Source organism: Streptomyces sp. NPDC030840 (assembly GCF_055572015.1).
This window is the reverse complement of sequence record NZ_JBVIEE010000021.1, coordinates 112,763-169,812: the sequence shown is the minus strand read 5'-3', so window position 1 is coordinate 169,812 and position 57,050 is coordinate 112,763. Positions and strand designations below refer to the sequence as shown.

The following is a 57,050-nucleotide window of genomic DNA, read 5'->3' as shown; positions in this document are numbered from 1 at the left end:
TGCTGTACGACGAGCTCGGCGGCCCCAAGGCTCTCGAAGCGGAGCTCAGGAAGCTGGGCGACAAGGTCAGCCGGATGGACCGCGTCGAGCCCGAGCTGAGCAAGTGGGTCCCGGGCGAGAAGCGGGACACCACCACTCCGCGGGCCCTGGCGAAGGACCTGCGCGCGTACGTCCTCGGAGACGTCCTGGACAAGCGCGAGCGTGCCCAGCTCACGACATGGCTGAAGACCAACATGACCGGCGACGAGCTCATCCGGGCGGGGGTGCCCGAGGGCTGGGAGGTCGGCGACAAGACGGGGAGCGGCTTCTACTACGGCGCCCGCAACGACATCGCCGTCGTGTGGCCCCCCGACTCCGCGCCCATCGTCATGGCGATCCTGACGAACAGGGGCGAGGCGGACGACAGCTACGACAACAAACTGCTCGCGGAAGCGGCGTCCGTGGTCGCGGACACGCTGTCGTAGGGGACCCGGGGCGCGGATTTCCAGCCGAGGCCGGGCACATCCAGCCCGTCCGGCGATTGAGGAGGAGGCCGCCAGGCCGATACGGGGGTCCGTGGACGCAGCCCCCGGGGACGGGACGGGTGGGGGCGGCGGGGGCGAGGAAGCCGGCCCGACCCGGCCCCGGCCCCGACCCGGCCCCGATCCCGGCCCCGATCCTGACCCCGATCCCGATCCCGATCCTGACCCCGATCCCGATCCCGATCCTGACCCCGATCCCGATCCCGATCCCGGCCCCGGCCCCGGCCCCGGCCCGATCCCGGCCCGGCCCCGATCCCGGCCCCGATCCCGATCCCGGCCCCGATCCCGGCCCCGGCCCCGATCCCGACCGCGATCCTGACCCCGATCCCGGCCCCGGCCCCGGCCCCGATCCTGACCCCGGCCCCGGCCCCGGCCCCGATCCCGATCCCGATCCCGGCCCCGGCCCCGGCCCCGATCCTGACCCCGGCCCCGATCCCGGCCCCGGCCCCGGCCCCGGCCCCGATCCTGACCCCGGCCCCGATCCCGGCCCCGGCCCGGCCCCGGCCCGATCCCGGCCCCGGCCCGATCCCGGCCCCGATCCCGGCCCCGGCCCCGGCCCCGGCCCGACCCCGCCCCGACGGACTCAGCCCCGCCCCAGCACGACCGTCCCCGACGAGCAGAACCACCCGCCCGTCCCGGAGGCGACGGCCAGCCGGGGCGGGCCGCCGTCCGCGGCGCGGACCTGACGCCCCTCGCCCGCCTCCCCGCGCAACTGCCGGACGGCCTCCACGAGCAGGAACAGCCCCCGCATTCCCGGGTGCTGGGCCGACAGACCACCCCCGTCGGTGTTCACCGGCAGGTCACCGGTCAGCGTCAGCCGTCCCTTCTCCACGAACGCCCCGCCCTCGCCCTTCGCGCAGAAGCCGAGGTCCTCCAGCGTCACCAGCGTCATGTAGGTGAAGGCGTCGTAGATCTCGGCGAAGTCGATCTCGTCCGGGCGCACCCCCGCCCGTTCGAAGGCGAGCCGTCCGCTCACCGCGGCCGGGGAGACCGTGAAGTCGGCCCACTCGGACATGGTGGTGTGCGAGACGTGCTCGCCGGTGCCCAGCACCCACACCGGGGTCGAGCGGGCATCTTGTACGTACTCCTCGGCGGCCAGCAGCACCGCCGCCCCGCCGTCGGAGCGCAGGCAGCAGTGCAGCTTGGTGAAGGGGTCCGCGATCATCGGGCCCGACAGGACGTCGTCCACCGTGATCGGGTCGCGGTACATGGCCTCCGGGTTCGCCGCGGCGTTGGCCCTGGCCTGGACGGCGACCGAGGCCAGTTGCTCCAGCGTGGTGCCGTACTGGTGCATGTGGCGGCGGGCGGCCATGGCGTACTTGGCGATGAGCGTGTGGCCGTACGGCACCTCGAACTGCAGCGGCCCCCGCGCGCCGAAGGACAGATCACCCGTCCTCCGCCCCGCCCTGATGTCCGCGCGGGCCGTCGAGCCGTAGACGAGCAGCACCGCGTTGGCGTGGCCCGCCGCGATCGCGTCCGCCGCGTGGGCCGCCATCACCTCCCACGTGGAGCCGCCCACGGAGGTGGAGTCCACCCAGGCCGGCCGCAGCCCCAGGTATTCGGCGACCTCCGCGGGGGCCAGCGTGCCCAGGCCCGCCGACGCGAGGCCGTCGACCACCTCGCGGCCGAGCCCGGCGTCGGCCAGGGCCCGGCGGGCGGCCTGGGCGTGCAGTGCGTAGGGCGTCGCGTCGTCCACGCGGCCGCAGTCGGAGAGGGAGACGCCGACGATCGCGACCCTTCGACCGGTCACAGCAGCAGTCATGAATCTGACGGTACATCAGATAGGGCTCGGTTGGGGGAGTGGCGGGGCTGTGCAGTCGCGCGCCACCGCCCTAATATGACGGCCCGTCAGATCAGTGAGGTAGAGGGGGACCGCCCATGGACGCCCGCTTCACCGCCGAACAGGAAGAGATCCGGCGCACGGTACGCGAGGTGCTGCTCAAGCGCTGCGGCCCGGAGGAGGTGCGGGCGGCCGTGCGGACGGCGGAGGGGTACGACGGCGGGCTGTGGGCCACCTTCGCCGACCAGCTGGGCCTGCCCGGACTCGCCCTCCCGGAGAGGTACGGAGGTGTCGGCTGCTCGGTGACGGAACTGGCCCTCGCGGGAGAGGAGTTGGGTCGAATCCTCGCCCCGGGCCCCCTCCTTGCCACCTCCGCCCTGGTCGCCCCGCTCATCCTCGCCCTCGGCACGGAGGAGCAGCGCGCCGGCCTGCTGCCGCGCCTGGCCGCGGGAGGGACGACCGCCGCCCTGGCCGTGCCCGGCCCGCACCTCGCCACCGTGCTCGGACTGACCGGCGGCAACCGCGGTGACTGGGCCGGGGGCGGGCGCGCGGGCGGGGTCCAGGCGCGGCGCGCCGACGGCGGGTGGCGGCTGTACGGGCAGGTGGACCAGGTGCTCGACGGGCACAGCGCGGACCTGCTGCTCGTGGCCGCGCACGCCGGAGGGTACGCCCGCTCGCGCACGCTGCTGTTCACGGTACGGGCACCGGCGGAGGGCCTGACGCGCGTACGGCAGACGGCCCTCGACGAGACACGGCCGCGCGCCCGGCTCGAACTGCGGGACGTGGCAGCGCGGTTGCTCGGCCCCGAAGGCGAGACGGGCGACGTGTTCGAGGCGCTGGCCGGCACCGGCGACACCGCCGCCGCCGTGCTGGCCGCCGAGGCCGTGGGCGCGGCGGACCGGGCGCTGGAGCGGACGGTCGCGTACGTGCGGCAGCGGGAACAGTTCGGGCGGGCGATCGGGTCCTTCCAGGCGGTGAAGCACCGGCTGGCGGACGTGTACGTACAGGTGCAGGCGGCGCGGTCGGCGGCCTACTACGCGGCGTGGGCGGCCTCTCACGAATCAGGAGGTGCGGCGCGATGGGGGTCCCCCCAGGCGTCCAGCTCCGGGGGAGCCTCTGTGCAAGGGCGGTGGCGGGAGACGGGTGGGCGTGTGGGCGGGCTCGCGCTGGCCCAGGGGCTGGAGGCGCTGCGGGCTGCGGCGGCCCAGGGGATCCAGTTGCATGGGGGTATCGGGTTCACCTGGGAACACGAGGCGCACCTGTACTTCAAGCGGGCGGCCGGTGACGAGCTGCTCTTCGGGCCCGTGCACCGGTTGCGCGCGCACGCGGCCGACGCGGCGGGGCTCTTCGAGGGCGAGGAAGGGGAGGTGGCGGTGTGAGTGGTGTGAGTGGGGTGCTGAGGGCCGTGGGCGACGTGGGTGTGCGGGTGGTGCAGCGCGTGTCCTCGACCCGGGCGTTCGCACGCCTCGCCCCGCACGTCATTCCCGCGCTGGACCGCGCGGTCCACCGGATCACCCGGGGAAGGGTACTGCTCAGCGCGCAGCTGCTGCCCGGCGTGATCCTGACGGCCACCGGGGCCAGGAGCGGACTGCCGCGCCGTACGCCGCTGGCCTGCATGCCGGAGTCCGCGGCGGACGGGCGGCCCGTGAGCTGGCTCCTGGTCGGCTCCAACTTCGGCCGCGCGGACCACCCCGCCTGGACCGCCAACCTCCTCGCCCACCCCGACGCCGAGGTCAACTGGAAGGGCGAGGACATCCCGGTCAGGGCGCGGCTGCTGCGGGGGGAGGAGCGGGCGGCCGCGTGGAAGGCGTTGCTGGCGTTCTGGCCGCCGTACGCGACGTACCAGGGGAGGGTGGAGCGGGAGATCCGGGTGTTCCGGATCGAACGGCGCTGAGGCCGCGCGGGTACGCGGCGGGCGGCACCCCAGGGTCTGGTGTGCCGCCCGCGGGACAGGACTCGCGTGACTCGCGTAACCGGCGCCCGAACAGGAGCCGTGGGGCGGGCTGTTGCCGTCGCCGTCGTCGTTGCCGTCGACGGTGTCGGCCCGGCCCGCCTCTCGGTCGGCCGGCCCGTGCGGTCGGCCGGCCGACCGGCCGGTGGGCTCCCGGTCGGTTACTTCGTCGGCTTCTTGCCCGTGATGCCGAGGTGCACCAACAGGGCCAGGTTCGGCTTCAGTTCGGCCTGCTTGACGCCCCAGCTCTGGAAGCCCTTCTGGTGCGAGGCGACGGCGGCGAGCATGGCGACGATCGAACCGGCGATCGCCGCCGGGTTCACGTCCTTGTCGACCCTGCCCTTCTCCTGCAGCGCGGCGACCGCGTCCGCGAGGGAGTTGTTCACCGAGTTCAGGATCTTCATACGGATCTTGTAGAAGCGTTTGTCGCCTTCGGCCGCGCCCAGGTCGACGACGCGGAGGATCGCGTCGTTCCTGCGCCAGAAGTCCAGGAAGCCGTCGACGAGTTCCTGAGCGGTCTGCCAGCCGGCCTTGCCGACCCAGGAACGGCCTTCGAGCAACTCGGTCAACGTGGCGCCCTCGGCGGCCATTTGCTCGGCGATCTCTAGGACGGCGCCTTCGACGTCCGGAAAGTACTGGTAGAAGGTCGCGGGTGAAGTCCCCGCCCTCCGGGCGACATCGATGACCTTGACGTCCCGGTACGGGGAGGAGCTGAGCATCTCGCTGAGGCAGTCGAGCAGCTTCTGCCGGGTCGCCTGCCCACGTCGGCCGGCCACGCGGCCGTCGACGGTACGCACTTGTCCTGTCATGACGTCAGCTTACCGAGGGGTGATCGGATCGCGATTCGGCCGACTGCAAATGGGGCGTACGGCTTTCACCAAGGGGTTCGTGGAGAGCGTGTCGCGTTGAATGGCGGGTTTCTTTCGCCCCCGCCGCCCCTACCCGTCCCATCCCCGGGGGCTGCGCCCCCGGACCCCCGCTGTCGGCCTGGCGGCCTCGTCCTCAAACGCCGGACGGGCTGAAAGCTTCAGCCCCTCCGGCGGTTGAGGAGCCGGGGGCCCGGGGGCAGGCCCCCGAAACGGGTGAGTGGGGCGGAGTCCCGAATGGGCGGGGCTGGGGTGGAGCCCGGAAATGGCGGGGCTGGGGTGGAGCCCGGAAATGGTGGGGCTGGGGTGGAGCCCCGAAATGGCGGGGCGGGGGTGGAGCCCGGAAAGGGTGGGGCGGGGGGGGAGCCCGGAAACGGTGGCGCCGGGGTGGACCCCGGAAACGGCGGCGCTGGGGCGGAACGCCGAACGGACGGGGCTGGGGCGGAGCCCGGAAGAGCGGGGCCGGGGTGGAGTCCCGAATGGGCGGGGCTGGGGCGGAGCCCGGAAGAGCGGGGCCGGGGGCGGAGCCCGGAAGAGCGGGGCCGGGGTGGAGTCCCGAATGGGCGGGGCTGGGGTGGACCCCGGAAACGGCGGGGCCGGGGCGGAGTCCCGAATGGGCGGAGCCCGGAAGAGCGGGGCCGGGGTGAGTCCCGAATGGGCGGGGCTGGGGTGGAGCCCCGAACGGATGGGCCGGGGGCGGCTCCGGCTCATTCGGGGGTGCAGGGGGCGCAGCCCCCTTGGCGGGGGTGAAGGGGCAGCGCCCCTGGGATGGGACGGGTAGGGGCGGCGGGGGCGGAGAACCCCACGGGTGCGCACCCCGCGCGCCTCGCCCCAAACCCCGTTACGTTGGCCGTATGGCCGAGGAAACGGCACAGAAGGGACCGTACCCGGAGGGCGTCCCGTGCTGGGTGGACGCGCAGTTGCCCGACATCGAGGCGGGCAAGCGGTTCTACGGGGAGCTCTTCGGGTGGACGTTCCAGAAGGGGTACGGCACCTCCCAGTGGGCGTACAAGGAGGACGAGCCGGTCGCCGCCCTGGCGCCCAAGGCGGACGGCCGCATGCCGACGGTCTGGACCCTCCACTTCGCGACCCCCGACGCCGCCGCCCTCGCCGATCGCGTCGTGGCCGACGGCGGGCGCATCATCACCGCCCCCACCCGGCTCGGCCCCCACGGCACCACCGTCCTCGCCACCGATCCGGAGGGCGCCGTCTTCGGCCTCTGGCAACCCGGCGCCCACCGGGGCTTCGGCCGCCGCCACGAACCCGGCACCTTCGCGTGGGCCGAGCTGTACGCCAGGGACACCAAGATCGCCAACGACTTCTACGGCAGCCTCTTCCGCGACGCCCTCTTCGGCCCCGGCGCCTCCCCCGACTTCGGCCGGGCCGACCTCGCGGAGGTCTTCCCGCCCGAGATGCCGCCCCACTTCCTGGTCCACTTCGGGGTGAGGGACACCGAGGACGCGCTCGGGGCGGTCCGGCGGCTTGGCGGGCGCGTGCAGGTCGGGCCGTTCGAGGCCTCGTACGGGCGTGTCACGGTGGTCACGGACGACCAGGGGGCGTCCTTCGCGCTGCTCCAGCGCCGGGAGCCGCTCCGGCAGCACGAGCCGCTCCGGCGCCAGGAGCCGCTCCAGGGCTGAGGCAGGCGCGTACGGCCAGGGTGTACCACCGGTCCGTGCAGCGATGCCTACCGCCGATACCTGCCCTTCCTACCGCCAATATCAGCCACTCCCGGGCTTCGCGCGGTAGTTTCTGAACTCTCAAGAACCCTCAGAAGCCATCAGAACCCGTCCCGCGATCCGGGCGGCGGCTTCCCCGAGGGGTGTATCCCGTGGTTTTGTCCTGAGACACCCCGATCCGCCCCCGGGTTCGCACCAGGTGGCCCGGGCAGGAAGAATCGGGGGGTGTGCCGCCATGGCGGTGCCGTGGTGAGACGCTGCACGGGGTCGTGTTCATTCGAGGGCGACGCGGCCCGTACGGGGAGGTGGCAGGGCAAGTGGTGGATCAGCTGACGCAGCACGATCCGCGGCGGATCGGGCCGTTCGAGGTGCTGGGACGGCTGGGTGCCGGCGGCATGGGGCTGGTCTATCTCGCGCGGTCGGCATCGGGCCGGCGCGTGGCGATCAAGACGGTCAGGACGGAGCTCGCCGAGGACCAGCTGTTCCGGGTCCGCTTCACACGCGAGGTCGAGGCGGCGCGGGCCGTCTCCGGCTTCTACACGGCCGCCGTGGTCGACGCGGACCCGCGCGCTGCCGTGCCGTGGCTCGCGACCGCGTACGTGCCCGCGCCCTCGCTCGAGGAGATAGTGACCGAGTGCGGGCCGCTCCCGGCCCAGGCGGTGCGCTGGCTCGCGGCGGGCGTCGCGGAGGCCCTCCAGTCCATTCACGGTGCCGGGCTCGTCCACCGGGACCTCAAGCCCTCCAACGTGCTCGTCGTCGAGGACGGGCCGCGGGTGATCGACTTCGGTATCGCCTCCGGCGTGTCCAACACCCGGCTGACCATGACCAACGTCGCCGTCGGCACGCCCGCCTACATGTCGCCCGAGCAGGCCAAGGACTCACGGAGCGTGACCGGCGCGAGCGATGTGTTCTCGCTGGGCTCCATGCTCGTCTTCGCGGCGACCGGGCACGCGCCCTTCCACGGGGCCAACCCGGTCGAGACCGTGTTCATGCTGCTCAGGGAGGGGCCCGACCTCACCGGGCTGCCCGAGGAGCTGCGGCCGCTGATCGAGTCCTGCATGCAGATGGACCCGACGGCGCGCCCCAACCCGGCGGACCTCCAGGCCCAGCTGGCACCCCACCTCTTCGGCTCCGGCTCCGACGACAGCGGTACGGCCTCCGCGTGGCTGCCGGAGAAGGCGGTCACCCTCATCGAGTCCCGCCGCGGCGGACGCCCGGTGGCGCACGCGCCGACCGCCCCGGGCGCCGGCGGCAGTGGCGGCGGTGCCCGGCCGGCCGTTCCCGCCCCTCCGCCCCCGCCGTCGTACGATCCCGCGCCCGTGCCCGCCCCCGTCGGCGCCCCCGACGCCGGTCCCGTACGGCTCGCGGGCGCGCAGGTGCCCATCGGGCCCGGTCCGCGCGTGGCCGACGCCCGGGCCGCCGCCGTGAAGGCGCCCCCTCCCGAGGCGGGCCTCGCGGCCTCCTGGTCCCGTCCGCGCGCCGGCGTGAACGGCGCCGACCCCGCCACCGCCGCGCCCCCCGCGCCGTCCGCGCCCCCGGAGGCGGGGGCGGGCTGGCGCCCCTGGCGCTTCCGCATGTCGAACGACGTCTGGGGGACCCCGACGGTCGCCGACGACCTGGTCTACGTCACCTCCTTCGAGGTGCACGCGCTGGACGTGATGACCGGCCGGCGCCGCTTCAAGACGCGCGACGTGGCCTGGTCGATGGCGGTCGCGGACGGCCGCGTCCACGCCTCCGACGGCCCGACCCTCTTCGCCCTGGACGCCCGCGAGGGCACCGACCTGTGGCGGCTGTCGGTGGACGCCTGGGTGTACTCGCTGAAGGCCGACCGCGGCACCGTCGTCACCGGCACGCGCGGCGGCGGCGTCCAGGCGTGGGAGGCCTCCAACGGCCAGAAGCTGTGGGAGATCACCGGCGCCCAGACCGACTTCGAGTCGCCCGAGGCGGGCCCCACCGTCCAGGACGGCACGGTGTTCGTCTGGAAGGACGCCCGGCTGCGCGCCCTGGACGCCCGAACGGGTGACGAGCGCTGGTCGTACCCCATCGGCGACTCGGCGTCCTGCGGCGGCGTCCCGGTGCGGCTGACGCCCGCCGCGGACGGCCACGTGTACGTCTGCGCCGGCTCGCGCGTGCTGGCCATCGACATCGCGGGCGGCCATGTGCGCTGGCACTTCGAGGCCCCGGCGGTGTTCCTGTGCGCACCGACCTTCGTCCCCGGCCCGGCGGTCACGGGCGGCGGCATCTACCTCGCCGACTACCTGGGCACGGTCTACGCCCTCGACGCCACCGACGGCCGCGACCGCTGGCGCATCGCGACGGAGTCCCGTTCGTCGGTGGACTCGGTCCTCGTCGCCGCGGGCCACGTCCACGTGGGCAGCGGCAAGGGCCTCTACACGCTGGACGCGGTCACCGGCACGCCGAAGTGGCGCTTCCAGGCCGGCGGCGACATCGTGGGCGCGCCCGCCGTCGCCGAGGGCCGCATCCACTTCGGCTCCACCGACCACCTCCTCTACACCCTCAAGTCCGACGACGGCCGTCTGCGCTGGAAGCTGGCCACGGGTGGCGAGATCACGGGCTCTCCCGTGGTGAAGGACGGCGTCGTGTACGCGTGCAGCAAGGACCGCTGCGTGTACGCGCTGGACGCGGAGAAGGGCACGGGGACCGCGCGGACCGCGTGAGCGCGGTGTGGACGCCGCGTGGACGGCTGTTCCGCGGGCCCGGGACGCCTCCGGAGCGCTGCTAGTGTGGCGTGCACCTGCCAGTCGGGCGTTGCCCATGTGCGGGTGCAATGCCAACACGACTGTTCTCAACGGGGGTTGAAGCTCGTGAAGCTCCGCCATGTCCGCGCCGTCGCCGTCTTCGGCATCGCCGTCATCGCCCTCACCGGAGCCCGCGGCTCGCACGGCGGCGGCTGCGACTCCGGTTCCTCGTCCTCCTCGTCCTCCTCGTCGGGTACGAGCGGCGGCAGCGGCAGCGGTGACGTCGGCAAGGACAGCGACCACGACGACACCACGACGTCGGGCGGCACGGGTACGTCGGGCTCCACGGGCGGCACCGGCTCCCAGCGTGCCGCCAGGGACGTGAGGATCGAGTCCTGCGCGTTCGACGCGGCCCGTGGCATCGTCGCCCGCGTCCGCGCCACGAACAGCAGCGCGGCGACGACGTACACCTACGACTTCGACGTCACCTTCAGGGACCCGAGCGGTTCCGTCGTACGCACCAGCAACTCCACCATCCCGTACGTCTCCGCGGGTTCCTCCGACACCCTGGACGTCGCGGCGGCCTACGCCCCGGCGGACGGGCAGGACGTGAACGGCAGCACGTGCCGGCTGAGCCGAGTGACGCGCACGGCTGACTGATCAGCGGGTCCGGAAGTCCTGGCGGCGGGCGGAGAACAGTTCCGCCTGCCGTTCGGCCGGCAGGTTGCCCAGCGCCACGAGGTGTCCCGCGTGTGCGAGCGCCTGGGCGCGGGTCGCCTCGTGGGCCGCCCAGCACGCCCGTACCGTGCCCTGGACGGCCTCGGCCGGATACGAGGCGATGACACGGGCGCACCGCACCGCCGCGGCGAGCGCCTCGCCGGGCGCGGTCACCTCGGACACCAGCCCCACCTCGTACGCCCGCCGCGCGGACATCCGCTCGGCCGTCCCCATGAGAGCCATCCGCGCCACCTCCCCGTACGGCATGCGCTGGGCCAGGTGGATCGACTCGTAGGCGCTGACCATCCCGTACGTGGTGTGCGGGTCGAAGAAGGTCGCCGTCTCGTCCGCGACGACGAACTCGGCCTCGCCGATGAGGTAGAACGCCCCGCCGCAGGCCATCCCGCCCACTGCCACGACGACCGGCTTCCACAGGTCGTTCGCCTTCGGCCCGATCGCGATGAGCGGGTCGTCCAGCATGTACGGCGAACCGGGCTGCGGCACCTCGGCGTTCCGGTCCAGCCCCGTGCAGAAGGCGCGCTCACCCGCGCCCGTGACGACCACGGCCCGCACCGTGTCGTCGTACCGGAACTCCCGCCAGGCAGCCCCGAGTTCGCGGGCCGTCTCCAGGTCGATCGCGTTGAGGCGGTCGGGGCGGTCGAGCGTGAGGACGGCGACGCCGCTGGCCTTGTCGACGGCCGTACGCAGACCGCCACGCGCGTCGTCCGCGCTCATGTCCGCTCCAGTACCCACTGGGGCAGCCCGTCCCCGTCGAACACCACCTGCACCCTCGCCCCGATGCGCACCCGCTCCAGCGCGACCGAGTCGAGCCGCGCGCCCGCCTCGGCGACCAGGTTCCCCACGAGCCGTATGCGCGGCGCCTCGGCCAGTTCGACGAGGACCACCGGGTACGGCGCCTGCTCCGCGTAGTCCGGCAGGAGGGGCGGGTGGGGGACGACGTACGACCAGACGCGCCCGTGCCCGCTCGTCTCGCGCCACTCGCTCGCGAAGGACTGGCAGTGCGGGCAGCAGGGGCGGGGCGGGAAGCGGGGTTCACCGCAGTCGGCACACGCCTGGACCCGGAGCTCGCCCCGGCGGGCGTACTCCCAGAAGGGGGCGCCGTCGTCGTCCACGACAGGTGTCAGCATCTCGTACTCCTCACTCCTCACTCCTCGCTCCGCGCTTCGCGCTTCCTCGCTTCGCGCTTCCTCGCTCCGCGCTTCCTCAGGTCCGCAGCAAAAGGGCGGACGTCGGGACTCCCTCACCGGCCGTGACCAGGCAGGTCGCGGCGTCCGGGACCTGGGCGGTGCTCGTGCCCCGTAACTGCTTCACGCCCTCGGTGATGAGGTTGAAGCCGTGCACGTACGCCTCGCTCAGCCCGCCGCCACCGGTGTTGAGGGGCAGGCGCCCGCCGATCTCCAGCGCGCCCCCCTCGGTGAAGGCGCCGCCCTCGCCGCGGCCGCAGAACCCGTACCCCTCCAGTGACAGCGGGATCAGCGCGGTGAAGGCGTCGTAGATCTGGGCGACGTCCACGTCCTCGGGGCCGAAGTCGGCGTGTTTCCACAGGTGGCGGGCCGCGGTCCAGGCGGGGCCGGTCAGGGGGTCGTCGTTCCAGTAGTTGACCATGCCGTGGTGCTGGGCGGGCAGGCCCTGGGCGGCGGAGTGGACGTACACGGGCCGCTGCCGGCAGTCCCGCGCCCGCTCGGCGGAGACGATGACGCAGGCCAGTGCGCCGTCCGTCTCCAGGCAGTTGTCGAAGAGGCAGAGGGGCTCGCTGATCCACCGGGAGGTCATATACATGTCACGTGTGAGGGGGCGCTCGTACATGACGGCCGCGGGGTTCTGGTTGGCGCGGTTGCGGCAGGCGAGCGCGACGTTGAACAGGTGGTCGCGTGTGGTGCCGTACTCGTGCATGTGGCGGCGGGCGAGCATGGCGATCTCGTCGACCGGCCTGAGGAGACCGAAGGGGCGGGTCCACTGGGCGGGCGTGGGGAGTTGGACGGCCGTGTTCTTCCAGGGGCGCGGGCCCGACCCCCTCTTCCGTGACCGCCAGGCGACCCCCACGCTCGCCTGTCCCGTGGCGACCGCGGCGGCCAGGTGCGCGACGGTGGCACAGGAACCGCCCCCGCCGTACCCGACCTTGCTGAAGAAGGTCAGATCCCCGAGCCCCAGCGCCTTCGCCACCTCCACCTCATCCGTCTCCTCCATGGTGAAGGAGGCGAGCCCGTCGACCTCGCCCGGGTCGATCCCGGCGTCGTGGAGCGCGGCGAGGATCGCCCGGCACGCCAACGCCTTCTCGCTCTCCGGGAGTCGCCTGGCGAAGGCGGTCTGTCCGATCCCGACGACGGCGGTCGCGTCCTTGAGGGTGGCCATGCGCACGCACCTCCACGGCTGTGCCCCTGAGTTCCCCTGAGTGCCCCCGCGCGTGACGGGCGGCTGACAGTCCGTCAGGCTACAGCTAATCTGACGGTCAGTCAGCTACGTGTGTTCTGCTTGCCTGCGGGAGGCCTGTCGTGCGCGGTGACGTGGAATGGGGGAGCATCCCCGGCCTGGTCCGGTCGGCGGCCGGGCGGTACGGGACGACCGAGGCCGTGGTGGAGGGCCGTACACGCGTGTCGTACGCGGAGCTCGGCGCCCGCGTCGAACGCGCCGCGGCGGCCTGCGTCGCGAACGGCGTCCGGACCGGCGACCGGGTGGCGATCTGGGCGCCGAACACCCTCGACTGGATCGTCTCGGCCCTGGGCGCGGTCTCGGCGGGCGCGGTCCTCGTCCCGCTGAACACCCGGTTCAAGGGCACGGAGGCGGCGTACGTCCTCGAACGCAGCCGCGCGAAGCTGCTGTTCATCACGGGCACCTTCCTCGGCACCTCATACGTCGCGTCACTGCGCCGGGCGGCCAGGCTGGGGCACGGCCCCGGCCCGCTTCCCGCTCTCCCGCACCTCGAACAGGTGGTGGTCCTCGCGGACGACGCACCGGCCGACTTCCGCACCTGGAAGGACTTCCTGGCCAGCGGGGACGGGGTGCCGGCGGCGCGGGTGCGCCACCGCGAGAGGTCCCTGTCCCCGGACTCCCCCTCGGACATCGTCTACACGTCGGGCACGACCGGCCGCCCCAAGGGGGCGGTGATCACCCACGCGCAGACGCTGCGGGCGTACGAGGTCTGGTCCGACCTGGCCGGGCTCCGCCAGGGCGACCGCTACCTCATCGTGAACCCGTTCTTCCACACCTTCGGCTACAAGGCGGGCGTGCTGGCCTGTCTGATGCGGGGCGCGACGATGGTCCCGCAGCCGGTGTTCAACGTGGACACGGCCCTGGCGAACATAGCCTCGGAACGGATCTCGGTCCTCCCCGGCCCCCCGACCCTCCACCAGTCACTCCTGGACCACCCGTCCCGTGACGACTACGACCTGTCGGCGCTGCGGCTGGTGGTGACGGGCGCCGCGGTGGTACCGCTCCAGCTCGTGGAACGCCTGCGGACGGAACTGAGGGTGGACACCGTCCTCACCGCGTACGGCCTGTCCGAGGCCAGCGGGATCGTGACGATGTGCCGGCGCGGGGACGAGACCCGGGTGATCGCGTCGACGTCCGGCCGGGCGATTCCGGGCACGGAGATACGGGTCGTGCGCCCGTCGGGGGCGCCGGCGCCCGCGGGCGTGCCCGGCGAGGTCCTGGTCCGCGGCTTCAACGTCATGCGCGGCTACTTCGAGGACCCCGCCGAGACCGCGAAGGCCCTCACCCCGGACGGCTGGCTGAGGACCGGCGACGTGGGCGTGCTGGACGAGGAGGGCAACCTCCGCATCACCGACCGGATCAAGGACATGTTCATCGTCGGCGGCTTCAACGCGTACCCGGCCGAGATAGAGCAACTCCTCATGCTGCACCCGGACGTGGCGGACGTGGCCGTGATCGGCGTCCCGGACGTCCGGCTCGGCGAGGTCGGCAAGGCGTTCGTGGTCCGGCGGCCGGGGGCCGTGACGACCGCGGACGACCTGATCGCCTGGTCCCGCCGGGAGATGGCGAACTACAAGGTGCCGCGGTCGGTCGACTTCGTACGAGAGCTGCCGCGGAACGCGAGCGGCAAGGTGGTGAAGGGAGAGCTGCGGGGGCGGAGGGGGAGCCGGTGACGCACCAGCCGGTGACCCTGGCGACCAGGCGATTCTGGCGACCCCGCCCACCTACTTGCCGGGCAGGATGCTGGGCTGCTGCTCCATCTCCTCGATCTCGACGTGCCGCATGACCTCGTCCCCGTAGGCCTCGCGGAGGATCGGCGCGGCCTTCTCCGCGTCGGAGACGTCGATGCCCACGGTCCCGCGGGCGTACATCCCGACCGACCAGATCATGAACGTGCCCTCCCAGCGGTCCATGTCACCGCTGATCCGGTCGACGAGCCTCTTGAGCTCGGTCTCGGTGACGTCGGTGTCGTACAGCCGTACCGTGACACCCTTCTCGGCGGCGCCGCAGAGCTTGGCGTCGAGCTTGTCGGCGCCCTTGCCGGGCACGCGGTAGACGTTCGCGGCTCCGTGGGCGTCGTCGACCGAGAGACCGGTGAAGACGCCCCGGTAGTCCTTGGCCGTCCTGTCGACGTACGCCAGCGTCCGGTACAGCGGAGTGTCGTCCGGGAAGCTGCCCTCGGGTCCCCAACCGGGCAGTTCCCCCTCCGCCCGCGTACCGACGCACACCTTGGCCGGCTTGCGCGGCGAGGCTCCGACCGCCTCGCTCTCCCTGTCCGCCCCGACGGCACTGGCGCCCTGCAACGCACCGAGCACCAGCACCGCGGTCGTGGCACCCACGGCGCCCCTGGTGATCCTGCGCCTGGCCATGTCTCCCCCTGGGGGTTCTTTCGTCCACATCGGGCGCTACTGGGACGTGGGAGACAGCGGAGGGGTTCGATCCGGTTGGTCGTCCCCGAACACGACTCGGCCGCGGCGGCTCCCCCTCCGCGCCGCCGCGGCCGATCCCCGTCGGGATGAAGGTCTTTACTTGCCGCCGTCGAGGCCCAGGGAGGCGGGCGGGGTGGGCATGCCGTTGTCCATCGTCCGGATGTCCGCGGGCTCGCTGGGCATCCCGTTGTCCATCGTCCGGATGTCCCGGTCCGAGGCGGGCTCGCTGGGCATGCCGTTGTCGAGCGTGGTGACGTCCGCGTCCTTGGCGGGCGGGGTGGGCATGCCGTTGTCCTGCGTGGTGACGCCGGTGTCCTGCTTCTCGTCGCTCATGGCCGTGAGTCCTCTGTGTTGCGGGGACGAGTGAGAAACGCCCGTCCAGAAACTCCCCCGAGGGTTGCTGGACGGGCGTCCGGAGCCGCACCTTAGCCGGTAGCGCCCCTGGTCAACCGCCTGCCCCCCGACGCGACGGTGTGACATGTACGACTGTGCCTGGTGGAGATAAACGAATGCTGAACGTCCGGAACCGCCCGGCGGGAAACGCGTCGCTCATGCCGCCGAGGCGGGCCTGAGCAGCGCACGCACCTCCTCGGCCTGGGCGCCGCCGCCGTTCTGCTCGTAGAGGTTGAGTGCCTCGCGCCAGCAGGCCCTGGCCCGGTCGACCTGCCCCAGCATCGTGAGCGCCCGTCCCAGGAGGGTCAGCACGATGCCCTGCATCCGGTCGCCGCCGATGCAGCCGAGCGCGAGGGCCTGCTCGGCGTGCTGGGCAGCCTGTGCGGGGCGACGGGCGGCCAGGTGCACCTGGGCGATCCGGTAGTTGGTCGTGCCTTCCCACAGCCGCTGTCTGTGGTTGCCGAAGATGGACAGCGCGTCGGAGAACTGGTTGAGGGCCTCGGTATGACGGCCTGCCATGTTCAGTGCGATGCCCAGGGTGAAGTGGCCGTTGGCAAGGCGCAGGGTCTGGCCGATCTCCAGGTAGGCCGTGAGGGCGCGCTGTGCGATCTCCACCGCCTTGGTGATGTTTCCCATGCCCAGGTGGGCACGCGAGAGGTTGCAGAGGCTGAGTGCTTCGAGAGGCCGGTTGCCGATCGCGCCGTACCCCTCGATCGACCGCTCGAAGAACGGCTTGCCGTCCGCGTACCGCTCCTGGTGCAGGAAGGTGAGCCCCCGGTCGTTGGCCGCCCAGCTCATGGCCATGGCGTCCTGCGCGGACGCGGCGAGTTCCAGGGCGAGCTGAGCCTGCTCGGCGGCCTGCTGGATGCGGCCGGAGACCAGCAGGACATTGGTGAGTGTCGTCCGCGCCCTGCCCTCCGCACGCGCGTCCCCCGCCGCCTGAGTGGCCTCGCACATCGCCCTGGCCGTGTTCTCGTACTGGTGGGAGTTGGCCCCCGACTCGGTCAGGTCCTTGGACGCCCACAGCAGATCCACCGCCCGCCGCAACCGGTCCGTCCCCGCGGCCTGCCGTACGCAGGCCAGCAGGGGCGCGGCCTCGCTGTACAGCCAGTCCAGGGCCGCGGAGCCGTCGGTGAACCGCAGCCCCGGGTACTCCGTCGCCTCCAGGTGATCCACCAGCCGGTCGCCCGGTCGTTCGATGGCGTAGACCTCGGAGGCCGTCGCCAGGTAGAAGTCCAGCAGCCGCGACATCGCCGCCTCCTTCCCCCACTGCCCGAAAGGCGTGGGAGGTACCCCCACGCTCGGCGGCTGCTCGTCCCGTTCCGCGCACGCACGCGCGTAGAGTCGCACCAGATCGTGGAAGCGGTAGCGGCCCGGCGCCGCCGATTCCAGCAGGGACGTGTCGACCAGGGACTCCAGCAGGTCCTCCGTGTCGTCGACTCCGAGGTCCAGCATGGCGGCGGCCGCCGCGAGCGAGATGTCGGGGCCGTCCGCCAGGCCAAGCAGCCGGAACGCCCGGGCCTGCGTCGGCTCCAGCGCCCCGTACCCCAGCTCGAAGGTGGCCTTCACCGCCAGGTCGCCGGCCTGCAGTTCGTCCAGCCGGCGTCGCTCGTCGGCCAGCTTGGCGGCGAGGACCGAGACCGTCCACGTGCGGCGGGCCGCGAGGCGGGACGCGGCGATGCGGATCGCCAACGGCAGGAAGCCGCACGCGGCCACCACGTCCAGCGCGGCCTTCCGCTCCGCGGCCACCCGCTCCTCGCCCACGATCTTCGTGAAGAGCCGGAGGGCCTCGTCCGGGGACATCACGTCCAGGTCGACCAGGTGTGCCCCAGCCAGGTCCACCATCCGTACCCGGGAGGTCACCAGCGCCGCGCAGCCCTCCGTGCCCGGCAGCAGGGGCCGTACCTGGGCCGCGTCCCGGGCGTTGTCCAGGAGCACGAGGACCCGGCGGCCGTCCAGCAACGAGCGGTACAGGGCCGCCCGCTCCTCCAGGGAGTCCGGGATCGAGGCGTCGGCCGTACCCAGGGCGCGCAGGAAGGCGCCGAGCACCGTCTCCGGTTCCGCCGCCCGCGAGCCCGCGCCCTGGAGGTCCACGTACAGCTGCCCGTCCGGGAAGGCGCCGCGCGCCTGGTGTGCGACATGGACGGCGAGGGTCGTCTTGCCGACGCCGCCTATGCCGGCCAGCGCGGACACCGCCATCACCCGGCCCGCCTCCCCGGACGCCGCCGACAGCACCTCGCTCAGCTCGGCCACGAAGGCGGACCGGCCGGTGAAGTCCGGGACGGTGGCGGGCAGTTGCGCCGGGCGGATCGGTGCCGCCGCCGGCTCGGGGGGCAGCGGGGCCGAGGGTTCCGCCAGGGCCGGGTCCGCCTGGAGGATGCGCTGCTGGAGTTCCTTCAGCCCCGGGCGCGGGTCCACGCCGAGCTCGTCCGCGAGCAGCCGCCGCGTGTCCGCGTACACGGCGAGGGCCTCGGCCTGGCGCCCGCTGCGGTACAGGGCCAGCATGAGCAGTTCGCGCAGTCGCTCCCGCAGGGGGTGCGCCGCCGTCAGGGCCGTGAGCTCCGAGACCGCCTCCGCGTGGCAGCCCTGTTCGAGGTCCATGTCCGTACGGGTCTCGATGAGCTGCAGCCGCCACTCGTCCAGCCGCGCCCGCTGGGTCTCCGCGTACGGGCCGGGGACGCTCGCCAGGACCTCGCCGTCCCACAGGCTCAGCGCCTTGTTCAGCAGCGCGCGGGCGTGGCACAGGTCGCCGGCCGCCTTGGCCTTCTCCGCGTCGGCCGCCAGCTGCTGGGCGAGGGCCAGGTCGAGGGAGCCGTCCATGTCCGACTCGGTGTGCTGGTCGGCGAGGCGGATGGCGTAACCGCCCGCCTCGCTGACCAGCACGCCGGGCGAGAGGACCTTGCGCAGCCGGGAGGCGTAGGTGCGGACGGCGGCCAGGGCCTGGGAGGGCGGGTCGTCGCCCCACAGCGCGTCGATCAGCTCGCCCGCCGTGGCCGTACGGCCCTCGCGGAGCAGCAGCGCGGCCAGCAGGGCGCGTTGCTGTGGTGAACCGGTGGGCAGGAGCTCCGTACCGCGCCAGGCTCGCACCGGGCCGAGCACGCTGAAACGCAACCGCGCCGGCGCCTCGGCAGCCGGGTGCCGAGCATCCTCGGGTCCTCGCTGCTCAGGCACTCGCGGTTCAACGTCGTCCATCGCCGCCCCCTGGTCTCCCTGACAACTACGCCAGTTTGCCTTGTACACGGCGGATGCGTCAGCCGTGGGAGACAGCGATCACAGGGCGCCACGCGGGACGACACAACGTTTACACACGCTCTTCTCGCACGGCCCGCGCGATCCGGCCACGCGCACGTCCGAGTCTGGCCATGTACACGACGGACCAGGCCGCCGCGAGCCCTGGTGCGCCCGGCCCGACGGTTCGCGCGACCGGTCCGGGGATGCGTGCACCCGACCTGACGGTGCGCCAAAGACCGCCCGCATGTTAGCTGACCCTTCGTCAGTGACCGCCCGCACGCTAGCTGACGCATCGTCAGATCGGCGCTACCGTGCCCCGTATGGACACGACCGAGACCACTTCCCCCTTCCCGAAGATCATCTCCGTCGACGACCACACGGTGGAGCCCCCGAACGTCTGGCAGGACCGCCTGCCGAAGAAGTACCGGGACATCGGCCCCCGCATCGTCCGCGCGCCCCTGAAGGAAATGACCTTCCTCGGCGGCCGGTTCAAGCCCGTCATGGGCGCACCCGGCGACGACGGCCCCATCGGCGACTGGTGGGTCTACGAGGACCTGCACCGCCCCCTCACCCGCCTCGACACCGCCGTCGGCTACGACAGGGACGAGATCAAGCTGGAAGTCATCACGTACGAGCAGATGCGCCCCGGCTCGTACGACGTCAAGCAGCGCCTCGCCGACATGGACGTCAACCACGTGCAGTCGGCCGTGTGCTTCCCCACCTTCCCGCGCTTCTGCGGCCAGACCTTCACCGAGGCGCAGGACCGGGAACTGGGGCTGCTCGGGGTCCGCGCCTACAACGACTGGATGGTGGAGGAGTGGTGCGGACCCGACGCCCGGGGACGCCTCATCCCCCTCACCCTCATCCCCCTCTGGGACGCCGAGCTGGCCGCCGCCGAGGTCCGCCGCAACGCCGCGCGCGGCGTACGGGCCGTCGCCTTCTCCGAGATACCCCCGCACCTCGGCCTGCCCTCCGTGCACACCGACGACTGGGACCCTTTCCTCGCCGCCTGCGACGAGACCGGCACGGTCATCGCGATGCACATCGGCTCGTCGAGCAAGATGCCGAGCACGTCCGCGGACGCCCCGCCCGCCGTCGGCTCCACCATCACCTTCGCCAACTGCTGCTTCTCGATGGTGGACTGGCTGATGAGCGGCAAGTTCGAACGCTTCCCGAACCTCAGGGTCATGTACGCGGAGGGCCAGATCGGCTGGATCCCGTACATCCTGGAGCGCGCGGACGTCGTCTGGGAGGAGAACCGCGGCTGGGGCGGCGTCGCCGACAAGGTCCACCGCCCGCCGTCCGAGCTCTTCGCCGAGCACGTCTACGGCTGCTTCTTCGACGACGCCTTCGGGCTCCGCAACCTCGACTCCATCGGCGTCGGCAACGTCCTGTACGAGACCGACTACCCCCACTCCGACTCCACCTGGCCCGAGTCCCGCCAGGTCGGCGAGTCCCAGATGGGCCACCTGGACCCGGACGTGGTCGACCGGATCGTCCGGCGCAACGCCATCGACCTGCTGGGGCTCACGGACGACGGCCTGTGGCCCGGCCCCGGTGGTGCGCGGTGAGCACCCCCTCAGGTGCCGGGCTGCTGTACGGGATGCAGCTCCCCGTCCAGTCCCAGTCCACCCTCTACGCCGAGCCGTGGGAGGCGGACGCAGGGCCGGACGACCTGGCGGAGATCGCCCGCACCGCCGACCGCTCCGGCTTCGCGTACATCGCGAGCTGCGACCACGTCGCCATCCCGCGCCGCCTCGCGGCCGCGATGAGCACGGTCTGGTACGACCCGGTCGCCACGCTGGCCTTCCTCGCCGCGGTCACCGAGCGGGTCCGGCTGCTCAGCCACGTCGCGATCGTCGGCCTCCGCCACCCCCTGGTCTCGGCCAAGCAGTACGCGACCCTCGACCACCTCTCCGGCGGACGGCTGATCCTGGGGGTCGGCGCCGGGCACGTACCGGAGGAGTTCGAGGCGCTGGGGGTGGACTTCGCCGGCCGGGGCGCGCTCCTGGACGAATCGGTCGACGCGCTCCGGGCGGCCCTGGGGCCCGACGAATTCCCGGCCCACCACGGCAAGTCGTACGACTTCGAAGGGCTCGGCCAACGCCCCCGCCCCGCGCAGGAGCACGTCCCCGTATGGGTCGGCGGCTCCTCCCCGGCCGCCGTCCGCCGGGCCGCCGTCCGAGGGGACGGCTGGCTGCCGCAGGGCGACCCGCGCGACCGGCTGCCGGGTCAGATCGCCAGGCTCCGGGAACTGCGCGAACGGGCCGGCGTGGAGGGCCCGTTCGTCGTGGGCGCGATCACGGAGCCGCTGTACGTGGGTGAGCCGGGCTGGGACGTCGGCCGCCGCACCCTCACGGGCACCCCCGAAGCGCTCGCCGAGTCCCTGCGGACGTACCGGGCGATGGGCGTGGACCAGATCCAGGTGCGGTTCCGCAGCCGGAGCCGTACGGAACTCGTCGACCAGATGAGCGCGTTCGGGGGCGAGGTGGGGCCGCTGTTGTGAGGACGTGCGCCACCTTGCCGGCGGAGGGCGTCGCCCATTCCCGCCGAGCGAGAGCCGAGTGGGTGCCGAGTCCCAACGACACCGCGAATTCAGGGCGTGTCGCTGGGACTGCGGAGCCACTTGGGGCCCTTGGCGGGGGAGGGGGCGGTGGTCGTGGGTGGTTTAGGGGCTTTCGTTTGGATCAGCGGGCGGACCACAGGAAGATGCCTGCGATGTGGAGTCCGGCCAGGTAGATGGTCGCGGTCTTCTCGTAGCGGGTGGCGATGCCGCGCCACTGCTTGAGGCGGTTGATGCACCGCTCGACGGTGTTGCGCTGCTTGTGGGTCTCGCGGTCGAAGGCCGGTGGCCTGCCGTCCCGGCTGCCTCGACGCAGCCGGTGGCCACGCTGATCTGCCGGGACCGGGATCACCGCCCGGATGCCGCGCTTGCGCAGGTGGCTGCGGATCGCACGGGATGAATAGGCCTTGTCCGCCAGGACCACGTCCGGCCTGGTGCGAGGGCGTCCGCGCCGCCGGGGAACGCGCAGGCGGGCCATGACGTCCGTGAAGGCCGGTGCATCGCCGGCCTGGCCAGCGGTGAGAACGAACGCGAGAGGTCGGCAGCGGGCATCGGCTGCGAGGTGGATCTTGGTCGTCAGCCCACCGCGGGACCGGCCGATGGCGTGGTCGGCCGGTTCGCCGACCGGGGCCCCTTTTTGCGGGCCCCGGCCGCGTGCTGGTGAGCTCGCACGATCGTGGGCTCGACGGACACGGCCCAGGCCAGGTCCTCATCAGCGTCGGCCTGTGCCATCAGCGCGGTGAACACCCGCTCCCAGGTGCCATCGACGGCCCACATCCGCAGCCGGTTGTAGACGCCTCGCCAGTTGCCGTACTTCTCCGGCAGGTGGACCCACTGCGTTCCGGTCTGGAACTTGAAGGCGATCGCGTCGATCACCTCACGATGATCCCGCCGGCGACCACCCCGCTTCGGCGTGCGGTCCGGGAGTAACGGCTCGATCCGCGCCCACTGCGCATCTGTTGACGGCACACCCAGACCAACGACCGGCTGATCCAAACCAAACTGCCCAGGTCCAAGCGACGTGAGGTGAGAAACCGCAGGTCGACCGCGATGTTGTCGCCACGGTGCACCGGCTGAAGGTCACAGCGCATACGCGCCTGATCTGCAATGACGAAGGCATCCTTCGCGTCCGTCTCCCCGTCGCCCCGGTAGGAGCCGGAGGTGTGATGGACAGTGCGGCCGGGGATGTAAAGGACCTTCTGCCCGTTGTCGGTGAGCAGCGCGATCATCAGGGCAGCCCCGCTGGCGTTGAGGTCTATCGCCCACGTCACCGGCTTGCCATCGCTCAACTCCAGTACGTCGCTGAGCAGTTCGAGCAACGCATTCTCGTCGTTGGCCACCCTCCGCGACAGCTCCCGCTTGCCGCCGACGTCGATCACCACGCAGTGATGCTCGGCCTTCCCCGCGTCCACACCGGCCCAGAGCTCAGGCACTGCCACCTCCGAGGTTGTTCCCGTGTACCAACAGACGACCTCGCCAGCGTGTCCTTACCAAGCGATCTTTTGCCGCGCACCCCAATGAGTGGCCGAGTCGTCGTGGGATGCCAGGCGGCCAATCGTTTGAAGCCACCAACAGGCTGGAGACACGCAGCCACACCCAGCATCCCTGGGCCTTCCGATCCTACGAGTGACCGGAATCAGACCCAGGAACGACGTAAGGAGACACGACCCCTACCGCGGCCGGTACTTCAAGCCGCAACGCCTGCATGCGGACAAGGCCTACGACCGGGGTGACCTGCGCAGGTGGCTTCGCGGCAAGCGCATCGACGTCCGCATCGCCCGCAAGGGCATCGAGTCCAGCGAACGATTGGCGCGCCGCCGATGAGTCATCGAGCGCACCATGTCATGGCTGTCCGGCTACCGTCGGGTCAAGCCTCGCTACGAGCGCGACCCCCGCAACTACCTCGCCTTTCTCGGTCTCGCAGCCGCCCTGTGCTGCTACAAGCGGCTCATCCGCCTCACCACGTAGGACACGGTCTTGATCGGCACCCGCAGAGCGGAACGGGTCGAGAACGGGCGCCACGGCGGGGTGACCTGACCGGCCAGACGTAACCCGGGTCCAATTTCGGACCAGGGTTGGTCATTTCCGGACGGAGGAAGATCCAACTCTTTACAGGGGACGCCAGGGGCGATCGACAATGTCAGTGAATCGGGGGGTCCGATTCATTGCTTGGTGCTGCTGAGAATTCCGCTCACGTTCAGGACCTCGTGGCACCCCTGAGCCTGACGACCGGTCGCGGGCGTACCGGGCTTGGCGCAGGTCACGCTGATCGTCACGGTGTCGTTTTCGGCGATCTTGATGGGGGTCACCCAGTGGTAGTCCTGGTTACGGAAGGTCTCCAGCGCGATAGTGGTGATCTTGCGGTCGCCGAAGCTGAAGGTCAACACCCCTTCGTCGCCCTGGAAGTTGGCGACGACGGCATCCGTGACCCCGAAGACACTGTCCTTCGGCACCTTGTAGCTACGGGACTTGGTCTCCCCGGCGGCCAACTGCACGTCGATGGTCTCCGAGTGCTGGCCGCTGGTGCCCGTAACGCCCTCCTCGCCCGAGGCGCCATCGCCCCCACCGCCCGACCCGGCCGGTGCGCCCGACTCCTTGCCGCCCGGCTTGGAGTCCGAACCGCCGCCGGTCTCGGCGCCCGGACGTTGTTCCCCGGCGGGCGTGGGACGCGGCTGGACTGCTTCCTCGGCGGCTTCCTTGGCGGCGCTCTTCACCGCGGGACGCACCAGTGCGAACCAGGCGAGCAGCAGCGCGAGCAGCGCCGCCAGCAGAATCAGCAGCCATCGCGGGAAGATCGGGATCTGGACGAACTCCGCGTCCAGCGGCGGCCGGGCGGCGGGCTCGTCCCACCGGGGCTGCTCCTCGTCCCGGTCGCCGGTCTCGGCAGTGTCCACCGTGAACGGCCACACCACCGGGGCGCCGAGCCACACCGGCTTGGCCGTACGGACCCGCAGCCCGACCTCGGTCGACTCACCGGGCTCCAGCTTCGGCTGCGCCGGGGTGAAGGCGAACCCGAGTTCCTCGCCCGCCTGACCGGGCGTGAAGCCCACCTGCACCGGAGTGTTGCCCTGGTTGCGCACCGCCAGCTTGTAGCGGCCGCGCAGCCAGCCGCGGCGTCGGCGCGGGGCCAGCTCGGTCTGCAGTTCGTGGAACGCCTCGATGTGCACAGTGGTTTCGAGGACGCGTACCGACTCGGGGTGCTCGGTCGGCAGGACCCGCACGCCGAGGGGCTTTTCGCCGGCCCGGATCTCCGGAGAGCGTGGCGGTGCCAGACGGAGCGTCACCGTTTCGGAGGTGCCGGGATAGAGCGAGACCCGGGCCGGTTCCACGGTGGTCCAGGGGGCGCAGTCCCCGACGACCTCAAGGTTGTACGCCTCGACGATGTCGCTGTCGTTGCGGACGGTCAGAGTGGTCGTGGCGATCTCGCCCGGCGTCACCGTCACGGCCGGAATGTCGAGGCCGGGCGCACCCGGACCGGAAGAGGCTGCAGAAGGCGTCACGCCACCACGGTAGAAGTGTGCCCCGGAGTCCCACGAGGAACGCGAGGGCAACACCCAGGCAGTCCCGTTGCCCGGCAAGTCAATGTCAACCACCTTGTAACGGTGGCTCGTTAATGTGGCGCGCCGCTTCCCGTGCGCCGCCTACCGGTGGTCGCCTCGTCCTGGAATAACCCTTGCCCCCACGAACTCTGGAACAGGTAGCCATCGATGTTATGTGCAGAGGAGACCAGCCCTGCCATGTCCGACACCACGTTACGAGAGCCCGCCCAGGCACAGGCTGCCCCCCAGACGTCCAGAGCCGACCGTCCGAGCCGGGTGACCGTCGCCGTCTACGCCGCCGATCCGGTGCTGCGCGTCGGCATCGTCCACCAGTTGCGCCAGCGCCCCGAGATCGACCTGGTCGACGACGCCGACGCGGAGGGGGCCGAGGTGTCGCTGGTGGTCGTCGACGACGTCGGCGACGACGTGGTCGCCCTGCTGCACCGGCTGCGGCACAACAAGGCCACCCGCACCGGCCTGGTGATAGGCACGCTCGGACCCGGCGCCCTGCAACGCGTCATCGAGGGCGGAGTGGCGGCGGTGCTGCGGCGTGCCGAGGCCGAACAGGACCAGCTCCTGCGGCTGGTCCTGGCGATAGCCAACGGAGAGGGAGTGCTGCCCGGAGACCTGCTCGGCAAGCTGCTCTCCCACGTGGGCAACCTCCAGCGCTCGGCACTCGACCCCGGGAGCCTGTCCCTGTCCACACTGACCACGCGCGAGGCGGACATGCTGCGCCTGGTGTCGGAGGGCCTGGACACGGCGGAGATCGCGCGCAAGACCTCGTACTCCGAACGGACCGTCAAGAACGTCCTGCACGAGATCATCACGCGACTGCAACTGCGCAACCGGGCCCACGCGGTGGGCTACGCCCTGCGCAACGGACTGATCTGACGGGCCGGTGGACTGGTTGGTCCGGCCAATAGATCCGGCGTACGAGGCGACGGGTTCGCGCGCACCCCGTCCGGCGGCCTCCGGGAACCCGGCACTGCCCGAAAGCGCACCCACGTTTCCCCCGGGTACGTCCCCACCGCCCTGCCGCCCCGCACGGGGGCGGTGCAGGGTGGTGGGGGCACATCCAGATGCCGCACCAGACTGCGAAGGGGACCGTGATGGAAACCGCTGGCCCCGGCGGGCGGTACCGCCTGGAGAGACTCGGGATGTCGCTGCTGCTGCTGATCCCGCTGCTCGGCGTGACGGCGGCCGCAGGACCGGGCAGCGCCGAGCCGCAGGCGAAGGCGTTGGCCGACGCCGCGGACGCCCGGGTCGCGTACGCCGGTACCCGCCACCGCAGTCTCGGCAAGGTCACCTCCCCCACCTCCGACCCCAAGGAGAACGTCAGCGCACCGCTGTTCGGGGAGGGCCCGGCCCACTACGACACCCAGCCGTCCGCCGTCGGCGACCAAATGGTCTTCGCGAGCCGCCGCGACGAGAAGAACCCGCAGATCTATCTGCGGGCAGCCGACGGTTCGGTACGCAAGCTCACCAGCGGCATGGACGCGGCACACCCCCAACTGACCCCGGACGGCCAGTCCGTGCTGTTCGACTCCGCCGAGGCGAGCGGCGTCGGCGGCGGGACGCAGCGCGACCTGTGGCAGGTGCGCACCGACGGCACCGGCCTGACGCAGCTCACCGACACCCCCGCGAACGAGGAGGACCCGACGGTCTCCCCGGACGGGCAGCGGATCGCGTACTCCAGTGACAGCGACGCGTCGGCCGGAGCGCAGATCTACGTACGGCCCCTGGCGGGCGGCACCGAAACCCGGATCACCGATCCCGCGAACGGCGCCGCCACCGAGCCGGCGTGGAACCCGGTGAACGACGATGTCAACCGGGACTGGATCGCGTACACCGCCACCACCACCGTCGACGGGCAGTCCCAGCCCCGGCTGCGGATCACGAACGGGACCAGCGACCAGCCGCTGTTCGCGGGCGTGTACGCCAACTGGCGTGCCCACGCGGCAGCGTGGAAGCCCGACGGGAACGGGGTGGTCTTCCTGAGCCCCGAGATCACCTGCACCTGCGAGGGCAACTACGACCACGTGTTCACGTTCCCCGCGCACGCCGGCGAGGACCCCAACGTGGAACCTCCCCTGGTGCTCAACGAGGACCGGGAGGTCCTCTCGCCCACCTGGCTCGGCTCGAACGACGGCGGCGGCGTGATCGTGGAGCGCACCACGGCGCAAGACCCTGGAACCCGTACCGACACGCTCTCCGCCGCGCACGTGGTGACGCTGCAGGACGCCCGGATGGACGGGGCCGACCCGCGCGACCTGGGGCTGACGATCCTCAACGAGGACCCGGAGGCCGACACCAACACCGATCCCGCCAAGGATCCGCTGTTCCGGCCCAGAGCCGGGTTCGACCCGTGGACCGAGCGGCAGAACTACACGCCCGACGGCCGCCGGATCGTCGTCACCCGCTTCGAGACCGTGGACGGCCAGCGGGTCGAGCGGATCTGGATGGTGGACGCCGACGGGGCCAACGCGGCGCCCATGAAGCTCGCGGGACGTGCCCCGACGGACTGGGACACCGACCCGACGTTCTCCCCGGACGGCAAGTTCCTCGCCTTCACCCGGACGTCGCCGGGCGGCGTCGGTGACGCCGCGGGCGCCAGCCAGATCCTCATCGCCGACGTGGCCAGCGGTGAGATCACCGGAAAGATCACCCCGCCGGCCGGGGAGCTCCAGGGCCAGGACGCCCAGCCCACCTGGTCCTCCGACGGCACCACCCTCGCCTTCACCCGCAACATGGAGATCAACGGGGGCGGCGGCAATAAGCACATCTGGACCGTGCCCGTGAACGACCTGGACCGGCAGACCGACCTGAGCGACATCAACTGCCCGGGCGACTGCGAAGTCATCGACGACAGCCCGGCGTTCTCGCCGGACGGGCTCACCATCGCCTACAACCGCAAGAACGGCGGCGGCGCGGTCGACGAGCAGAACGGCCTGCTCCTGACGTCCCTGTCGGGCGACAACTGCCAGGTGCTGCTGCCCGCCTCCCTCATCGACCTGCCCGGCGCCTGCGGCCGGGAGCTGCCGGACACCTCGGCCACCGGCCCGTTCCAGCCGCGCGACGCCGCGTGGACGGCCGACGGCAAGAGCCTGGTGTTCAGCTCGCGTGCCGAGGTAGCGGTCAACAGCCCCGAGAAGCTGAGCGTCCTGAACGTCGAGTCCGGCGAGATCACCCCGCTCACCACCGATTTCCCGGGCCGGCAGAAGGAACCCGCCGTCCAGCAGTCCGTGGACCTCGCTCTCGAAGCGCCCGGCACCGCGCCGGAGGTCACCGTCGGCGACTCCAGTACGGTCACCGTCGACGTGATCAACAACGGCCCCGCCGCCTCGCCCGGCACCACACTGACCGTCACCCCGCCGCCCGGCGTGCAGATCACCCGGATCACCTATCCCGGAGACACCTGCGACGCCGCCTCCCTCCAGTGCAACGTAGGCGTGGTGGAGCCCGGCACGACCGTGCCGGTGGACGTGACCCTCACCGGCGTCACGCCCGGCGACGCGCCGATCGACTGGTCGGTCACCGGTACGGTCCTGGACCCGGAGCCCACCGACAACACGGGCCGGACCGTCGTGCCGGTGGTCGAGGAGGAGCAGCCGCCCCCGCCGAGCCCCACTCCGACACCGCCGACGCCGACACCGACCCCGGCGCCGCCCACCAGCAGGCCGCCCACGACCACGCCGCCCACCGTGCCGCAGGAGCCTCAGGAACCGAAGGCCGGACCCGGCGTGCGCGTCAACGCCCAGCCGAACCCCGGCTATGTGGGCGGGCGGGTCGTGGTGACGTACACCGTGCGCAACGGCCGCAACGCGCTGGCGACCGGGCTGCGGCTGAAGATCGGCCTGCCCAGGGGCATCGCGAACAGCGGACCGCCGACGGGCTGCGACGCCTCCTGGGTCTGTGCGCTGCCGGACCTGAGGCCGGGCGCGAGCACGGTCGTACGGGTGGTCCTCAGCCCCAAGAAGGCGACGACGGGCCAGGCGGTCGGCATCCTCACCACCACCGGGACGGACGCCGACAGGAACGACAACACCGCCCGGGAGCGGGTGCGGATCCTGCAGCCGCGCATCATCGCGGTGCCGGAGATCGGCAAGCCCGGCTTCGTCACCTCGGTGCGCGGCAAGGACTTCCCGCCGGGCGTGCCGGTGCGGTTCAAGTGGAACCCGGGGATCACCGCGGCGGCGGCGCCGACCATTCCGAAGCGGGACGGCACGTTCATCGGCCAGCTGCTCATCCTCGCCAAGGACCAGACCGGACCGCGTACCATCACCGCCAGGGGTCCCGGGTTCTCGCCGGTGAAGACGGACTTCCTGGTGGTCATGGGCAGTGTGCAGCCGCCCGACGAGGTGACCCGCCGGTGATCCACGAGGTCGACGAGGGGCTGCGGCGGCTGCTCGGCGAGTCCGGCCTCGAGGCGTCGGGCGTCGAGGTCGTCTTCGACGCCCCCACCCGGGAGTGGGCGGCGCGGCGCAGCGCCCCGACGGTCTGCGTCTTCCTGTACGACATCCGGGAGGACGCGAGCCGGCGCGGCAGCGGTGCCGGGGAGGTGTACGACGAGGACGGGTATCTCGTGGGCCGGCGCTCCCCGGCGCGCTGGTTCTGGCTGTCGTACATGGTCACGGCGTGGACGAGCCGGCCGCAGGACGAGCACCGGCTGCTCTCACAGGTGCTCGCCACCCTGGTGGCCACCGACACGGTGCCCGAGCGCCTGCTCACCGGTTCGCTCGCCGAACTCGGCCTGCTAGTAGGGCTGGACGCCGGGGGCTCCGCGCTCGACGCACCGGCCGCCTCCGACGTCTGGTCGGCGCTCGGCGGGGAGCTGAAAGCCTCGCTCGGCCTGCGCGTACGCGCACCGCTCGCCGGCTTCACCAAGGCCACCGCCCCGCCGGTCACCGAGGGCCTGGTCATCCGCTCCGCCGCCCATGAGGGCGAGGGCGAGGAAGCGACGCCGGGGCGCCGGCTGCGCTACAAGGAGGTCAGCGACCCCGGCCCGAACGGCTTCGCCGGCCCACGCGAACGGGGCGAGGCCCCTGCCCGACGCCGCCGGAGGGACCGTCAGCCGTGACGTACACAGCCGAACCGGACGTCGTGGCCGGCCCCGCCATCGACCCCCTCCCTTCCGCCATCGACCCCCTGTGGACGCGACTTCGTGCGGTCGAGGAGCGGGTGCGGTATGCGGTGGGGGTACGGCGGGCCGGGGATCCGGATCCCGAGGATCCGTACCGGGGGCAGTACCTCACGCCCGAGGCGGCGGCGCGGATCCTGGACGAGCCGGGTGGTCTCGACGTACCCGGCCAGGAGCCTTGGCAGCCGCCGGCCGGTTCCGTACTCGACGCACTGGCCCGGCGGTTCGGCCTGTCCCCCCTCGATCTGGACCTGCTCCTGGTCGCGGTGGCGCCGGATCTGGACGCGCGGTTCGAGCGGCTCTACGGCTATCTCAACGACGACCTGACCCGCCGCCGGCCCACGGTCGGGCTGGCCCTGGAGCTGTGCGGGCTCACCGGCGCGGCACCCGCCCGGTTCCGGCTCGCCCCGGGAGCGCCGCTGATCGAGGGCGGTCTGGTGGAGGTCACCGAGGAGGAACGGCCGCCGCTGTCCCGGGTTTTGGTGGTCCCCGACCGGGTGACCGGGCACCTGCTGGGCAGCGCGCAGCCCCACGCCCGGCTCGCCGGGGTGCTCGGCGAGGCACGGGAGGACCCGACGGCGGAGGAGGCGGACGTCCAGCTGACGGCCGCGGCGGCCATGACCGGCGTAGGTCTCGTCCATCTGCGCAGCCGCGGCGGCGACGCCGAGGGACTCGCCGCCGCCGCCCTGCACGCGGCGGGGCTGCGCCCGCTCGCCCTGGACGCTGTGGCACTCGCCCGGCGCCGGGCCGAGGTGCCGGAGCTGGCCCGGGCGACCGCCCGCGAAGCCCGTCTGACCGGCGCCGGCGTCGTCCTCGGCCCGCTGGAGTCGCTGCCCGCGGAACCCGCCGAACGGGCCCGTACGCTCTGGGCGTTGTGCGCGGCACTACGCGGAATCCCCCTGTTCACCCACGGCACCGGCGGCTGGGCCCCGGAGTGGGCGGCCGACACCCCTGTCGTCCTGACCGTGCCCGCGCCCTCTCCGGAGCGGCAGGCCGTGCGCTGGCGGCACGCCCTGGAACGGGCGGCCGGCAACGGCTCGGTGACCGGGGCCGTCGACGGGTTCGCTCGGACCGCCGGTGACGGCTCCGCGCCGGACGACGCCGACGCGCTTTCCCGAGCCGCCGGGGATGGTGCCACGGTCAGTGAGGGCGACGAGCTCGCCCGAGTCGCCGGGGACGGCGTCGCGATCGGGGACGCCGAGGAGCTGGCGCTGGCCGTTGCCGCGCATCGGCTGGATGCCGGGCAGTTGCGTCGGGCCGCTGATGTGGCGGTGCGTACGGCTGCTCTGGCGGGCCGTGCGGTGCGTCCCGACGATGTGCGGGCCGCCGTACGCGCGCAGAACGGGGCGGGGTTGGACCGGCTGGCCCGCCGCGTGGAACCGGGCGTCGGGTGGGACGACCTGGTGCTCCCGCCCACCACCCACCGGCGGTTGCGGGAACTCGCGCTGCGCGCCCGTCACCGTGAGCAGGTGCTCGGGCAGTGGGGGATGCGGCCCGGCGGCGGCCGGGGACGCGGTGTGATCGCGCTGTTCGCGGGCGAGTCGGGCACCGGCAAGACCATGTCCGCGGAGGTCGTCGCCGCGGACCTGGGCATGGATCTGTATGTGGTGGACCTGTCCACAGTTGTGGACAAGTACATCGGCGAGACCGAGAAGAACCTGGAGCGGATCTTCACCGAGGCCTCCGCGGTCAACGCGGTGCTGCTCTTCGACGAGGCCGACGCGATCTTCGGCAAGCGCTCGGAGGTGAAGGACGCCCACGACCGGCACGCCAACATCGAGTCGGCGTACCTGCTCCAGCGTATGGAGTCGTTCGACGGCATCGCGGTGCTCACCACCAACCTGCGGGCCAACCTGGACGAGGCGTTCACCCGCCGCCTGGATGTCGTGGCGGACTTCCCCGTGCCCGACGCCGGCCACCGCCTCGCCCTGTGGGACCGCTGCCTGGGCGACCGGCTGCCCCGCGCTGACGACCTGGACCTCGCCTTCTGCGCGGACCGCTTCGAACTGGCCGGCGGCTCCATCCGCGCCTGCGCGGTCACCGCGGCCTACCTCGCGGCGGAGTCCGGTGGCCCGCTCAGCATGCGGCAGGTGGTGACGGCGGTCGCACAGGAGTACCGCAAGCTCGGACGGCTGGTCCTGGAGGGCGAGTTCGGCCCATACATGGCGGACGCCGTGAGCGCGTGAGGGTGGGCGGCGCGCTGGCTTCCGTCTCCCGGGGCGGTGAGCAGGGGCTGTCCGCCGCGACAGCGCCAGGCCGGGTGCGCGGTCGGCCGACCGAGCCACGCACCTTGACGCCCTCCAGCACCGGGACAAAGCGAGGGCTGTCAGCGGCCTGTCCCGGCGTGCGGACGAACGGCAGCGGCCAGCACCGGAGTTCGGCCGTGAGGTGGGTCCTGGTGGTCAGCCCCCCCCGGAGCGGCCCAGTTCAGCCGCACGGAGCCGGGCCCTGCGCCGCCGCCGTAAACGCCGCCGTTCCTCACGCACCACGTCGTCGCGGTGCGCTACCCTCCCGGCGCCCCGAAGACCGCGCGAATCGATCTCACCGGGAGACAGATCAAGAGCGTCGTGCTTCTTCTCTCGGTCGGCAACCTGTTCACGGCGATCGCCATCTGGCAGCTCGCCACCGGCTGAATGAATGGCCACGAGGGCGACCCCGGGGACGACCGTCCCCTCCTGGGCCGGTCCGGGACCGGCCGGTCCGGGCACGGGAGACTTCCCCCGAGGGCGCCCGACAGTACCTTCCGGACCGCGCCGCGGGCAATATTCTTGGCGGGCATACCGCGTCACGCCAACGGAGGGAAGTCCCATGCGTTCCTACGAGCCGGACAGGGCACAGCAGGACGCCCAGCCGCGCCGCGCTTCGGCCGCCCGCTCGCGCGGGACCGGGCTGGGACCGGTCCGACCCGGGGCGGGCGGCATGGACAGCGGCGCGCTCCTCAACCTGCAACGCAGCGCCGGGAACGCCGCGGTGGTGCGCGCTCTGGACGAGACCCGGCATGCGCACGGCGTCGGATGCGGTCACGAGCAGGCGATGCCGCCTTCGGTGCAGCGTTCAGCGGTGCAAGCGATGCGCCGCCCGGTGCCGGCCGCCGGGGATGCGCCCGGCGCTGTCCATCCGTCGCCGTCCGGGGGTGATGCAGCGGTGCGGAGCGCGTCGGGCCACGCTGCTCCCGTGCAGCGGGCGCTGACGTACGAGGGTGAGAAGCTGACACTGGAGCAGGCGCAGGACCACGTGCTCGAGGCCCAGTCGGCGGCCCTCACCCCGTCCGAGATGAAGGCGCTGAGTGAGTTGGTCGAGGACACGACACAGAACCATGACGTCAGCAGCGGCGCGGACCTGGTCCGGCTGCTGAGGTCCAAGCTGCGCAAGGAGTGGGATCTGACCGATGAGCAGGTGAATCTTTTCGACAAGTACCAGGGCGGCGAGTACAAGGAGTGGAACGAGGCGCTGCGCAGTGGGGACGCCCGCAAGCGGTATCCGGTGGCCGATAAAACGTCCGAGATGATCAAAGGTCTGGCGAAAACCGCCAAGACCAAGCAGAAGGTGCAGCGCACGCTGTCCTTCAAGACCCGCGACAAGTTCGACGACTACGCCAGGCAGTTCGAGGAGGGCAAGGAGTACACGGCGGTGCAGTTCGAGTCGACGACGCGGCGGCTCGGCGCGACGCTGGACCTCCCGGAGAGTGCCGTGTACGTGGTCACGCTCTCCATCGACGCGCAGGGGTATCACGGCGGCGAGATGTCGTCAGCGGTCAACGTGGTTGCGAAGAGCGAAGGTGAGACGGTCTTCCCACCCGGTGCCAAGTTCAAGGTCACCCGGGCGCCCGAGCAGCCGCCGGAGGGCAGGGAGTTCAGCACCACGAGCCCGTTCAAGACGATCGCCGAGATGACCGAGCTGGAGGAGCTGGACACCAGCAAGCAGGAGATGCCGACCAAGGATGAATACCGCGCGGCAACCATGGCGGCGCTGCTGGGTGGCTCCGGGCTGCCCAGCCGTCCGGCCCCGACCGCGGGAAGCGCCAGGAAGGGGTCCTTCTGAACGAGGGGCCCGGGGCGCGGCTTGGCCGGCGCAGGGCTCGTGGCGCTTCAGAATGTCTGCACAGCCCCGTGAGGTGCGGCTGTGCAGGGTGATCAGCTTGCTCGTACTCGCCGCCAACGACCGCTTCGCCGACTGGAAGCGGCTGATGGCTGCGACGACTCCCGTCTTCGCCACCGGTGCCCACGACAACCGGATGCGCCGACTCGTCGTGGACGGCCGCCCACTGGTGCGGGGCCTGTACAGGCCGGGGCCGCGCCCATGACGACCAACCCCACGCGCGGCCGCGGCGTCGCGATGGGCCTGGCGGCTGTCGGCCGCCTCCACGACCTGGCCACCGACGGATACGACCCCGACGAGCTGACCCTCGCTTACACCGAGTGGCGGCAACGGGTCCTGGCCCTGTACTACCGCGAGGCCGTCGCGAGCGACACCCATCTCAGCCGCAGGCTCCACGCCCATCTGCACAACGAGGGAGGCACCCGCCAACGCGCCCCAGCTCGAACTGCCCGCCGTACACCCGCTGGACTCGGCCCGGATCGAACGCGCGGCCCGCCACGACCCCGACCTGCTGCGCCGCTGGCTCCGGGCCGTGCATACGCTGGACGACACCCGCGAAATCGACTCGCCCCACGTCGCCGAACAGGCCCGCGACCTCCTGGCCGCCCTCCCGCCCCGCACATCGCGTCCGCCGCGCGACTCGGGCCTGTACATCCCGCCACGCTGCGGGCGGTGTTGGGCGCCGTACGGCGAGGACGGCGACGTCTGACGGCGGTGACAGTCGACTGCTGACGACCGGGCAGAAGTGCGAAGTCACCAAGGAACTGCACAAGCTGATCGCCAGTCCGTTTCTCGACGGCCACCTGCTGCTCCGCCCGGGTGCCCGGTCCAGCACTCGCATCCCGGTCGGCCACTACGAGCAGCTCCGGGCTGCCGCAGTTCGCTGGACAGACCGTTCCCCCGCTGGGCGGCCGACACCGCCGCTGACACGTGGGGCCTCGACGTCGCCGGACTGCCCATGCAGGGCACGGTTCTGGTCCGCGAACCGTCCACGTATGGCTACTACCGGGCCTCCTGGGAGATCAACCTCGGCGCTGCAACTACGGCTGCCCGCACTGCTACCTCGGTGAACGACCGGCCGTCGGCCTCGGCTGGGAGGACAAGGTCCGGCTGCTCGACATCATGCGCGAGGCCGGGGTCCTCTGGCTCCAGATCACCGGCGGCGAACCCATCATGGACCGCGACTTCGAGGGGTGCCTGCCGGTACGCCTGGTTCGCTGGGATGATGCTCACGCCTGCGCGGTCATCGCGGCCTACCTCGCCGCGGAGTCCGGCGGGCCGCTCACCATGCGGCAGGTGGTGACGGCGGTCGCACAGGAGTACCGCAAGCTCGGACGGTTGGTGCTGGAGGGCGAGTTCGGGCCGTATCCGGCGGAGGCCACCGGCGTCTGAAGGGCGGGCCGCGTGGGTGGCTGCCCGGCGATCAGCGCGCGCCCCCCCCACGACGTCTTACGGCCGCGGGCCGACCAGTTCCTCGTACAGCTTCCTCTTCTGGGCGGTGTCCTTGGCTGCCTCCAGCTTCTCCGCCCAGTCCCGCTTGAGTGTCTGGAGGAAGCCGTGCCAGTCCTCCCCGCCCATCTTCCCCAGTTCCACCCTCGTGTCACCGATCTTGTCCGGCTTGTGGCCGTGCAGCACGGACTCGGGGTTGGCGGTCGCCTCCGTGGACCTGATGCCGTGGTGATAGCCGACCGGGCTGCGGGCGCCGGGCGCCACCGTCTCCAGGCCGACCAGCAGGGCGCCGTCCTTGTCAGCGGTCGGCGCGGTGAACACCAGGAGCATGTGGCCGTATGAGCCGTTGGGCAGGACGACGTCGCCGTTCCAGTCCTTGGTTCCGAAGCCGCCGCCCGGGAAGTTGACCCCCAGCAGATCCGGATCGGTCATGCCGGGGATGTACTCCGAGATCTTGTTCTTCAGCGCCGCCCCGACGCCGCCCTCCTCCTTGAAGCTGCCGGGCTCACCGTCCTTGTTCTTGCCGATGGAGGAGCGGTGCGTGGCGTAGTCGCGCTCCATTGTGTACTGGTGCGGGGTGCCTCCCTTGGTGACGCCGAGGAAGTCGAGCAGCTGATTGGGGCTCTCCCCCTTACGGAGGGCGGGGATGCGGATGTTGACGCGGCCGCCGTGGGCGAGCGCCCGGATGATGTCGCCCTCCTTGTAGTCGACGTAGTTGTCGTCGTCCTTCCCCGCGACCTGGAGACCGTGCCGCAGGATGAGCAGGACGTTGGTGAGGACGTCCCGGGCGAAGGCGTCCCGCCCTCTCATCTCCTCCGTCGCGTGATCGCCGGCGGACTCGTGCATCTGCTCCGGGCGCAGGCTGTCAGGGACCAGGGTGTCGACGGCCGTGTCCCGGATCTGCTCGTTCCGTTCGTTCTCCAGCCTCTCCCGTTCCGGATCGTCGGGCGCCAGCCCGTTGGTCCGCATGAACCGGCCCAGGGTGTAGGCCGGATTGATCGGCGTGGCGGCTCCTGGGGCCGGCGCCTGTGTCTGGAAGGCGAGGGTCGCGGCGAGGATGCGGCGTCCCGGGCTGAGCTTCAGCCAGGTCGAGTAGTCGGCGCGTTCCCGCTCCGCTGCCTTGCCCTTGCCACTCTTGTCCTCGTCCTTGCCCTTTCCGCTCGCGTCCTTGCCCTCGGCGATCCGCCTGCCCTCTGCCAGGGTGCCGATGCCCACGGTGTTCAGCCAGCGCGGCCTCTTCTCCGAAAGGATCTCGATGTCCCTGAGTTCGTCCTGCTGGAAGGCCAGCCCGAGGACAAGCCGCCGTTCCAGGACCCACCGCATCCGGGTATCCTCCAGCAGCCAGTCCTCCGGCCACTTCTTGTGCGGCTCCCAGAAGTTGAACTTCCGTTTCTTCTGGAGCGTGTGGGCCTCGATCGACGCGGTGAGCCGGACCATCACCGCATCGGGGTCCTGGGAGGCCTGCAGGGCAGCCTCGTTTTTCGGCCGACTGCTCTCCGCCGCGGGGGCGTCCGCTTCCGTCTGGCTTTCCCCTGCCCGCTGGACGTTCACCCTCGCCGCCTGGTTGCCCGCCGGGCTCTGCAGCGCCGCCACCTCGGCGGGGCTCCCCGCCCCCTCATGATGCGTGGGCGCCGGACCGGACATGACACGCCTGGCATTGGCTTCCGCGGCCCGCTCGAAGCGGTCGGACGGGTCGGAGATCTTCAGCCCCGATCCGTTGTCGGTTCCCGCCACCGCTCCCTGGCGCTGCTGGATCACATGCGTCAACTCATGCGCCAGCGTGTGCTTGTCCCCGCCGCCCTCGCCGATGACCACATGGCTGCCGGAGGTGTATGCCCGTGCCCCGACCTCCGCTGCCGAGCGCCGTGCTTCGGTGTCCGCGTGCACGCGGACATCGGAGAAGTCCGTGCCGAGCCGAGCCTCCATCTCGGCGCGCAGCGGCCCGTCCAGCGGCCGACCGGTCGAGCGCAGCACGCCGTGCACCGCCGGCTGCTTCACCGGCTGCTCGTCCGGGCCGGTGCCGTGCCAGTGTTCCTCGGCCATCCGTGCCTCCGCCATGGGCGCGGTGCGTGCGCGGCGGAGGATCATGCCGGTGACCGCGGTGTTGCCCGCGCCGCCCTGCGCCGCCCGCAGCGCGTCGGCGGTGAGCGGGGGCGGGACGGCGGCGCCGGCCGAGGATGTCTCCCGGCGGGCGGCCGTGCCGCGCACCGGCTGCTCGGCTTCGGTCCCCTCGGTACGCCGTCCGGACCTCTGCATCTACTGCCTCCTCTTCGGCGCACACCTGCTGCGTCCCCCAGTGGACAGCACGCTCCGACGGGGCGTCCAGGTCCGCAGGGGCAGTGTGAGGGCAAAGGCGGTTGATGTCCGGATGGTTCGTGCGGAAGGTACGGAAAGGCAGCGGTCTTGCCCCCGGCCAGGTCCCCGGGTCCCTGTCACTTGCCCCATCCGCCCCCGCAGACTCGGCCTGGACACAGGTGACAAGCAAGGACGCTAAGGAGCGAACATGCCGACGTACCTCACCCCGGGCGTATACGTGGAGGAGGTGCAGTCCGGTGCCCGACCGATCGAAGGGGTCGGCACCGCCGTCGCCGCGTTCGTCGGGTTCGCCGAGCGCGGGCCCTTCCACGCGCCGACGCTGGTCACCAGCTGGGACCAGTACACCCAGGAGTTCGGTGGCTTCACCGAGGGCACCTATCTGGCCCACTCGGTCTACGGGTACTTCGCCAACGGCGGCGGCGCCGCGTACGTGGTGCGCATCGGCGGTTCCGCCGAGGACGCCTCCGCCCCGTCTTCGAACGGCGCCCGGGGCAAGCGGGACACCAGGGCCGTGGAGCCGATTGAGCTGGGCGGCTTCCTGGTCGCGGCCAAGCCGGGCGTGACCGGGGTGTCGGTGGAGGTCGCCGACGCAGGCGGCGAGAACCCGCCGGAGGACCGCTTCAAGCTGCTGGTCCGCAGGGGCGACGAGGTCGTGGAGACGTACGACGCCTCCACCCGCAAGAACGTCAAGGGCTACCTGGTCAACCAGGCCCGCGCCTCCAAGCTGATCGAGGTCACCGAGCAGCGCGGCGCCACCCAGACCAAGCCCGCCACGCAGACCCTGGCGGTCCCCGACGCGCCGGGCGCCCCCGCCACGAACGGCGCCGGCGAGGTGGCCCGCCTGAACCCCGCCGAGTACGTCGGCGACTCCGCTGCCCGCACGGGGTTCGGCGGCCTGGAGACCATCGACGAGATCACCATGGTCGCGGTGCCGGACCTGATGAGCGCCTACCAGCGCGGCGACATCGACGCCGAGGGCGTGCGCACCGTGCAGCTCGCCGTGATCTCGCACTGCGAGCAGATGGGCGACCGGGTCGCCGTCCTGGACAGCCCGCCCGGGCTCTCCGCCCAGCAGGTGCGCACCTGGCGCAACGACGAGGCGGGCTACGACTCCCGCTACGCCACCCTCTACTACCCGTGGGTGCGGGTCTTCGACCCGGCCGCCGGACGCAACACCACCGTCCCGCCGAGCGGTCACGTCGCCGGTGTGTGGGCGCGCAGCGACGGTGAGCGCGGTGTGCACAAGGCGCCCGCCAACGAGGTCATCCGCGGTGCGGTCGACCTGGAGATCCGGCTCAGCAAGGGCGAGCAGGACCTGCTGAACCCGATCGGTGTGAACTGTGTACGGGCCTTCCCCGGCCGCGGTATCCGGATCTGGGGTGCCCGCACCCTCTCCTCCGACCCGGCCTGGCGCTACCTGAACGTGCGCCGCCTGTTCAACTACCTGGAGGAGTCCATCCTCCTGGGCACCCAGTGGGTGGTGTTCGAGCCGAACGACGACCGGCTGTGGTCGAGCATCCGGCGCAATGTCACCGCGTTCCTCACCGAGGAGTGGCGCCGGGGCGCGCTGTTCGGCCGTACCGCCGAAGAGGCGTTCTACGTGAAGTGCGACCGTGACAACAACCCGCAGGAGTCCATCGATCAGGGCCGGGTCATCTGCGATATCGGTGTCGCGCCGGTCAAGCCCGCGGAGTTCGTGGTGTTCCGGCTGGCCCAGTTCTCCGACAGCACCAGCCTCATCGACGAGTGACCTGCGGGTCCGGCAAGGAAAGGTGACAGACAGTCATGGCAACGGGCGATTCTCTTTCCACCCATATCTTCGGCGTGCAGCTCGGCGGCTACATGGTCGAGTCGATCCAGGAGATCAGCGGGTTCACCGTCGAGGAGGATGTCGTCGAGGTCAAGCAGGTCAGCCAGGACGGCAAGCAGATCATCCGCAAGCAGCCGGGTGCCCGGCAGGCCGGTGAGATCACGATCACCCGCGGAATCGACCAGAGCAGCGAGTTCACCAACTGGATCAAGGAGACGCTGAACAACGGCGCCGTCAACTCCGCTCGGCAGAACCTCACCATCGAGATCAAGGACACCGAGGGCAACACGGTCCGCCGTATCCAGTTGATGCAGGGCTGGGCCTCCAAGTGGGAGGGCCCCTCGCTGAAGGCGGGCGAGTCGTCGGCGGCCACCGAGTCCGTCACGATCACGTTCGAGGAGATCGTCGTCGAATGAGGCGCCGTACGGTGACGGCGGGCAACCTGGACGAGATCCTCCAGGCCACGGCGCCCGCCTCGGCGTCGGAGCAGGCGGCGGCCACCCCGGCCGCCGCCCCGCCGCGCCGCGAGGACCAAGGGCTGCGCACGGAGTTCGAGTTCGAACTGCCGCGCGGGTATGTCGACGACGAGGGCACGGTGCACCGGCACGGCTCGATGCGCCTGGCCACCGCCCGCGACGAACTGCGGCCCCAGATCGACCTGCGGGTCAAGGAGAACCCGGCGTACCTGAGCGTGGTGCTGCTCAGCCAGGTGATCACCCGGCTCGGCGGCATCACCGATGTGCACGCCGGGATCGTGGAGCGGATGTACGCCACCGACGTGGCGTTCCTCCAGGACTTCTACCGCCGCGTCAACAGCGAGGGCCACACCCGCGCGGCGGTCACCTGCCCGCACTGCGAGGGCGGCTTCGAGGTCGACCTCTCGGGTGGGCGCCTGGGGGAATCGTGACGTACGCCCTTCCCCGGCTCCGGGAGGAGATCGCGTACATCGCCTATCACTTCCACTGGCAACGCGAGGAGATCCTCGACCTGACCCACGGCGAACGCCAGCAGTGGGTGGCCGAGATCGCCCGTATCAACACCCGCATGAACGAAGGCGGTTGAGCACATGGCATGGCGGGACAGGCTGCGCCGCCGGGCCGCCGGAGCGGACACCGCGGGTCGCCCGCGGCGTACGGAGGGCTCCGGCGCCGGGGGAGGCGGCCGGTCCGGCTCCGGCGATTCGTCCGGTTCTGTACCGAGTCCCTCGGGTGGCGGCGGGGGCACGTCCGGTGCCTCCGGCTCCTCCTTGCCCGGCGACTGGGACGGCGGCTGGCGCCGCACCGCGCCGCCGCCGCTCACCGTGGCCCGTACCCCGCTCGGCGTGAGCGACGGCCTGACCTTCCGCGCGGGCCTGGCCTCCTGGCAGAACCCGTCCTTCGACAACGGCCTCGGCCACGCCCTGCTGCCGACGGCGCCGACCGGCCTGGTCCGCGGGGTCACCCGCCCGGCCGCTCCACAGCCCACTCGCAGTGGTGGGGGACCGCTGCTGCTTCGTGCGGTGCGGCCGGAGGGGGCGGATGGGGCGCTCGGGGGTTCGCCGGATGCGGGGGGCCTGGGCAGCGGGGGGCAGGCTTCGAGTTCGTCCGGTTCTGGTTCTTCCGGTACGACGTCCCGCTCGGCGCCCTCCGGGGCCGGGCCCGTGGTTCAGCGTTCTGCCGACAACAGCGGTGCGGGGCAGGGCGGTTCGGCCGACGCTCCGCGCACCCGTGGCATCACGTCCGCGGATTCTCCCGCCGTACTCTCCTCGTCGGCTCCCGTTGTCCAACGGGCTGCGGAGCCGGGAGCCGCCGCTGTCGTGACGCCTGCCGACACGGGCCGTTCGGCCGTCGCTCGGGAGATTCCGCTGGTACGGCGGGTCGCCGTGGTCCCGGGTGCGACCGCCGACGCGGCCGGGGGCCGTGCCGGCGTGCCCGGGTCGGGCTCCGGGAGCGCGTCCCGGTCGCCGGGAGGTTCGGGGGGTCGTACGACGTCCGGACCGGCCGTCCAGCGCACGGCGACGGGGTCACGGCCGCAGGCATCCGCTCCCTCCGGCGCCGACGCGCCCCACGTGGCCGTCCAGCCGCGCCCGGTGGGGCCCCGTCTGACCGTCGCCCGGCGCCAGGCCGGACCCGCGCGCCGCGTCCCCGCCGTGCGACCGGCCGCCCCTCCCGCGCCCGACACCCGGCCAGCCCCTGACGCGTCGGGCGCTCCCTCCGCACCGGCGGCCGGGACGACGGCGCCCGTACAGCGTGCCGCCACCCGCACGGGCAGCCGCGCCCCTCTCGGTGCTCCGCTGACCGAACTGCCCTCTACGGCAACACCGTTGACGGAGGGCACGCCCGTCCCGCGCCCCGCGTCAGGCACCGGATCCGCGCCCGGTCCGGCGCTTCCCGTCGTGCAGCGCCAGACGGAAGGCGGCGGTACGTCGGACGGCGGAATGCAGGGAAGGGCTCAGGAGAGCCCCGCGCCGCGCCGGACGTCCGACGCGGGTCGGTCCGGGGCACGTGCGCGGGGTGGCCTGGGCGCTCCGCTGCCCGCGCTGCCGCCGAGCGCCGACGTGCCCGGTTCCACCTCATCCGGCGCCCGCGCTTCCCGCCCGGCACCCGCGTCCGGCCCGGACGTCCAGCGCGCTCCGGCCCGCCACGACGGCCGCGGTTCCGCCATCGCGCCGGGCCGCGACCGTACGCCCACCGAGACCGCACCACCCGCGTCCGGCCCGGACGTCCAGCGCGCTCCGGCCCGCCAGGACGACCGCGGCTCCGCAACCGCGCCGGACCGCGACCGGACGCCCACCGAGACCACACCGCCCGCGCGCGGGGAGAGCGGAACGGACGCGCCGCTGCTGGGCTCGGTCGACGTCCAGCGCCGCGTCACTAACCCCTCCGCCACCGGGGACACCACGTCATCCGGCCACCCCACGGACCATGGCACCGGACTCGCCACGCCCCTGGTGACGCCGTCCCCGGCCACCGCGTCCGAAGGCCCCGCGAGCACGGCAGCCCCGACAACTCCCGCACCCCCGGCCGGGAACGCCCCACGCCCCGGCGTGCAACAGCACTCAACTCCCGGCGCCCCGGGCCCGGTGGTGGTGGCGCGCGCCCTGGCCGAAGGCGCTCCGGACGCCCGGACCCCGGCCGCCGACAGGCCCACTGTCCCGGGGGCGCCCCGCGCCTCCCGGACCCCCGGCGCGGCCGATTCGCGACCTGCCCCTGTGACCGGTTCCGCGGCACCTTCCGTCCAGGCGGCATCCCGCACCCACGGCACTGCCCGGACCTCGGCCGCCGACCGGTCCACTGCCCCGGCGGCACCCCGTTCCCCCGGCACCGCGGGCGCCTCCCGGCCCCCCGGCGCGGCCGACCCGCGCCCCCTCCCCGTGACCGGCTCCGCGGCGCCCTCCGCACCCCGCATCCTCCAGCTGCTGCCCGCGCGCCCGCTCACCCTGAGCACCCGGGCCCCGGAAGGTGCGGCACAGCCCACCGCCACTCGCTCCGGCAACCGTCCCGTGGTGCCGATGCGCTGGCCGGGCGACCCGGCTGCCCCCCAGGGCCAGGGCGGCACCGGGACGCCCGCACACCCGACGCCGGGCCCGTCCCCGGCGACTCCGGCGACGCCTCACGTGCAGCGGTCCGCGACAGCGGGCTCCGGACCGGCGGGCCCGCAGGTCCAGCGGGTCGCGACCGGACACTCCGGATCGGCAGCCCCGCAGGTACAGCGAGCCGCGACCCCGCACCCTGCCCCGGCGGCCCCGCAGGTCCAGCGGGCCGCGACCGGACACCCCGGACCGGCGACACCGCAGGTACAGCGGGCGGCGACCCCGCACTCCGCCCCGCAGAGCTCGGGCGTGCGAACGGCCGGTTCCTCCGCCGCAGTTCAGCGCGTCCCCGTCGTACAACTCGCGCCGCCCCACCGCGAGACCCCCGGAGGGCCCGGCCCGGCCGCCGCCCCGGCGCGGGCCCTGCCGGTCACCGCCCCGCAGTCGCCGCCGCTCGCGGACCGTCCGTCGCCCACCCAGGGGTCAGCCCCGGCATCGGCGGGGCCGGTCCCCGTGGTCCGGCCCCGGGCCGCTGCCCCGGGCGGCGGGACCCGCGGCGCGGCACCCTCCGTCCAGCGTGCCTACAGCGCGGACGACTTGGACCTCCCGGGGAGTATGGACAAGGCGCTCCCGGCGCGCCCCCGGCCGCCGGCCTCCGCGGCCGGTGATCTCGCCGAACCGGCCAAGCCCCGGACGGGGAACGGCCGTTCGCGGCCGGGTTCCGCCGGCTCCGCGAACCCCGCCGCCGGCCATTCCGCCTCCGCCAAGCGCACGGCCCACCGTGCGGAGACACCGCAGGACCCCGGCATGGACCTGGACGAGCTGGCGCGTCGCCTGATCGACCCGGTGGCCCGGCTGCTGCGTACCGAGCTGCGGCGTGGACGGGAACGTACAGGCCGCCCCTACGACGGACGCCGCTGAGGCCCGGCACGGAACGGATGACGGACGAATGACGGACAACATCTTCGCGACGAGCGTGTTCTTCAAGCTCGTGATCGGCGGCAACGATCTGGGCGCCTTCAACACCTGCTCCGGCATGGGCGCCGAGTTCGAGATCGAGACCTATGCCGAGGGCGGCAACAACGGCTTCACCCACAACCTGCCCGGGCGGGTGACCTGGTCGAACATCACCTTCACCCGGCCGGTCACCAAGGACACGGCGAAGATCGCCAAATGGTTCGACGAGACGCTGAAGCGGGTGGAGCCCAAGGACGGCGAGATCGTGGCGCTGAAACCGGACCTCACCCGGATCATCAGCTGGCAGGTGTTCGGGATCGTGCCGGTGCGCTGGCAGGGCCCGTCGTTCGACCCCAGCAACTCGGAGGCGGCGGTGGAGACCCTGGAGATCGCCCACGAGGGGCTGAGCCCTTCCTGACCCGCCCGCCGCCCGAGTGATCGTCCCGGAAAGGAAGTCCCGGCATGCCCAAAAAAGCCCGCGCCAGTCGGGTCAGGGCTCAGCTGACCCTGAAGGAGCCCCCTGCCTCGGTCGGCGCGAAGCCCGGCGGGACGCTCGCGCGGCTCAACCTCCAGTTCAACCCCTCCACCCTGGAGCTGAGCAAGACCACCGAGTGGCGGCGCACCCCGTCCCGTATGGCGGCGGAGTCGGCGCTGCCCGAGTTCGTCGGCAGCGGCCCGCGCACGCTGAGCCTCGAGGTGTTCCTGGACGCCACCGCCAAGCACGACAACTCCGTGGAGCAGGCGGTGGAGAAGCTGATGAAGGCCTGCGTGCCGACCAAGGCCAGCCTGGGCCGCAAGAAGCCGGCCAGCCCGTGGGTGCGGTTCGAGTGGGGCACCGCGCGGACGACCTCGTTCGACGGGGTGCTCACCAGCCTGTCCGTGACATACACACTGTTCGACGTGGACGGCAAGCCGCTACGGGCCACCTGCCAGCTGTCGATCGAGGAGGCGAGCGTCGGACCGGCGGGCCAGAACCCCACGTCCGGCGCGCGCACCGCCCGCAGCACGCACACCGTCGTGGCGGGCGACAGCCTGGCGCTGCTGGCCTGGCAGGAATACGGCGACGCGACGGCCTGGCGGGCCATCGCGGAGGCGAACGACATCGACGACCCGATGACGCTCATGCCCGGCACCGAACTCGTGGTGCCGGCACTGAGCGACGCGGGTGCTGAGGAGGAACAGTGACAGGCGGGGCACGGGACGGCCGGTCCTTCGCGGCGGACCCCATCGTGGAGGCGCCGAGTGAGCTTCCGCCGGCTTGGGCCGCTCAGCTGGTGAGCTGTGTGGTCGACGAGAACGTGGGCCTGCCGGACGCGGCGGTGCTCACCTTCCGCGACCCCGACCACGAGTTCCTGAAGAAGACCGGCATCACCATCGGCACCCCGCTCAAGGTCTCCGTGATGACCGTGACCGGGCAGGCCAAGGAGCGGCTGTTCAACGGAGAGGTGACCGCGCTGGAGGTGGACCGGGACCGCACGGGCTCGTTCACGGTGGTGCGCGCCTATTCGAAGGCGCACCGGCTGCAGCGGGGCCGGAAGGTGGTCGCGTACCGGAACATGACCGCCTCGGCCATCGTCCGCAAGGTGGCCGCCGGGGCCGGGCTGGCCGTCGGCACCGTGCAGGCCGCGCCGGTCATGTACAAGCAGCTCTCCCAGGCGAACGTGTCCGACTGGGACTTCCTGCAGTTCCTGGCCGCCGAGAGCGGCGCGCAGGTGAGCGTCGACGACAAGGGGTTACTGCAGTTCACCAAGCCGAAGAAGGCGTCCGGGGCGCCCGCGCCGTCGACCTCGGCCGCCAAGAACCCGATGGTGCTGGAGTACGGCCGCAACCTGCTGGCGCTACGGGCCTCCCTGTCGGCCGCCGACGGCGCGCAGCAGGTGGAGGTGCGCGGCTGGAACGTCACCACGAAGAAGCCGCTGGTGGCCCCTGCGCCGTCGGTGAACAGTGACACGGTGGTGCCGGGCCTGAGCCCGGCGCTCGCCGCCCGGTTCGGCAAGTCGTCGAAGCTGACCGTCACCGACACCCCGTACCGGACCCAGGCGGAGGTGAAGGCGGTCGCGGACGCGGTGGCCGACCAGGTCAGTGCGGGCTTCGGGGAGTTGGAGGCGGTGGTCGAGGGCAACCCCCTCCTGCGGGCGGGCAAGCCTGTGACGCTCGGCAACGTGGGACAGTACTTCTCCGGCAAGTACACGGCGACCGCGGTGCAGCACATCCTCGAACCGGACGGCGGATACCGGACGACGGTGTGGGTCAGCGCCAGCCCCGACCGCTCCCTGACCGGCCTGGTGACCGGCGCCAACGCACCGGCCCGTGGCCCGCGCATGCCGGGCCTGGCGATCGGCGTGGTGACGGACGTACGCGAGCCGGCCGTCGCCCAGAACGGCTCGGTGAAGCTGAAGTTCCCCTGGCTGGACGACACGTACACCACCGACTGGGTGCGCACCGTGCAGTGGGGCGGCAAGGGCGGCGGAGGCGTCGTCAGCCCCGAGGTCAACGACGAGGTCCTGGTCGGCTTCGAACAGGGCCTGCTGGACAGCCCGTACGTCATCGGCGGGCTCTACAACGGGGTCGACAAGCCCTCGCCCCACAAGGGCCCGCTGATCGACAAGACCACCGGCAAGGTCAACCGCCGCTCCATCGTGTCCCGTTCGGGGCACCGACTGGAGCTGCTGGACGCGAGGGCACCGGGCCAGTCCGGGCTCAGGCTCGCATCCGCCGACGAGCGTCTCGAGATCAAGGTCGACCAACGGAAGGGATCGATCGAGCTGACGGTGTACGCCGCCAAGGGCACCAGACCGCTCAGCTCCGTCGTGCTCGACAAGAAGGGCATCACCGTTGACGCGGGGCAGGGCAATGTGAGCATCTCGGGCCGGAACGTGAACATCGACGCCGTCCAGAACGTGAACGTCAAGGCCAACGCGCGCGTGAACATCAGGGGCCGCGCGGGCGCCACCGTCGACGGCGGCATGCTCGGCGTCCTCAAGGCCAAGCTCATCCGGATCAACTGACACCCGACCTTCAGCTTCCCAAGGAGGACCGCATGCCACCCGCAGCCCGTACCGGTGACCCCACCAACCACGGTGGGGCGCTCGCCCTGCCGACCGGCCCCGCTGCTCAGGCGGTGCTGCGCGTGCTGATCGGCGGCAAACCCGCCGCCGTCGCCACCAGCCCCGTCGGCGGCGTGGGCAGCCTCGTCACCTGCCCGATGCCGCCGCACGCCGCCCTGGGACCGGCCAACGTGATCAAGCCCGACCCGAGCGCCCTCGCCAAGGGCCAGGTCCTCATCGGCGGGTTGCCGGCTGCACGGATGCGGGACCAGACCACGTGCGGCGCGATGATCGTGATGGGCGCCCCGAACGTCCTGATCGGGGGCGCGTGATGAGCGACGCTCCGACTGTGCCCGGCGCCCCGGACGTGCCGGCCGGGGGCGTGTGATGAGCGGGCGGTTTGTTCGGCGTGGTTCTGTGCTCCGGCTGCGGGGCGGGCACCCTGCGTGCGGCGCCGTGATTCTGCCCGGCGGCCCGAACGTCCTGACCGGAGGTGTGTGATGAGCGAGCGGTTCATCGGCCGGGGCTGGGGGTTTCCGCTGCGGGTCGGGCCGACCGGCGGGATCGCCATGGTCGAGCGGGAACGGGAGATCGAGGAGGCGATCCGCCTGGTCCTCGGCACCGCGCCGGGCGAGCGCCCCATGCGCCCCGAGTTCGGCTGCGGCATCCACGACTACGTCTTCGCCCCCGGCGACGGCGCCACCGCCGGACGTATCGCCCAGCAGGTGCGCGAGGCCCTGGAGCGGTGGGAGCCGCGCATCGCCGTGGAGGACGTGATCGTCGCCTTCGACGCCGTCGAGGACGGCACCCTCTACATCGACGTGCACTACACGCTGCGTTCCACCAACGACCGGCGCAACCTGGTCTTTCCCTTCTACACGATCCCCTCCGAGGAGGGGGCCGAGGAATTGGTCGCGGACTGATGGCCCTGCCCTCCCCCAACCTGGACGACCGACGGTTCCAGCAACTCGTCGACGAGGCGAAGCGGTATGTGCAGCAGCGCACGCCGGAGTGGACCGACCACAACGTCTCCGACCCGGGCGTCACCCTGATCGAGACGTTCGCCTACATGGTGGACCAGCTGCTTTACCGGCTGAACCGGGTCCCGGACAAGAACTACACCGCGTTCCTGGACCTGTTGGGCATCGGCCTGTTCCCGCCCGCCGCGGCCTCCGCTGACGTCGACTTCTGGCTGTCGGCGCCGCAGCCCGACACCGTCGCGCTGCCCGCGGGCACCGAGGTGACCACCGCGGGCGGCCAGAGCGACGAGCCCGTGGTGTTCGCGACCACGGACGAACTGCGCATCGTGCCCAGCGAGTTGACCCGCCTGGTGACCGCGCCCCGGACCGGTGAGCAGACCGACATGACCAGCACGCTCGCCGACGGCCACGACATCCCCTGCTTCCAGGCGGCACCGGAGCCGGGCGACGCGCTGCTGTTCGGCCTGCCGACGGCGGTCCCGCGCTGCATCGTCGCGGTGCGCCTGGACAGCCGCGTGGAGGGCGTCGGCGTGGACCCGCGCCAGCCCCCGCTGGTGTGGGAGGCGTGGGACGGCGGCGGCTGGCAGCTCTGCGAGACCAGTACGGACACCACCGGTGGTCTGAACCGGCCCGGCGAGGTCATCGTGCACGTACCGGTTGGGCACACCGCGTCGGTGATCGGCGGGACCCGGGCCGGCTGGCTGCGCTGCCGGGTCACCGAGGCGGAGCCGGGCCAGCCGTTCTACTCGGAGTCTCCGACGGTGCGCGAGGCGGAGGTGTTCACCGTCGGCGGCACCATGTCCGTCGAGCACGCCGAGACCGTGACCGACGTTCCGCTCGGCACATCGGAGGGCGTCGCCGGGCAGACGTTCCGGCTCGGTCGCCCGCCGGTCCTCCTCGACGGCGAGCCCCCGGTGGTGGAGGTGTCCTCGGCCGAGGGCTGGCAACGCTGGGCCGTGGTCGACCACTTCGGCCGCTCCGGCCCCGCCGACCGGCACGTCCGCGTGGATGCCACCAACGGTGAGTTCGCCTTCCCGCCGGTGCTGCGCGAACCGGACGGCACGCTGCGGCAGTGCGGCGCCGTACCGCCCAAGGGCGCTCACATACGCGTGGCCCGGTACCGCACCGGCGGCGGCCCCGCGGGCAACGTCGCCCGCGGCGCGATCTCCGTGCTGCTCAGCTCCGTTCCGTACATCGCCCAGGTCACCAACCGGGAGGCGGCACGCGGCGGCGTCGCGGGCGAGACGGTGGAGAACGCCAAGCTGCGGGCGCCGGAAGTGCTGCGCATGCAGGAGCGCGCGGTGACCGCAGAGGACTACGAGATCATCAGCCGCCAGGCCGCGCCCTCGGTACGCCGGGTCCGCTGTCTGCCCGCGGCGGAGGAACCGGGCGCGGTACGGGTCCTCGTCGTCCCGGACGCCGTGGCCGACGAGGGCGACGACCGCCTCCGCTTCGAGCAGCTGATCCCCTCCGACCAGGTACTGGAGGCCATCACCGCGAGCCTCGACGAACGACGCCTCATCGGCACCCGCCTGGTCGTCGAGCCGCCGGTCTACCAGGGCGTCACCGTGGTCGCCCGGCTCGCGACGGCAGCCGCCGACACCGACCGCGTCCGCGACGCCGCCCTCGACGCCCTGTTCCGCCACCTCAATCCGCTCAGCGGCGGCCCGGACGGCACCGGCTGGCCCTTCGGCCGGCCCGTCCAGTACGGCGAGATCTTCGGCATCCTCCAACGCGCCACCGGCAACGCCCTCGTCGAAGAGATCCGCCTGTTTCCCGCCGACCCCATCACCGGCCGCCGCGGCGCCCCGGGAGACCGCATCGACGTGGCCGCGGGCGCGCTCGTCTTCTCCTACCAGCACCAGGTGGTCGTGACGGCGATGGATGGGGAGGGGCGGGGATGAGCCGCGCCGCCGTACCCGGCCTGCCGAGCCGCTTCCCCATCGGTGAGCAACTGCCCGCGCTGTACGCCGACGACGACTTCGCGCAGCGCTTCACCGCCGGCCTCGACGTCGTCCTCGCCCCGGTGTTCGCGACCCTCGACAACCTGACCGCCTACCTCGACCCCCGGGTCACCCCCATCGACTTCCTGGCCTGGCTGGCGTCGTGGGTGGGCGCCGCCGACGACCCCCAGTGGCCCGTGGAGCTGCGCCGCGAGGCGGTCGTCCGTGCGGTGGAGCTGCACCGGTGGCGCGGCACCAGACGCGGCCTTGCCGAGGCCCTGCGCCTCGCGCTCGGCGTGCACTGCGATGTGACCGGCGACGGCGGCTCGTGGTGGTCGAACACCGCCGGCACCGAGCTGCCGCCCCAGCCCGCCGCCGAGTTCCTGGTCCGGGTCTGGCCGGGCCGCGAGACGCGGGTGGACCCGGCCAGGGTCCGCGAGATCGTCCGGGCCATGTGCCCGGTGCACACGGCATTCCGGGTGGAGGTCCTCCCCGGCCCGCCCGCCGACGAAGGGAGGTGACGCCATGCGCGCATGTCCCGCGTGCGGGGCGTCCAACGGCTCCGCGGACGACTTCTGCGGCAACTGCGGCGCGTACTTGGGCTGGTCGGAACCGGCTGCTCCGACCCCGAACACACCCGCACCGACGCCACGGGAGCCAACCGTACCGCCGGGGCCGACCGCACCCCCGGAGCCTCCGGCACCCGCACCCCCGGAGCCTCCGGCGCCCGCGCCCACATCACCCACGGCGGACGAGCCCGAGTCCGCCGCACCGCCCCGTTCCTCGTCGTTCCGCGCCCGGCTGACCGGCCGCGGCGAGCCGAGGCGGCCGAGCACGACGAAGCCCGCGGACACCGGCTCCGGCGCCGACACGGCCCCCGCTGCCGACCCGGGCCAGGACGAGCCCACGAACTCCCCACCCCAGTCCGGGCCGACCGACGTCCGCACCGGGTCCGCCGCCCCGGCGCACGGCTCGGCCACGAGCGGGACGACCGCTGACTCCAGCGCCGAGCCGACGGGCGGCTCCACCGGCGAAACGACCGACGTCGAAGAGCCCCGCCGTACCGACGATGCTCCCCCCACCACGCCGGCCACACCCCCCGCACCCTCAACCCCCACAACCCCACCCGTTCCTCCAACTGCACCCGCTCCACCCGCCCGGAACATCCCCCGCCCGCGCACCCCCACCGCCTCCGAGTCGTCGGACCCGGACGCCATCGTGCCCGTCCGCCCCGCGAAGCCGGTGGCGGCACGGCCCGTCGTACGGCCGGTGGCGGTGCCGGACGAAGGGGTGGGAGTGCCCTGTCCGGCGTGCGGGACGCCGAATCTGCCGGAGCGCCGGTTCTGTCGGCGCTGTGCGGCCGAGTTGAAGCCCACGGCGAAGGCCGCGCCGCTGCCGTGGTGGCGGACCGTGTGGCCGTTCCGGCGCCGGGTGCGGGCGAGTTCGGGTGGGGTGACGCGGTTCCTGGTGATCCTGCTCGTGGTGCTGGCGCTGTGCGCGGGCGGCTTCCTGCTGATGCCGGCCGGACGCGCCCTGATCGAGGACACCCGGGACAAGCTGGGCAAGGCCAAGTCCGTGACGCCGATGAGCACCGAGGCGAGCGCATCGGTGCCGGGGCACCCGGCGAAGAACACCACGGACGGGCTGAGCAACCGCTATTGGGGCGCGCCCGCGACGGGTGCCTCGGTGACGTACACCTTCCGCAAGCCGTTCCGGCTGGTCGACGTGATCATCACCAACGGCGCTTCCAAGGAGCCGCAGAAGTACGCCCTCCAGGCGCGCGCGCTCCAGGTGGAGCTGGAGGTGACGGCGGAGGACGGCACCACGCACAAGAGGGAACTCACCCTCAGCGACAAGCCGGGCGACCAGACGATTGCCACCGGGTACAGCGACGTGCAGAAGGTACGGCTGGTGCTGCGTTCCGCCGTGGGACTCGCCCCGGGCCGTCATCTGGCCCTGGCGGAGGTGGAGTTCTTCCAGCGGAGCTGACTCGCGGGCCCGTCCCGACCCTGCGACGGAGACCATGCTGGTCCACGCGGCCACGGCTCCCGACGCCGTCCTGCGCGCCTTGCCCGCGCTCCCGCACGCCCTGTGGGTACCGAGTCTGCAGGCCGCCTGGACGGCCTCCGCGGCGGTGACCGCTATGTACGCACCGGATGGAGGAGTTCGGGGGTGAGGTGGGGCCACTGCTGTCGGGGGCGGGCGTGAGGGCCTGCGGGGCCGCCCTCCCCGCCCCTCCGGGGTGGGGAAAGGGAGGGCTGTGCATGGGCCGGGGCACCGGCCGGGATGCCGACACAGGGAGCAGGCTCGGAGCGCTGCGCCGGCGGGCCGCGGAGCGCTCCGGGTGAGCCGGTCGCCGACGTCATCGCGCGGGCCGGCGCCACGCCGGTGGACCAGGCGGGCCGGATGGCGCTGTTCGTGCGTGTGCACCGGGCGCAAGGAGGCCGCGGCCCTGTCGGAGCAGGTAGGCACTGGCAAAGGCGTGGAGAAGTACCGAGCAGGTAGGCACCGGCAAAGGCGTGGAGAAGTACCTCGTGCGGTAATGGCCTCACAACCCCGGTCCCGGGTCGTGGTCGCGGTGGGCGAGCCGGGCGCCGTCGACTGCGGTGAGGTGGCCGGTCATGTAGGGCCCCGGGCGAGGGGGTCCTCCCGTACGGGCGGAGTCGACCGGGTCCGCCGTCACCGCGTGCACAGCGGCCACCCTGCCGCGATGTGAGCACCGGCACACTGGGCCTCGATCCGCTCTCAACCCTCTGACCAGGCCATCAGCAATTGCATTCGACAGGAAACCTGATGTTACCCATGGGTCGGGATATTTGACCCTGGTGACCTTTGTGCTTCCTGAGAAGACTCGCCGCACAGCACGCGATCACCGGTGATCAGACCGCACACGCCTCGCCCTGGTAGCTCCCGGGAAGCAGAGAACCGCCCGCGAGAGCTCGCCCGCACCCATCTGTCGGGGGCGACAGCCCGTCACGATCCACGTACGAAGGAGCCTTCCGCTGTGACTTCGGAACGAACCATGGCCGCCGAGCCCGTCGGCGGCCATCGCCACAAACGCCGTTCCCGCTGGCTCAGCGGGAAGTTCCTGGCCTTCTTCCTCGCCATCGCGACCGTCCTGGGTGGCGTGACCCTGCTGACGACCGAGTCGCAGCAGAAGGCGAGCGCCGCCGTGGACGACGGCAGCGGCTTCACCTTCCCCGACCGTCTCGACGACATGGTCGCGTTCTGGGCCTCCAAGGCCTGGCCGCTGAACAAGGCCACGTCCTCGGAACAGGGCACTGACGCGAACGGCAATCCCGCCGGGCTCCAGTTCATCTACCGCGGCGGCACCTACGGCGACCGGGACGGCCAGCTCACTGCCTTCATCCAGGCCAACTTCCCCACCGCGCTGGCGCCGAGCTTCAACGAGTACGACATCGACTTCCGGCCCACCCGGAGGACGCCGCGCAACGCCGACCGGATCGTTCGTGACTCGACCAACGGCTTCATCTTCTTCACCGACGACCACTACGCCAACTTCCACCTCTACGCCTACCAGAACCTCCCCGACGTGGACGACGCCCAGCCGGAGATGCCCAACATCCCCCACACCATCGACAACTCCCTCACTCCGGTCGCGGAGGAGACCGCCGGCGACCCACCCCCGGGTGGCCAAGGCGGCGGCACACCGGACCCGAACGTCATCACGCCCATCGAGGACCCGGACTTCGAGGTTCAGAACAACGATCGGCTGGGCGAGGCCGACGAGAGGGGTGACCTCATCTACCAGCAGATCGGGACTCTCCTGGTCGGCCTCCTGCTGGTCATCGGGAGGAGCGTGTGAGAATCGAGAGCGGGACCGGGACCCGGCACTGATCGCACGGGTCCGGAGATCACGCGGCGAAGAACGGGTGCTCCGCGGTGCCTTCCTCCGCGGAGCGGCCGGCGGCCCCCGCTCGTGAACTCCGGGCCCATGGTCCCCCTTCGCCATCACCGAGGACGCCTCATGCACTGGCTGGAACTGACCGTGGACGAACCACCAGGAGAGATCCTTCCCGTAGTGGTTCAGGGCGCCGACTGCCGCACCAGGGCAGAGCTCTTCTCCGTGTGGGCCCGGGCCCTGGATTTCCCCGGCCACTTCGGCCACAACTGGAACGCCTTCCATGACTGTGTCTCGGAGAGGGCCTTGTGGCACTCCGACCCCGACGGGCCGCCCCCCACGGGGCCACTGACGATCCTGGTCGAGGACGCCGCACTGCTCCTCACCGACGCGCACCCCTCGGAACTCCAGGTTCTCCTGCAATCCCTCTCCGACGCCGCCACGGTCGCCGCCGACGACGAGGACGCCGGCGTGTATCCGGACGGCTTCCGCATCCATGTACTGCTGCACGACACCCCGGACCGGCTCCGTGTCCTCGCCCGCCGTGTCCGGGCCGCGGCCCCGGGCCGGGCTCCACGAAGCAGGCAATGAACGTGAGGGAATGGCGCTGACACGCCGCACGTGGTCCTCGTTCCACAGGGGAAGCGGGACAGCCGGTCCCTCCCGGGGGCGCCCCCGTTGGCGAATCCCGTGGGGAGAGGGGCAATGGGCCGCTGAGTCTCATCACACGCGTCCGGCGCGGCGTGTCGCTGGGACTCCAGAACCAATTGACGGCCTCTCCAGGGAGTCGGCGGTGTGGGGGGTTCAGTGGGTTGTCTCGTTGTGGGTCGCCGACGGCAGGGGTCTCCCGCTCATGGGGACTGTTTCTCTGCTCCGCTTGTTGTCCGGAACCGGGTCCGGTGCTGTTGAGGGGTGATCCCGCGTGCTCGTTTGAACGCGGTGCTGAGGGCGGAGGCACTTGCGTAGCCGACCTGTCGAGCGACGGCATCGATCGTCGCTTCTGGCTCTTGGAGCAGGTCGGCGGCCATGTCCAGTCGCCAGTCGGCGAGGTAGGCGATCGGTGCTTGGCCGACGAGCTCGGTGAAGCGGCGGGCGAGAGTCGCGCGAGAGACCCCGACTTCCGACGCGAGGGCGCTGACCGTCCACGGCGAGGCGGGATCGCTGTGCAAGTGGCGCAGCGCCTGGCCCACGACAGGGTCGGACAGAGCGCGGTACCAGGCCGGGGCTCCGGTCTCGGCCTGCGCGAACCACGCTCGGAGCGAGGTGACGAGGAGAAGGTCCAGCAGCCTGTCCAGAACGACCTGCTGACCAGGTTCCTCCCGGACGACCTCCTCGGCGAGCAACCCGACGGGATCGATGGGGCGCTGAGGATGATGGGGGAGGACCACCACCGGCGGCAGAGCGCGGAGGAGTCTGTTGCTGACCTCGCCGGTCATCTGGTACTTGCCGATCAGCAGCACGGTCGCGTCGCGAGGGACGTCGTTTCCCCAGGTGCGAGGGCCCAGGTCAACGGCCTCGCGCGGGTGCTCACCCGACGGGGTCATGCGGTGAGGGCCTGGGCGGATGACCGCCTTGACGGGTGTGGAGGGCGTGTCGGCGAAGGTATAGGGGTCCGGCCCGCGCATCAGCGCGACGTCGCCGGGGCCGAGGCACCTGGCCGCGCCGGCCTCGGGGATGACCCAGGCCGAGCCATGAGCGAGCGCCACGACGCTCAGCGGGGCCGCATCTTCCACCCGGACCGACCAGGGCGGGCTCTGGACGGAACGCAGGATGAAGGCGCCCCGGGCTCTGGGCCTGGCCAAGAGGTCGGACAGTGCGTCCATGGGACCCGAGGTTAGACGCTCAAGCACGAAACCGAGCTTTCCAGCTATTCAGCGTCTGTCTGGTGGTGGCGTGTACTGGCGGCATGAGGGCAACGAACAGCAGCAGCAACAGCAGGAAGACGCTGGTTCTGGCCGGGACGGGCAAGACCGGGCGGCGTGTGGTCGAGCGTCTGGCCGCGCGGGATCTCCCGGTTCGGATCGGCTCCCGCAAGGGGACGCCACCTTTCGACTGGCAGGAGAAGGCCACCTGGGCGCCCGCGCTGCGGGGGGTGGAGGCGGTGTACGTGGCATATCACCCGGATGCCGCGTTTCCCGGGGCCGCGGAGGCGGTGAGGTCGTTCGCCGACCAAGCGGTGCGCCGCGGCGTGACGCGGCTGGTACTGCTGGCCGACCGTGGTGCAAGCGAGGCGGAGCACTGCGAGCGGGCAGTGCGCGAATCGGGTGCCGAGTGGACCATCGTGCGCACCGGCTTCATCTCTCAGAACTTCAGCGAGGACGTCCTCACCGGCGCGGTGCGGGCAGGCGAGGTGGCACTGCCGGCCGGCGAGGTGGCAGAGCCGTTCACCGACGCCGAGGACATCGCTGACGTCGCGGCCGCGGCTCTCACCGAAGACCGTCACGTCCGTGAGACATACGAGGTGACCGGTCCACGTCTGATGACCTTCGCCGAAGCAGTCGCAGAGATCGGCAGGGCGATCGGACGCACAGTCCGGTACCAGGCAATCAGCAAGGAACGGTTCTCCGTCGCTCTCCAGGAGAAGGGGACACCAGCGCAGTACGCGGAGCCGCTGGCCGACCTCATGGCCGAGGTCTTCGACGGTCGCAGGGCCCGGCTGGGTGATGGCGTCCACCGCGCTGTCGGCCGATCGCCCCGAGACTTCGCCGACTACGTCCGCGATACGGCCGCCACCGGCGTCTGGGGCCCCACTCGATAGGGAGGCTGCGCGGGCAGCGGCTCGGGGGTGGCGTGCCTCACAGAAGTTGTGAGGTGCGTGAGTGTAGACGATACGGACCGTCTTGCTATGGTTGGGGGCATGGCTTTCTTCTACTTCCTCTGAGTCCGGGCACGGCCGATGTCGCCGTCTCCGCTGCCCGTGGACATTTCGCATCCCCAGAGGAAGTCACATGCGCGAACGCGCCCATACCGCTGTGCCCGCTGCCGTGGCGCAGCTGTCCGTCAAGGACGTCACCAAGTCCTACGGCACCCGCACCGTCCTCGACCAGGTCTCCTTCACCGTCCGCCCGGGCGAGAAGGCCGCCGTCATCGGCGAGAACGGTTCCGGCAAGTCCACCCTGCTGCG

General features: G+C 72.1%; 48 protein-coding genes and 4 pseudogenes (2 of these 52 running past the window's edge). 37 read left to right on the top strand and 15 right to left on the bottom strand.

Annotation, left to right across the window (positions count from 1 at the left end):
- A protein-coding gene (bla, locus tag ACZ49J_RS34470) for a class A beta-lactamase (RefSeq protein WP_467454453.1) crosses the window boundary here: on the top strand, positions 1–464 show its final stretch. The gene continues 493 nt to the left of window position 1, outside the view; only the last 464 of its 957 coding nucleotides appear in the window; its start codon lies off the left edge, out of view; its stop codon occupies positions 462–464.
- A gap of 640 nt (positions 465–1,104) precedes the next feature.
- Here the strand turns inward: bla and ACZ49J_RS34465 are convergent.
- Entirely contained in the window at positions 1,105–2,283 is a 1,179-nt protein-coding gene (locus ACZ49J_RS34465) for a thiolase C-terminal domain-containing protein (protein WP_467454452.1), read from the bottom strand.
- A gap of 116 nt (positions 2,284–2,399) precedes the next feature.
- Between ACZ49J_RS34465 and ACZ49J_RS34460 the strand changes: the two genes are divergently transcribed.
- Entirely contained in the window at positions 2,400–3,680 is a 1,281-nt protein-coding gene (locus ACZ49J_RS34460; protein ID WP_467454451.1) for an acyl-CoA dehydrogenase family protein, read from the top strand.
- Positions 3,677–4,195, top strand: a complete 519-nt coding sequence (locus ACZ49J_RS34455; RefSeq protein WP_467454450.1) for a nitroreductase family deazaflavin-dependent oxidoreductase — start codon at positions 3,677–3,679, stop codon at positions 4,193–4,195. The genes ACZ49J_RS34460 and ACZ49J_RS34455 overlap by 4 nt, the downstream gene beginning before the upstream one ends.
- A 218-nt stretch (positions 4,196–4,413) precedes the next feature.
- On the opposite strand, the gene ACZ49J_RS34450 is transcribed toward ACZ49J_RS34455, so the two are convergent.
- Complete coding sequence (locus tag ACZ49J_RS34450) at positions 4,414–5,061, bottom strand: TetR/AcrR family transcriptional regulator (RefSeq protein ID WP_467454449.1); 648 nt, start codon at positions 5,059–5,061, stop codon at positions 4,414–4,416.
- 911 nt (positions 5,062–5,972) lie between these two features.
- Here ACZ49J_RS34450 and kbpA point away from each other — a divergent pair.
- The 3 genes from kbpA (at position 5,973) to ACZ49J_RS34435 (ending at position 10,153) form a co-directional block, all read left to right on the top strand.
- Entirely contained in the window at positions 5,973–6,755 is a 783-nt protein-coding gene (kbpA, locus tag ACZ49J_RS34445) for an AfsK-binding protein KbpA (protein WP_467454448.1), read from the top strand.
- Between the two features lie 356 nt (positions 6,756–7,111).
- Positions 7,112–9,472, top strand: a complete 2,361-nt coding sequence (afsK, locus tag ACZ49J_RS34440; RefSeq protein WP_467454447.1) for a protein serine/threonine kinase AfsK — start codon at positions 7,112–7,114, stop codon at positions 9,470–9,472.
- Positions 9,473–9,619: 147 nt separating this feature from the next.
- Positions 9,620–10,153: a hypothetical protein gene (locus ACZ49J_RS34435; RefSeq protein ID WP_467454446.1), complete on the top strand. Its 534-nt coding sequence runs from the start codon at positions 9,620–9,622 to the stop codon at positions 10,151–10,153.
- On the opposite strand, the gene ACZ49J_RS34430 is transcribed toward ACZ49J_RS34435, so the two are convergent.
- The 3 genes from ACZ49J_RS34430 to ACZ49J_RS34420 all read right to left on the bottom strand — a co-directional run bounded on the left by ACZ49J_RS34430 (position 10,154) and on the right by ACZ49J_RS34420 (position 12,583).
- Positions 10,154–10,945, bottom strand: coding sequence for an enoyl-CoA hydratase/isomerase family protein (locus ACZ49J_RS34430; RefSeq protein ID WP_467454445.1), 792 nt, complete (start codon positions 10,943–10,945; stop codon positions 10,154–10,156).
- Positions 10,942–11,358, bottom strand: a complete 417-nt coding sequence (locus ACZ49J_RS34425; RefSeq protein ID WP_467454443.1) for a Zn-ribbon domain-containing OB-fold protein — start codon at positions 11,356–11,358, stop codon at positions 10,942–10,944. Before ACZ49J_RS34425 ends, ACZ49J_RS34430 begins: the two co-directional genes overlap by 4 nt.
- 76 nt (positions 11,359–11,434) lie before the next feature.
- Positions 11,435–12,583 carry a lipid-transfer protein gene (locus ACZ49J_RS34420; protein WP_467454442.1) on the bottom strand — a complete coding sequence of 383 codons (1,149 nt, stop codon included), beginning with the start codon at positions 12,581–12,583 and terminating at the stop codon, positions 11,435–11,437.
- Positions 12,584–12,723: 140 nt separating this feature from the next.
- Between ACZ49J_RS34420 and ACZ49J_RS34415 the strand changes: the two genes are divergently transcribed.
- A complete protein-coding gene (locus ACZ49J_RS34415) occupies positions 12,724–14,334 on the top strand; it encodes a FadD3 family acyl-CoA ligase (RefSeq protein WP_467454440.1) in 1,611 nt (536 codons plus the stop codon).
- Positions 14,335–14,385: 51 nt separating this feature from the next.
- Here ACZ49J_RS34415 and ACZ49J_RS34410 read toward each other — a convergent pair whose 3' ends face one another.
- The 3 genes from ACZ49J_RS34410 to afsR all read right to left on the bottom strand — a co-directional run bounded on the left by ACZ49J_RS34410 (position 14,386) and on the right by afsR (position 18,675).
- Positions 14,386–15,030: a hypothetical protein gene (locus tag ACZ49J_RS34410; RefSeq protein WP_467454438.1), complete on the bottom strand. Its 645-nt coding sequence runs from the start codon at positions 15,028–15,030 to the stop codon at positions 14,386–14,388.
- Positions 15,031–15,186: 156 nt separating this feature from the next.
- A complete protein-coding gene (gene afsS, locus ACZ49J_RS34405) occupies positions 15,187–15,423 on the bottom strand; it encodes a regulatory protein AfsS (RefSeq protein ID WP_467454437.1) in 237 nt (78 codons plus the stop codon).
- Positions 15,424–15,639: 216 nt separating this feature from the next.
- Complete coding sequence (gene afsR / locus ACZ49J_RS34400; RefSeq protein ID WP_467454435.1) at positions 15,640–18,675, bottom strand: SARP-family global regulator AfsR; 3,036 nt, start codon at positions 18,673–18,675, stop codon at positions 15,640–15,642.
- A 359-nt stretch (positions 18,676–19,034) separates the two neighbouring features.
- Here afsR and ACZ49J_RS34395 point away from each other — a divergent pair, with 359 nt between their 5' ends.
- Positions 19,035–20,285, top strand: coding sequence for an amidohydrolase family protein (locus tag ACZ49J_RS34395; RefSeq protein WP_467454434.1), 1,251 nt, complete (start codon positions 19,035–19,037; stop codon positions 20,283–20,285).
- Between the two features lie 32 nt (positions 20,286–20,317).
- Entirely contained in the window at positions 20,318–21,220 is a 903-nt protein-coding gene (locus ACZ49J_RS34390) for an LLM class F420-dependent oxidoreductase (RefSeq protein WP_467454478.1), read from the top strand.
- 181 nt (positions 21,221–21,401) lie between these two features.
- Here the strand turns inward: ACZ49J_RS34390 and ACZ49J_RS34385 are convergent.
- Positions 21,402–22,252, bottom strand: a protein-coding gene (locus ACZ49J_RS34385; RefSeq protein ID WP_467454477.1) for an IS5 family transposase whose coding sequence is annotated in 2 segments (ribosomal slippage) — positions 21,402–21,886 and positions 21,886–22,252 — 852 coding nt in all. Because the reading frame shifts where the segments join, the coding sequence is not laid out codon by codon here.
- A 32-nt stretch (positions 22,253–22,284) separates the two neighbouring features.
- Positions 22,285–22,716 (bottom strand): annotated as a pseudogene (locus ACZ49J_RS34380) (IS110 family transposase); the annotation flags it as partial.
- Between the two features lie 220 nt (positions 22,717–22,936).
- Between ACZ49J_RS34380 and ACZ49J_RS34375 the strand changes: the two are divergent.
- Positions 22,937–23,245, top strand: a pseudogene (locus ACZ49J_RS34375) (transposase); the annotation flags it as partial.
- A gap of 194 nt (positions 23,246–23,439) precedes the next feature.
- Here the strand turns inward: ACZ49J_RS34375 and ACZ49J_RS34370 are convergent.
- Positions 23,440–24,777, bottom strand: a complete 1,338-nt coding sequence (locus tag ACZ49J_RS34370; RefSeq protein WP_467454432.1) for a COG1470 family protein — start codon at positions 24,775–24,777, stop codon at positions 23,440–23,442.
- A 237-nt stretch (positions 24,778–25,014) separates the two neighbouring features.
- On the opposite strand from ACZ49J_RS34370, the gene ACZ49J_RS34365 reads away from it, so the two are divergent.
- From ACZ49J_RS34365 to ACZ49J_RS34350, 4 genes are all read left to right on the top strand, one after another.
- Positions 25,015–25,707 carry a helix-turn-helix transcriptional regulator gene (locus ACZ49J_RS34365; RefSeq protein WP_467454431.1) on the top strand — a complete coding sequence of 231 codons (693 nt, stop codon included), beginning with the start codon at positions 25,015–25,017 and terminating at the stop codon, positions 25,705–25,707.
- Positions 25,708–25,925: 218 nt separating this feature from the next.
- Entirely contained in the window at positions 25,926–29,189 is a 3,264-nt protein-coding gene (locus ACZ49J_RS34360) for a hypothetical protein (RefSeq protein ID WP_467454430.1), read from the top strand.
- Positions 29,186–29,893 carry a Pvc16 family protein gene (locus ACZ49J_RS34355; RefSeq protein WP_467454429.1) on the top strand — a complete coding sequence of 236 codons (708 nt, stop codon included), beginning with the start codon at positions 29,186–29,188 and terminating at the stop codon, positions 29,891–29,893. Before ACZ49J_RS34360 ends, ACZ49J_RS34355 begins: the two co-directional genes overlap by 4 nt.
- Positions 29,894–29,916: 23 nt before the next feature.
- The gene (locus ACZ49J_RS34350; protein WP_467454476.1) at positions 29,917–32,139 is read left to right on the top strand and encodes an AAA family ATPase; all 2,223 of its coding nucleotides are present in this window, start codon (positions 29,917–29,919) and stop codon (positions 32,137–32,139) included.
- A 37-nt stretch (positions 32,140–32,176) separates the two neighbouring features.
- On the opposite strand, the pseudogene ACZ49J_RS34345 reads toward ACZ49J_RS34350, so the two are convergent.
- A pseudogene (locus ACZ49J_RS34345) lies at positions 32,177–32,430 on the bottom strand (IS5/IS1182 family transposase); the annotation flags it as partial.
- Positions 32,431–32,451: 21 nt separating this feature from the next.
- Here ACZ49J_RS34345 and ACZ49J_RS34340 point away from each other — a divergent pair.
- From ACZ49J_RS34340 to ACZ49J_RS34320, 5 genes are all read left to right on the top strand, one after another.
- Positions 32,452–32,586, top strand: a complete 135-nt coding sequence (locus ACZ49J_RS34340) for a hypothetical protein (RefSeq protein WP_467454483.1) — start codon at positions 32,452–32,454, stop codon at positions 32,584–32,586.
- Between the two features lie 286 nt (positions 32,587–32,872).
- Entirely contained in the window at positions 32,873–33,994 is a 1,122-nt protein-coding gene (locus ACZ49J_RS34335; RefSeq protein WP_467454428.1) for an ADP-ribosyltransferase, read from the top strand.
- A 52-nt stretch (positions 33,995–34,046) separates the two neighbouring features.
- On the top strand, positions 34,047–34,256 hold the full coding sequence (locus tag ACZ49J_RS34330; RefSeq protein ID WP_467454427.1) for a hypothetical protein: 210 nt from the start codon (positions 34,047–34,049) through the stop codon (positions 34,254–34,256).
- A 327-nt stretch (positions 34,257–34,583) separates the two neighbouring features.
- Complete coding sequence (locus ACZ49J_RS34325) at positions 34,584–34,760, top strand: hypothetical protein (RefSeq protein WP_467454425.1); 177 nt, start codon at positions 34,584–34,586, stop codon at positions 34,758–34,760.
- A 413-nt stretch (positions 34,761–35,173) separates the two neighbouring features.
- On the top strand, positions 35,174–35,443 hold the full coding sequence (locus ACZ49J_RS34320) for a hypothetical protein (RefSeq protein WP_467454482.1): 270 nt from the start codon (positions 35,174–35,176) through the stop codon (positions 35,441–35,443).
- A 57-nt stretch (positions 35,444–35,500) separates the two neighbouring features.
- Here the strand turns inward: ACZ49J_RS34320 and ACZ49J_RS34315 are convergent, their stop codons facing one another.
- On the bottom strand, positions 35,501–37,756 hold the full coding sequence (locus ACZ49J_RS34315; RefSeq protein WP_467454424.1) for an eCIS core domain-containing protein: 2,256 nt from the start codon (positions 37,754–37,756) through the stop codon (positions 35,501–35,503).
- A 247-nt stretch (positions 37,757–38,003) separates the two neighbouring features.
- Between ACZ49J_RS34315 and ACZ49J_RS34310 the strand changes: the two genes are divergently transcribed.
- The 14 genes and pseudogenes from ACZ49J_RS34310 to ACZ49J_RS34245 all read left to right on the top strand — a co-directional run.
- A complete protein-coding gene (locus tag ACZ49J_RS34310; protein ID WP_467454423.1) occupies positions 38,004–39,566 on the top strand; it encodes a phage tail sheath family protein in 1,563 nt (520 codons plus the stop codon).
- A gap of 35 nt (positions 39,567–39,601) precedes the next feature.
- Positions 39,602–40,042 carry a phage tail protein gene (locus ACZ49J_RS34305; protein WP_467454422.1) on the top strand — a complete coding sequence of 147 codons (441 nt, stop codon included), beginning with the start codon at positions 39,602–39,604 and terminating at the stop codon, positions 40,040–40,042.
- On the top strand, positions 40,039–40,533 hold the full coding sequence (locus tag ACZ49J_RS34300) for a hypothetical protein (RefSeq protein WP_467454421.1): 495 nt from the start codon (positions 40,039–40,041) through the stop codon (positions 40,531–40,533). The genes ACZ49J_RS34305 and ACZ49J_RS34300 overlap by 4 nt, the downstream gene beginning before the upstream one ends.
- The gene (locus tag ACZ49J_RS34295; protein WP_163014002.1) at positions 40,530–40,688 is read left to right on the top strand and encodes a DUF6760 family protein; all 159 of its coding nucleotides are present in this window, start codon (positions 40,530–40,532) and stop codon (positions 40,686–40,688) included. Before ACZ49J_RS34300 ends, ACZ49J_RS34295 begins: the two co-directional genes overlap by 4 nt.
- Before the next feature lie 1,312 nt (positions 40,689–42,000).
- The gene (locus tag ACZ49J_RS34290) at positions 42,001–44,058 is read left to right on the top strand and encodes a DNA polymerase III subunit gamma/tau domain-containing protein (protein WP_467454420.1); all 2,058 of its coding nucleotides are present in this window, start codon (positions 42,001–42,003) and stop codon (positions 44,056–44,058) included.
- A gap of 28 nt (positions 44,059–44,086) precedes the next feature.
- Complete coding sequence (locus ACZ49J_RS34285) at positions 44,087–44,512, top strand: phage tail protein (protein WP_467454419.1); 426 nt, start codon at positions 44,087–44,089, stop codon at positions 44,510–44,512.
- Positions 44,513–44,556: 44 nt separating this feature from the next.
- Entirely contained in the window at positions 44,557–45,279 is a 723-nt protein-coding gene (locus ACZ49J_RS34280) for a CIS tube protein (RefSeq protein ID WP_467454418.1), read from the top strand.
- Positions 45,276–47,102, top strand: coding sequence for a VgrG-related protein (locus tag ACZ49J_RS34275; RefSeq protein ID WP_467454417.1), 1,827 nt, complete (start codon positions 45,276–45,278; stop codon positions 47,100–47,102). The genes ACZ49J_RS34280 and ACZ49J_RS34275 overlap by 4 nt, the downstream gene beginning before the upstream one ends.
- A gap of 32 nt (positions 47,103–47,134) precedes the next feature.
- The gene (locus tag ACZ49J_RS34270) at positions 47,135–47,473 is read left to right on the top strand and encodes a PAAR domain-containing protein (RefSeq protein WP_467454416.1); all 339 of its coding nucleotides are present in this window, start codon (positions 47,135–47,137) and stop codon (positions 47,471–47,473) included.
- 168 nt (positions 47,474–47,641) lie between these two features.
- Entirely contained in the window at positions 47,642–48,064 is a 423-nt protein-coding gene (locus ACZ49J_RS34265) for a GPW/gp25 family protein (protein ID WP_467454415.1), read from the top strand.
- Positions 48,064–50,025 (top strand): putative baseplate assembly protein, encoded by a 1,962-nt coding sequence (locus tag ACZ49J_RS34260; RefSeq protein WP_467454414.1) that lies wholly within the window; start codon positions 48,064–48,066, stop codon positions 50,023–50,025. Before ACZ49J_RS34265 ends, ACZ49J_RS34260 begins: the two co-directional genes overlap by 1 nt.
- Positions 50,022–50,585 carry a phage tail protein gene (locus ACZ49J_RS34255; protein ID WP_467454412.1) on the top strand — a complete coding sequence of 188 codons (564 nt, stop codon included), beginning with the start codon at positions 50,022–50,024 and terminating at the stop codon, positions 50,583–50,585. Before ACZ49J_RS34260 ends, ACZ49J_RS34255 begins: the two co-directional genes overlap by 4 nt.
- A gap of 4 nt (positions 50,586–50,589) precedes the next feature.
- Positions 50,590–52,053 (top strand): NADase-type glycan-binding domain-containing protein, encoded by a 1,464-nt coding sequence (locus ACZ49J_RS34250; RefSeq protein ID WP_467454411.1) that lies wholly within the window; start codon positions 50,590–50,592, stop codon positions 52,051–52,053.
- A gap of 31 nt (positions 52,054–52,084) precedes the next feature.
- Positions 52,085–52,222: pseudogene (locus ACZ49J_RS34245) on the top strand (questin oxidase family protein); the annotation flags it as partial.
- A gap of 390 nt (positions 52,223–52,612) precedes the next feature.
- Here the strand turns inward: ACZ49J_RS34245 and ACZ49J_RS34240 are convergent.
- Positions 52,613–52,765, bottom strand: coding sequence for a hypothetical protein (locus ACZ49J_RS34240; RefSeq protein ID WP_467454410.1), 153 nt, complete (start codon positions 52,763–52,765; stop codon positions 52,613–52,615).
- A gap of 303 nt (positions 52,766–53,068) precedes the next feature.
- Between ACZ49J_RS34240 and ACZ49J_RS34235 the strand changes: the two genes are divergently transcribed.
- A complete protein-coding gene (locus tag ACZ49J_RS34235; protein WP_467454409.1) occupies positions 53,069–53,890 on the top strand; it encodes a ribonuclease domain-containing protein in 822 nt (273 codons plus the stop codon).
- Between the two features lie 162 nt (positions 53,891–54,052).
- On the top strand, positions 54,053–54,517 hold the full coding sequence (locus ACZ49J_RS34230; RefSeq protein ID WP_467454408.1) for a barstar family protein: 465 nt from the start codon (positions 54,053–54,055) through the stop codon (positions 54,515–54,517).
- A gap of 260 nt (positions 54,518–54,777) precedes the next feature.
- Here ACZ49J_RS34230 and ACZ49J_RS34225 read toward each other — a convergent pair whose 3' ends face one another.
- Positions 54,778–55,749 (bottom strand): AraC family transcriptional regulator, encoded by a 972-nt coding sequence (locus ACZ49J_RS34225; protein ID WP_467454407.1) that lies wholly within the window; start codon positions 55,747–55,749, stop codon positions 54,778–54,780.
- 83 nt (positions 55,750–55,832) lie between these two features.
- Here ACZ49J_RS34225 and ACZ49J_RS34220 point away from each other — a divergent pair, with 83 nt between their 5' ends.
- Positions 55,833–56,684, top strand: a complete 852-nt coding sequence (locus tag ACZ49J_RS34220; RefSeq protein WP_467454405.1) for an NAD(P)H-binding protein — start codon at positions 55,833–55,835, stop codon at positions 56,682–56,684.
- Positions 56,685–56,874: 190 nt separating this feature from the next.
- A protein-coding gene (gene abc-f / locus ACZ49J_RS34215) for a ribosomal protection-like ABC-F family protein (RefSeq protein WP_467454404.1) crosses the window boundary here: on the top strand, positions 56,875–57,050 show its 5' portion. 1,564 nt of this gene lie beyond the right edge of the window; 176 of the gene's 1,740 nt are visible here — the first part of the coding sequence; its start codon is at positions 56,875–56,877; the stop codon falls past the right edge of the window.

What these genes read in the sequence shown, in the direction of transcription:
- afsR (WP_467454435.1), bottom strand. Translation starts at nt 18,675, where the DNA reads ATGGACGACGTTGAACCGCGAGTGCCTGAGCAGCGAGGACCCGAGGAT.
- ACZ49J_RS34465 (WP_467454452.1), bottom strand. Translation starts at nt 2,283, where the DNA reads ATGACTGCTGCTGTGACCGGTCGAAGGGTCGCGATCGTCGGCGTCTCC.
- ACZ49J_RS34360 (WP_467454430.1), top strand. Translation starts at nt 25,926, where the DNA reads ATGGAAACCGCTGGCCCCGGCGGGCGGTACCGCCTGGAGAGACTCGGG.
- ACZ49J_RS34460 (WP_467454451.1), top strand. Translation starts at nt 2,400, where the DNA reads ATGGACGCCCGCTTCACCGCCGAACAGGAAGAGATCCGGCGCACGGTA.
- ACZ49J_RS34365 (WP_467454431.1), top strand. Translation starts at nt 25,015, where the DNA reads ATGTCCGACACCACGTTACGAGAGCCCGCCCAGGCACAGGCTGCCCCC.
- ACZ49J_RS34395 (WP_467454434.1), top strand. Translation starts at nt 19,035, where the DNA reads ATGGACACGACCGAGACCACTTCCCCCTTCCCGAAGATCATCTCCGTC.
- ACZ49J_RS34265 (WP_467454415.1), top strand. Translation starts at nt 47,642, where the DNA reads ATGAGCGAGCGGTTCATCGGCCGGGGCTGGGGGTTTCCGCTGCGGGTC.
- ACZ49J_RS34225 (WP_467454407.1), bottom strand. Translation starts at nt 55,749, where the DNA reads ATGGACGCACTGTCCGACCTCTTGGCCAGGCCCAGAGCCCGGGGCGCC.
- ACZ49J_RS34220 (WP_467454405.1), top strand. Translation starts at nt 55,833, where the DNA reads ATGAGGGCAACGAACAGCAGCAGCAACAGCAGGAAGACGCTGGTTCTG.
- ACZ49J_RS34430 (WP_467454445.1), bottom strand. Translation starts at nt 10,945, where the DNA reads ATGAGCGCGGACGACGCGCGTGGCGGTCTGCGTACGGCCGTCGACAAG.
- ACZ49J_RS34310 (WP_467454423.1), top strand. Translation starts at nt 38,004, where the DNA reads ATGCCGACGTACCTCACCCCGGGCGTATACGTGGAGGAGGTGCAGTCC.
- ACZ49J_RS34320 (WP_467454482.1), top strand. Translation starts at nt 35,174, where the DNA reads ATGCGCGAGGCCGGGGTCCTCTGGCTCCAGATCACCGGCGGCGAACCC.
- afsS (WP_467454437.1), bottom strand. Translation starts at nt 15,423, where the DNA reads ATGAGCGACGAGAAGCAGGACACCGGCGTCACCACGCAGGACAACGGC.
- ACZ49J_RS34230 (WP_467454408.1), top strand. Translation starts at nt 54,053, where the DNA reads ATGCACTGGCTGGAACTGACCGTGGACGAACCACCAGGAGAGATCCTT.
- ACZ49J_RS34335 (WP_467454428.1), top strand. Translation starts at nt 32,873, where the DNA reads ATGGACAGCGGCGCGCTCCTCAACCTGCAACGCAGCGCCGGGAACGCC.
- ACZ49J_RS34450 (WP_467454449.1), bottom strand. Translation starts at nt 5,061, where the DNA reads ATGACAGGACAAGTGCGTACCGTCGACGGCCGCGTGGCCGGCCGACGT.
- ACZ49J_RS34260 (WP_467454414.1), top strand. Translation starts at nt 48,064, where the DNA reads ATGGCCCTGCCCTCCCCCAACCTGGACGACCGACGGTTCCAGCAACTC.
- ACZ49J_RS34250 (WP_467454411.1), top strand. Translation starts at nt 50,590, where the DNA reads ATGCGCGCATGTCCCGCGTGCGGGGCGTCCAACGGCTCCGCGGACGAC.
- ACZ49J_RS34425 (WP_467454443.1), bottom strand. Translation starts at nt 11,358, where the DNA reads ATGCTGACACCTGTCGTGGACGACGACGGCGCCCCCTTCTGGGAGTAC.
- ACZ49J_RS34420 (WP_467454442.1), bottom strand. Translation starts at nt 12,583, where the DNA reads ATGGCCACCCTCAAGGACGCGACCGCCGTCGTCGGGATCGGACAGACC.
- ACZ49J_RS34330 (WP_467454427.1), top strand. Translation starts at nt 34,047, where the DNA reads ATGTCTGCACAGCCCCGTGAGGTGCGGCTGTGCAGGGTGATCAGCTTG.
- ACZ49J_RS34390 (WP_467454478.1), top strand. Translation starts at nt 20,318, where the DNA reads ATGCAGCTCCCCGTCCAGTCCCAGTCCACCCTCTACGCCGAGCCGTGG.
- ACZ49J_RS34305 (WP_467454422.1), top strand. Translation starts at nt 39,602, where the DNA reads ATGGCAACGGGCGATTCTCTTTCCACCCATATCTTCGGCGTGCAGCTC.
- ACZ49J_RS34280 (WP_467454418.1), top strand. Translation starts at nt 44,557, where the DNA reads ATGCCCAAAAAAGCCCGCGCCAGTCGGGTCAGGGCTCAGCTGACCCTG.
- ACZ49J_RS34270 (WP_467454416.1), top strand. Translation starts at nt 47,135, where the DNA reads ATGCCACCCGCAGCCCGTACCGGTGACCCCACCAACCACGGTGGGGCG.
- ACZ49J_RS34300 (WP_467454421.1), top strand. Translation starts at nt 40,039, where the DNA reads ATGAGGCGCCGTACGGTGACGGCGGGCAACCTGGACGAGATCCTCCAG.
- ACZ49J_RS34410 (WP_467454438.1), bottom strand. Translation starts at nt 15,030, where the DNA reads ATGGCCAGGCGCAGGATCACCAGGGGCGCCGTGGGTGCCACGACCGCG.
- ACZ49J_RS34285 (WP_467454419.1), top strand. Translation starts at nt 44,087, where the DNA reads ATGACGGACAACATCTTCGCGACGAGCGTGTTCTTCAAGCTCGTGATC.
- ACZ49J_RS34255 (WP_467454412.1), top strand. Translation starts at nt 50,022, where the DNA reads ATGAGCCGCGCCGCCGTACCCGGCCTGCCGAGCCGCTTCCCCATCGGT.
- kbpA (WP_467454448.1), top strand. Translation starts at nt 5,973, where the DNA reads ATGGCCGAGGAAACGGCACAGAAGGGACCGTACCCGGAGGGCGTCCCG.
- ACZ49J_RS34315 (WP_467454424.1), bottom strand. Translation starts at nt 37,756, where the DNA reads ATGCAGAGGTCCGGACGGCGTACCGAGGGGACCGAAGCCGAGCAGCCG.